48 protein-coding genes, 1 pseudogene and 1 riboswitch (2 of these 50 running past the window's edge) are annotated in these 57671 nt (G+C 53.7%); of the genes and pseudogenes, 29 read left to right on the top strand and 20 right to left on the bottom strand.

All coding sequences use genetic code 11. The features are described from left to right. Nucleotides 1-500, bottom strand: the 5' portion of a protein-coding gene (locus tag MUG06_RS08550; protein ID WP_243078305.1) for an ATP-binding cassette domain-containing protein. 223 nt of this gene lie to the left of the window's left edge; only the first 500 of its 723 coding nucleotides appear in the window; its start codon is at nt 498-500; the stop codon falls past the left edge of the window. Between the two features lie 900 nt (nt 501-1400). Here MUG06_RS08550 and uvrB point away from each other — a divergent pair. Then, nucleotides 1401-3422 (top strand): excinuclease ABC subunit UvrB, encoded by a 2022-nt coding sequence (gene uvrB, locus MUG06_RS08545; RefSeq protein WP_215847288.1) that lies wholly within the window; start codon nt 1401-1403, stop codon nt 3420-3422. Nucleotide 3423: 1 nt separating this feature from the next. Here uvrB and yvcK read toward each other — a convergent pair whose 3' ends face one another. Further along, nucleotides 3424-4329: a uridine diphosphate-N-acetylglucosamine-binding protein YvcK gene (gene yvcK, locus MUG06_RS08540; RefSeq protein WP_215847287.1), complete on the bottom strand. Its 906-nt coding sequence runs from the start codon at nt 4327-4329 to the stop codon at nt 3424-3426. 206 nt (nt 4330-4535) lie between these two features. Further along, nucleotides 4536-4670, top strand: a riboswitch (molybdenum cofactor riboswitch). On the opposite strand from yvcK, the gene moaA reads away from it, so the two are divergent. The 5 genes from moaA (at nt 4660) to moaE (ending at nt 7355) form a co-directional block, all read left to right on the top strand. After that, nucleotides 4660-5646: a GTP 3',8-cyclase MoaA gene (gene moaA / locus MUG06_RS08535; RefSeq protein WP_243078304.1), complete on the top strand. Its 987-nt coding sequence runs from the start codon at nt 4660-4662 to the stop codon at nt 5644-5646. (Overlaps the previous riboswitch by 11 nt.) A gap of 13 nt (nt 5647-5659) precedes the next feature. Further along, a complete protein-coding gene (gene moaB, locus MUG06_RS08530) occupies nt 5660-6175 on the top strand; it encodes a molybdenum cofactor biosynthesis protein B (protein ID WP_243078303.1) in 516 nt (171 codons plus the stop codon). A gap of 2 nt (nt 6176-6177) precedes the next feature. Then, on the top strand, nt 6178-6660 hold the full coding sequence (gene moaC / locus MUG06_RS08525) for a cyclic pyranopterin monophosphate synthase MoaC (protein WP_215847284.1): 483 nt from the start codon (nt 6178-6180) through the stop codon (nt 6658-6660). Further along, the gene (gene moaD, locus MUG06_RS08520) at nt 6657-6902 is read left to right on the top strand and encodes a molybdopterin synthase sulfur carrier subunit (RefSeq protein WP_243078302.1); all 246 of its coding nucleotides are present in this window, start codon (nt 6657-6659) and stop codon (nt 6900-6902) included. The genes moaC and moaD overlap by 4 nt, the downstream gene beginning before the upstream one ends. After that, nucleotides 6903-7355: a molybdopterin synthase catalytic subunit MoaE gene (gene moaE / locus MUG06_RS08515; RefSeq protein WP_243078301.1), complete on the top strand. Its 453-nt coding sequence runs from the start codon at nt 6903-6905 to the stop codon at nt 7353-7355. Here the strand turns inward: moaE and MUG06_RS08510 are convergent. After that, a complete protein-coding gene (locus MUG06_RS08510; RefSeq protein WP_243078525.1) occupies nt 7352-8134 on the bottom strand; it encodes an OBAP family protein in 783 nt (260 codons plus the stop codon). The two genes, moaE and MUG06_RS08510, sit on opposite strands and share 4 nt — an antisense overlap. Before the next feature lie 111 nt (nt 8135-8245). Between MUG06_RS08510 and MUG06_RS08505 the strand changes: the two genes are divergently transcribed. Both MUG06_RS08505 and MUG06_RS08500 read left to right on the top strand, forming a co-directional pair. Then, entirely contained in the window at nt 8246-9340 is a 1095-nt protein-coding gene (locus tag MUG06_RS08505; protein WP_243078300.1) for a DUF1615 domain-containing protein, read from the top strand. A 95-nt stretch (nt 9341-9435) separates the two neighbouring features. Beyond that, nucleotides 9436-10143: a Bax inhibitor-1/YccA family protein gene (locus tag MUG06_RS08500; RefSeq protein WP_243078299.1), complete on the top strand. Its 708-nt coding sequence runs from the start codon at nt 9436-9438 to the stop codon at nt 10141-10143. Nucleotides 10144-10372: 229 nt separating this feature from the next. Here the strand turns inward: MUG06_RS08500 and MUG06_RS08495 are convergent, their stop codons facing one another. The 3 genes from MUG06_RS08495 to MUG06_RS08485 are packed head-to-tail and all read right to left on the bottom strand — an operon-like array spanning nt 10373 to nt 13343. Continuing rightward, nucleotides 10373-11341 (bottom strand): lysylphosphatidylglycerol synthase domain-containing protein, encoded by a 969-nt coding sequence (locus MUG06_RS08495; protein ID WP_243078298.1) that lies wholly within the window; start codon nt 11339-11341, stop codon nt 10373-10375. Continuing rightward, complete coding sequence (gene clsB, locus MUG06_RS08490) at nt 11341-12585, bottom strand: cardiolipin synthase ClsB (protein WP_215847279.1); 1245 nt, start codon at nt 12583-12585, stop codon at nt 11341-11343. The genes MUG06_RS08495 and clsB overlap by 1 nt, the downstream gene beginning before the upstream one ends. Beyond that, nucleotides 12582-13343, bottom strand: coding sequence for an endonuclease/exonuclease/phosphatase family protein (locus MUG06_RS08485; protein WP_215847278.1), 762 nt, complete (start codon nt 13341-13343; stop codon nt 12582-12584). Before MUG06_RS08485 ends, clsB begins: the two co-directional genes overlap by 4 nt. Before the next feature lie 180 nt (nt 13344-13523). Between MUG06_RS08485 and MUG06_RS08480 the strand changes: the two genes are divergently transcribed. The 4 genes from MUG06_RS08480 to MUG06_RS08465 all read left to right on the top strand — a co-directional run bounded on the left by MUG06_RS08480 (nt 13524) and on the right by MUG06_RS08465 (nt 17782). Then, nucleotides 13524-13916 (top strand): YbhQ family protein, encoded by a 393-nt coding sequence (locus tag MUG06_RS08480; RefSeq protein WP_215847277.1) that lies wholly within the window; start codon nt 13524-13526, stop codon nt 13914-13916. A gap of 280 nt (nt 13917-14196) precedes the next feature. Further along, a complete protein-coding gene (gene rhlE, locus MUG06_RS08475; RefSeq protein WP_243078297.1) occupies nt 14197-15564 on the top strand; it encodes an ATP-dependent RNA helicase RhlE in 1368 nt (455 codons plus the stop codon). A gap of 3 nt (nt 15565-15567) precedes the next feature. Next, nucleotides 15568-16518 (top strand): tRNA dihydrouridine(16) synthase DusC, encoded by a 951-nt coding sequence (gene dusC / locus MUG06_RS08470; protein ID WP_215847275.1) that lies wholly within the window; start codon nt 15568-15570, stop codon nt 16516-16518. A gap of 73 nt (nt 16519-16591) precedes the next feature. Continuing rightward, on the top strand, nt 16592-17782 hold the full coding sequence (locus tag MUG06_RS08465) for an MFS transporter (RefSeq protein ID WP_215847274.1): 1191 nt from the start codon (nt 16592-16594) through the stop codon (nt 17780-17782). 36 nt (nt 17783-17818) lie between these two features. On the opposite strand, the pseudogene MUG06_RS08460 reads toward MUG06_RS08465, so the two are convergent. From MUG06_RS08460 to MUG06_RS08440, 5 genes and pseudogenes are all read right to left on the bottom strand, one after another. Then, nucleotides 17819-19420, bottom strand: a pseudogene (locus MUG06_RS08460) (inorganic phosphate transporter). A gap of 119 nt (nt 19421-19539) precedes the next feature. Then, entirely contained in the window at nt 19540-21651 is a 2112-nt protein-coding gene (locus MUG06_RS08455) for a peptidase domain-containing ABC transporter (RefSeq protein ID WP_243078524.1), read from the bottom strand. Then, nucleotides 21651-22913: an HlyD family efflux transporter periplasmic adaptor subunit gene (locus MUG06_RS08450; protein WP_243078296.1), complete on the bottom strand. Its 1263-nt coding sequence runs from the start codon at nt 22911-22913 to the stop codon at nt 21651-21653. The genes MUG06_RS08455 and MUG06_RS08450 overlap by 1 nt, the downstream gene beginning before the upstream one ends. A 149-nt stretch (nt 22914-23062) precedes the next feature. Then, the gene (locus MUG06_RS08445) at nt 23063-24154 is read right to left on the bottom strand and encodes a L,D-transpeptidase family protein (RefSeq protein WP_215847272.1); all 1092 of its coding nucleotides are present in this window, start codon (nt 24152-24154) and stop codon (nt 23063-23065) included. Between the two features lie 196 nt (nt 24155-24350). Next, nucleotides 24351-26165 carry a glycoside hydrolase family 15 protein gene (locus MUG06_RS08440; RefSeq protein ID WP_243078295.1) on the bottom strand — a complete coding sequence of 605 codons (1815 nt, stop codon included), beginning with the start codon at nt 26163-26165 and terminating at the stop codon, nt 24351-24353. A 116-nt stretch (nt 26166-26281) separates the two neighbouring features. On the opposite strand from MUG06_RS08440, the gene MUG06_RS08435 reads away from it, so the two are divergent. After that, nucleotides 26282-27055 carry an SDR family oxidoreductase gene (locus MUG06_RS08435; protein WP_243078294.1) on the top strand — a complete coding sequence of 258 codons (774 nt, stop codon included), beginning with the start codon at nt 26282-26284 and terminating at the stop codon, nt 27053-27055. Here the strand turns inward: MUG06_RS08435 and MUG06_RS08430 are convergent. Then, complete coding sequence (locus tag MUG06_RS08430; protein ID WP_215847269.1) at nt 27049-27633, bottom strand: DedA family protein; 585 nt, start codon at nt 27631-27633, stop codon at nt 27049-27051. The genes MUG06_RS08435 and MUG06_RS08430 overlap by 7 nt on opposite strands. 212 nt (nt 27634-27845) lie before the next feature. Between MUG06_RS08430 and MUG06_RS08425 the strand changes: the two genes are divergently transcribed. The 3 genes from MUG06_RS08425 (at nt 27846) to MUG06_RS08415 (ending at nt 32137) form a co-directional block, all read left to right on the top strand. Then, nucleotides 27846-28433, top strand: a complete 588-nt coding sequence (locus MUG06_RS08425) for a Yip1 family protein (RefSeq protein WP_215847268.1) — start codon at nt 27846-27848, stop codon at nt 28431-28433. Between the two features lie 177 nt (nt 28434-28610). Beyond that, nucleotides 28611-29558: a D-alanyl-D-alanine endopeptidase gene (gene pbpG / locus MUG06_RS08420; protein ID WP_243078293.1), complete on the top strand. Its 948-nt coding sequence runs from the start codon at nt 28611-28613 to the stop codon at nt 29556-29558. 137 nt (nt 29559-29695) lie between these two features. Further along, entirely contained in the window at nt 29696-32137 is a 2442-nt protein-coding gene (locus MUG06_RS08415; protein ID WP_215847267.1) for a DUF3772 domain-containing protein, read from the top strand. A gap of 71 nt (nt 32138-32208) precedes the next feature. On the opposite strand, the gene dld is transcribed toward MUG06_RS08415, so the two are convergent. Continuing rightward, complete coding sequence (gene dld, locus MUG06_RS08410) at nt 32209-33912, bottom strand: D-lactate dehydrogenase (RefSeq protein WP_243078292.1); 1704 nt, start codon at nt 33910-33912, stop codon at nt 32209-32211. Between the two features lie 154 nt (nt 33913-34066). Here dld and bglX point away from each other — a divergent pair, with 154 nt between their 5' ends. Together bglX and MUG06_RS08400 are read left to right on the top strand one after the other, a co-directional pair. Then, nucleotides 34067-36364 carry a beta-glucosidase BglX gene (bglX, locus tag MUG06_RS08405; RefSeq protein ID WP_243078523.1) on the top strand — a complete coding sequence of 766 codons (2298 nt, stop codon included), beginning with the start codon at nt 34067-34069 and terminating at the stop codon, nt 36362-36364. 227 nt (nt 36365-36591) lie between these two features. Next, the gene (locus MUG06_RS08400) at nt 36592-37470 is read left to right on the top strand and encodes an oxygenase MpaB family protein (RefSeq protein WP_243078291.1); all 879 of its coding nucleotides are present in this window, start codon (nt 36592-36594) and stop codon (nt 37468-37470) included. 90 nt (nt 37471-37560) lie between these two features. Here MUG06_RS08400 and MUG06_RS08395 read toward each other — a convergent pair whose 3' ends face one another. After that, complete coding sequence (locus MUG06_RS08395; protein WP_243078290.1) at nt 37561-37872, bottom strand: hypothetical protein; 312 nt, start codon at nt 37870-37872, stop codon at nt 37561-37563. A 255-nt stretch (nt 37873-38127) separates the two neighbouring features. Here MUG06_RS08395 and MUG06_RS08390 point away from each other — a divergent pair, with 255 nt between their 5' ends. The 3 genes from MUG06_RS08390 to idi all read left to right on the top strand — a co-directional run bounded on the left by MUG06_RS08390 (nt 38128) and on the right by idi (nt 42011). Continuing rightward, nucleotides 38128-39237, top strand: coding sequence for a suppressor of fused domain protein (locus tag MUG06_RS08390; RefSeq protein ID WP_243078289.1), 1110 nt, complete (start codon nt 38128-38130; stop codon nt 39235-39237). Nucleotides 39238-39432: 195 nt separating this feature from the next. Then, nucleotides 39433-41328 carry a methyl-accepting chemotaxis protein gene (locus MUG06_RS08385; RefSeq protein WP_243078288.1) on the top strand — a complete coding sequence of 632 codons (1896 nt, stop codon included), beginning with the start codon at nt 39433-39435 and terminating at the stop codon, nt 41326-41328. A 149-nt stretch (nt 41329-41477) separates the two neighbouring features. Beyond that, nucleotides 41478-42011, top strand: a complete 534-nt coding sequence (gene idi, locus MUG06_RS08380; RefSeq protein ID WP_215847264.1) for an isopentenyl-diphosphate Delta-isomerase — start codon at nt 41478-41480, stop codon at nt 42009-42011. Between the two features lie 50 nt (nt 42012-42061). Here the strand turns inward: idi and MUG06_RS08375 are convergent, their stop codons facing one another. Beyond that, nucleotides 42062-43531 carry an MFS transporter gene (locus MUG06_RS08375; RefSeq protein ID WP_215847263.1) on the bottom strand — a complete coding sequence of 490 codons (1470 nt, stop codon included), beginning with the start codon at nt 43529-43531 and terminating at the stop codon, nt 42062-42064. Between the two features lie 200 nt (nt 43532-43731). On the opposite strand from MUG06_RS08375, the gene MUG06_RS08370 reads away from it, so the two are divergent. From MUG06_RS08370 to MUG06_RS08355, 4 genes are read left to right on the top strand one after another with little or no spacing between them, the layout of a single operon-like run. Then, complete coding sequence (locus tag MUG06_RS08370; RefSeq protein ID WP_215847262.1) at nt 43732-44643, top strand: ABC transporter substrate-binding protein; 912 nt, start codon at nt 43732-43734, stop codon at nt 44641-44643. 2 nt (nt 44644-44645) lie between these two features. Continuing rightward, a complete protein-coding gene (locus tag MUG06_RS08365) occupies nt 44646-45827 on the top strand; it encodes an ABC transporter permease (protein WP_243078522.1) in 1182 nt (393 codons plus the stop codon). Continuing rightward, nucleotides 45814-46776, top strand: coding sequence for an ABC transporter ATP-binding protein (locus MUG06_RS08360; RefSeq protein WP_215848314.1), 963 nt, complete (start codon nt 45814-45816; stop codon nt 46774-46776). The genes MUG06_RS08365 and MUG06_RS08360 overlap by 14 nt, the downstream gene beginning before the upstream one ends. Then, on the top strand, nt 46764-47495 hold the full coding sequence (locus tag MUG06_RS08355) for an ABC transporter permease (RefSeq protein ID WP_243078287.1): 732 nt from the start codon (nt 46764-46766) through the stop codon (nt 47493-47495). Before MUG06_RS08360 ends, MUG06_RS08355 begins: the two co-directional genes overlap by 13 nt. Before the next feature lie 173 nt (nt 47496-47668). On the opposite strand, the gene MUG06_RS08350 is transcribed toward MUG06_RS08355, so the two are convergent. Next, nucleotides 47669-48403, bottom strand: a complete 735-nt coding sequence (locus MUG06_RS08350; protein ID WP_243078286.1) for a MerR family transcriptional regulator — start codon at nt 48401-48403, stop codon at nt 47669-47671. A 149-nt stretch (nt 48404-48552) separates the two neighbouring features. Between MUG06_RS08350 and MUG06_RS08345 the strand changes: the two genes are divergently transcribed. Both MUG06_RS08345 and MUG06_RS08340 read left to right on the top strand, forming a co-directional pair. Beyond that, the gene (locus MUG06_RS08345) at nt 48553-49116 is read left to right on the top strand and encodes an XRE family transcriptional regulator (protein WP_243078285.1); all 564 of its coding nucleotides are present in this window, start codon (nt 48553-48555) and stop codon (nt 49114-49116) included. Further along, nucleotides 49113-49637: a GNAT family N-acetyltransferase gene (locus tag MUG06_RS08340; protein WP_243078284.1), complete on the top strand. Its 525-nt coding sequence runs from the start codon at nt 49113-49115 to the stop codon at nt 49635-49637. The genes MUG06_RS08345 and MUG06_RS08340 overlap by 4 nt, the downstream gene beginning before the upstream one ends. 119 nt (nt 49638-49756) lie before the next feature. Here MUG06_RS08340 and MUG06_RS08335 read toward each other — a convergent pair whose 3' ends face one another. Then, the gene (locus MUG06_RS08335) at nt 49757-50842 is read right to left on the bottom strand and encodes an iron-containing alcohol dehydrogenase family protein (protein WP_243078283.1); all 1086 of its coding nucleotides are present in this window, start codon (nt 50840-50842) and stop codon (nt 49757-49759) included. 331 nt (nt 50843-51173) lie between these two features. Between MUG06_RS08335 and dinG the strand changes: the two genes are divergently transcribed. After that, nucleotides 51174-53336 (top strand): ATP-dependent DNA helicase DinG, encoded by a 2163-nt coding sequence (gene dinG, locus MUG06_RS08330; RefSeq protein WP_243078282.1) that lies wholly within the window; start codon nt 51174-51176, stop codon nt 53334-53336. Between the two features lie 29 nt (nt 53337-53365). Next, the gene (ybiB, locus tag MUG06_RS08325; RefSeq protein WP_243078281.1) at nt 53366-54334 is read left to right on the top strand and encodes a DNA-binding protein YbiB; all 969 of its coding nucleotides are present in this window, start codon (nt 53366-53368) and stop codon (nt 54332-54334) included. Nucleotide 54335: 1 nt separating this feature from the next. Here the strand turns inward: ybiB and MUG06_RS08320 are convergent, their stop codons facing one another. The 3 genes from MUG06_RS08320 to hutH all read right to left on the bottom strand — a co-directional run. Continuing rightward, on the bottom strand, nt 54336-55493 hold the full coding sequence (locus MUG06_RS08320) for a M20 aminoacylase family protein (protein WP_243078280.1): 1158 nt from the start codon (nt 55491-55493) through the stop codon (nt 54336-54338). A gap of 350 nt (nt 55494-55843) precedes the next feature. Continuing rightward, on the bottom strand, nt 55844-57529 hold the full coding sequence (gene hutU, locus MUG06_RS08315) for a urocanate hydratase (RefSeq protein ID WP_243078279.1): 1686 nt from the start codon (nt 57527-57529) through the stop codon (nt 55844-55846). A gap of 10 nt (nt 57530-57539) precedes the next feature. Further along, nucleotides 57540-57671 carry the 3' portion of a histidine ammonia-lyase gene (gene hutH, locus MUG06_RS08310; protein ID WP_243078278.1) on the bottom strand. 1428 nt of this gene lie beyond the right edge of the window, so 132 of the gene's 1560 nt are visible here — the last part of the coding sequence; the start codon falls outside the window, past its right edge — the gene reads right to left on this strand; its stop codon occupies nt 57540-57542.

The raw sequence follows: 57671 nt of genomic DNA, 5'->3' as shown, positions 1-57671 counted from the left end.
GGTTCGTCCAGAATCAAAAGCTTAGGCTGTAAAACCAGTGCGCGCGCCAGCGCAAGCTGCTGTTGCTGATCGATGGGAAGATCGCCGCTGCGCTGTTGGCGTAAGGAATAGAGTGCCGGAAAGAGGTCGAAAACTATTTCCGGAATGGCGCGATGGCGATCCGTCTGCGCCGCACCAGCCAACAGGCCAATCAATAAATTATCTTCAACACTCATCTGCGTAAAAATATGGCGACCTTGCGGCACGTAACCGATCCCTCTGCGCGCACGCTGTTCAGCCGGCTGTAGCAGAAGATTCTCCGGCGGCGCGCCATTCTCCTGCCAAAATATTGAGCCGCTATTGATCGGCAGCTTACCCATGATGCAGTTAACTAACGTGGTTTTGCCCATGCCGGGACGACCCAAAACACCGGTGCAGGTGCCGGGCGGCAGATCGAGATCCACATCCCACAAGATGTGATTTTGACCGTAAAACTGATTCACCGAACGTAAACTCAGCATCTGACACACTCCTTCCAGATAATTAGCCTGAATGCTTCCGCTCTTTGTCGTCTGGCAAACAAGTCATCAACGATGGCGTTAACGCCATTGCCGCACAGTGCGCCGGTTGGCGCGGTGATACGTACTGGAATGAGTACTGCAATTACCAGGCCAAATTCCTAAAAAAGCCTAATTTAGCGTACTGGAGGGGAAAAAGCGCAGCAAAATATGAGCAATGCTTAACAATTGCTCGGGGTGATAAAAGGCATGCACATTAACGGTGCGGAATGCTTAACGTTGCTGGTGCATCTGTACATTTAGAAGGCATAGAGTCTGATTAAGAATGGCCCTTGGCCCGCGCTTCAGATGCATAATTTTTACGCTAAGGCTCCAAAAGCATAGTTAATACATGAGGGAAAGTGGTGAAATTAAATCGAAAAAAAAATATTTTTAGCAGGGAACTAATGCGGGAAAAAATTATACACAGCCTATGGCGATTGGGCTGCCCTCAGTTATCCACCATTCCTGTGGATAACCTTGTGCATTAGCTCATGAAAACAGGTTAGAAGCGAGGAAATACGCGGCTTGCTTACATTGTGATGAGAAACTGGGCTTTTCTGCATAAACAATATAAATCAATGAATTAGTAAAAAACAAGCCTAAGGATTATCTGCCAGTTAATCAAACTGTAATTTTATGACGCTCTATTGACAAATGTTAAAATCAAGCTCTGCTTGGGGATAACCTTGCGCAACAAGAATTAACGTTGCGGGCTATCAATCTTGTTAATACGGCGCAGCGGGGTTCTCCATAACTGTGCATCATTACTGTTTTTATATCCAGTATTTATTTCTGGCAAAATCACCATAGCAGAGTAAAATGATTGCCTGCCCGCCGACTTCTTCAGCAGGAACCGCATTCATGAGTAAAGCCTTTAAATTGAACTCCGCTTTCAAACCTTCTGGCGATCAGCCCGAAGCGATTCGCCGTCTGGAAGAGGGGCTTGAGGATGGATTGGCCCATCAAACGCTGTTAGGCGTAACCGGCTCGGGGAAAACGTTCACCGTGGCCAACGTCATTGCCGATCTCAATCGTCCCACCATGGTGCTGGCACCTAACAAAACGCTGGCGGCGCAGCTGTATGGTGAAATGAAAGAGTTTTTCCCCGATAACGCCGTGGAATTCTTCGTCTCTTATTACGATTATTATCAGCCAGAAGCTTATGTTCCCAGCTCCGATACCTTTATTGAAAAGGACGCCTCGGTAAACGAACACATTGAGCAGATGCGTCTCTCCGCGACCAAAGCGCTGTTGGAACGCCGCGATGTCATTGTGGTGGCTTCGGTGTCAGCCATTTATGGTTTGGGCGATCCTGATCTCTATTTAAAAATGATGCTGCATCTGACGCGCGGCATGATCATCGATCAGCGCAGCATTTTGCGTCGCCTGTCAGAGCTGCAATATGCGCGTAACGATCAGGCTTTCCAGCGCGGTACGTTCCGCGTGCGCGGCGAAGTGATCGACATCTTCCCGGCAGAGTCGGATGATATTGCGTTGCGTGTTGAGCTGTTTGATGAAGAGGTAGAGCGGCTGTCACTGTTTGATCCGCTGACCGGCCAAGTGGAATCGGTGATCCCGCGCTTCACGATTTACCCTAAAACGCACTACGTCACCCCACGCGAACGTATTGTGCAGGCGATGGAAGAGATCAAAGTCGAGCTGGCCGATCGTCGGAAAAATTTGCTGGAAAACAACAAACTGTTGGAAGAGCAGCGCATTACGCAGCGTACTCAATTTGATCTCGAGATGATGGGTGAACTGGGTTATTGCTCTGGTATCGAAAACTACTCGCGCTATCTTTCGGGACGCGGGCCAGGCGAAGCGCCACCGACACTTTTTGATTACTTACCGGCAGATGGCCTGCTGGTGGTGGATGAATCGCACGTTACCATTCCGCAAATTGGCGGTATGTATAAAGGCGACCGGGCGCGTAAAGAGACGTTAGTGGAATACGGTTTCCGTCTGCCGTCGGCGCTGGATAACCGCCCAATGAAGTTTGAAGAGTTTGAGTCGCTGGCGCCCCAGACGATTTATGTTTCGGCGACGCCGGGTAAATATGAGCTGGAAAAATCGGGCACTGAAGTGATCGATCAGTTGGTGCGTCCCACCGGGTTACTGGATCCGATCCTCGAAGTACGTCCCGTTGGGACACAGGTTGACGATTTGTTATCAGAAATCCGTCAGCGCGTGGCAGTCAAAGAGCGTGTGCTGGTGACGGTGTTAACCAAACGCATGGCGGAAGATCTCACTGAATACCTCGAAGAGCACGGTGAAAGGGTGCGTTATCTCCACTCGGACATCGATACGGTTGAACGTATGGAGATCATCCGTGATTTGCGTCTGGGCGAGTTTGATGTGCTGGTCGGTATCAACCTGCTTCGTGAAGGCCTGGATATGCCAGAAGTGTCGCTGGTGGCGATTCTGGACGCCGATAAAGAGGGCTTCCTGCGTTCTGAACGCTCGCTGATTCAGACTATAGGACGTGCGGCGCGTAACATTAACGGCAAAGCAATTCTCTACGGCGATAAAATCACGCCATCAATGGCGCGGGCTATTGAGGAAACCGAGCGTCGCCGCGAGAAGCAGCGACTGTACAACGAGGAAAATGGCATTGTGCCGCAGGGCCTGAATAAGAAGATTACCGATATTCTGGAACTGGGTAACAACGTGGCGAAAGTGCGCGGCAAAGGTAAGTCGACCCGCAAAGGCGCCGCTGATGCCGAAGCTGATTACCTGTCATTAACGCCACAGGCGTTGCAGAAAAAGATTCATGAACTGGAAGGGCAGATGCAGCAGCATGCGCAGAACCTGGAGTTCGAACAGGCAGCCAACGTGCGCGATCAGCTGCATGAACTGCGCACGCTGTTTATTGCGGCATCGTAGCTCAGTTAAATCCCTGAATCGCGTGTTCCAACGCGACGCGTAACAGCTGGCGGTCGTGACGATATTTAATGTCGGCGGCTTCCAGCGGTTCACGCACGATCAACCGATTTTCGACGTTGCTGATATCCGCGGCTGGGCTCACCACAATGGCATCGATTACTCGCTTGCCAATATAGCGCTCCATCATTTCTAACTTATCAGCGACGGTCAGATTAGCGGCTGCGGGGCTAAGTTCTCGTCCCAGGTTGCCGATAAACACCATGGTGGCTGGCGTGCGGCGCAACGCCTGTGCCATCTCATCCATTAACAAAATGGGCATCAGACTGGTATAGAAACTGCCGGGACCAATCAGGATCAGATCAGCTTCAGCAATGGCTTCCAACGCTTCACGCGTGGGTTGCACGTTGGGATGCAGCATCATCTCTTGCGGCGGTTGCTTCATCTCATCAATATCGGTTTCGCCGTAAACCATGTTGCCTTCGCTATCGAGCGCCACTAAATCAACCGGCTGCTCGGACATCGGAATGAGAAAAGCATCAACCTTTAATAAATTGCGAATGATATTGATGGCTTCTAACGGGCGAACGCTAAGGTGATCCAGCGCTCTCAACATCAGATTACCTAAATTGTGTCCCGCCAGTTCACCATTGCCAGAAAAGCGATATTCAAACATGGCTGAAGCGACACTGGGTTCAGCAATGAGCTGGTTTAAACAGTTGCGCATGTCGCCCCATGCAATGCCGCCTTCTGAGCGACGAATACGTCCGGTTGATCCGCCGTTATCGGTGGTGGTGACAATGCCGGTCAGGCGAGAACCGAGCGGTGACAGCGCTGACATCACGCGTCCCAATCCATGTCCGCCGCCTAAAGCCACGACGCGATCGAGATCGGCCAGTGTTCGATTCATACTTCTCCTTAAAACGCGCCCAGATTATGGCTCTTTTAAGCGCAAGTCCGGGCAGGGATGACATACAGCAAATTCTGCGGCGTATTTTAACGTATCCTGCTGCGAAAATGCGGTGAAAATTCGCTATATCATCAAATATATAGCGAAAACAGCCGGTGGAATCGTGTGAAATTTCGCGCTACCATCACACTAACCGCGTTGATCATAAGGTCAACGTACACTCTAGCCTGAGTGCCTAAGTCGCAAGATAGGGGATTCAGGCCGTAGCCTTCGCGCTGCCAGGGTGCAGAAAGAAATGACTGCATCTCCCGAATTTGGAAAGGTGTCCAGGTGTCACAATTTACTGATGCATTTGAGCGCAAGTTTTACTACTTGCGCTTATCGGTCACGGATGTGTGTAACTTCCGTTGTACCTACTGTCTGCCGGACGGCTACAAACCGCACGGCATCCGCAACAAAAGTTTTCTCTCGCTGGATGAAATTCGCCGCGTCACGCGTGCGTTTGCTGCTGCAGGCACTGAAAAAGTGCGTCTGACAGGCGGCGAGCCCTCGCTGCGCCGTGATTTCACGGACATCATTGCTGCAGTGCGTGAAAACGCCTCGATACGCCATATTGCGGTTACCACCAATGGTTATCGCCTGGCGCGCGACGTCAAACAGTGGCGCGACGCCGGTTTGACCGCGCTCAACGTCAGCGTCGACAGCCTGGATGCCCGCCAGTTTCATGCTATTACCGGCCAGGATAAGTTTCATCAGGTCATGGCAGGCATTGATGCCGCCTTTGACGCTGGCTTTCAGCAGGTCAAAGTCAACAGCGTGCTGATGCGCGATATCAATAGTCATAATCTGATGACCTTCCTGGAGTGGATTCGTACCCGTCCAATTCAACTGCGTTTCATCGAACTGATGGAAACGGGCGAAGGCGGCGCGCTTTTCCGCCAGCAACACGTTTCCGGCGAAGTGATTCGCGATCAGTTGATCGCGCAGGGTTGGCAGCGCCGCTTAAGCGGGCGCAGCGATGGCCCGGCGCAGGTGTTTTATCACCCTGATTACGTCGGTGAGATCGGTTTGATCATGCCTTATTCCAAAGATTTTTGTGCCAGCTGCAACCGTCTGCGCGTCTCTGCACAGGGTAATCTGCATCTTTGCTTGTTCGGCGACGGCGGCCTTCCGCTGCGCGATTTGCTCGCTTCGGATGATCAGCAACAGGAACTGCAGGCGCGCATCGCCAGCAGTCTGGGTAAGAAAAAACAGACACATTTTCTGCATCAGGGCAATACGGGTATTACGCAGAACCTGTCCTACATTGGCGGATAATTAAGGAGCAATCATGGGTAAACCAACCAGCGAATTCCAACCGGTGCAAATTGCGCTGCTCACCGTTTCGGACAGCCGCGAAGCCAGTAATGATACGTCCGGTGATTATCTGCGTGAAGCTGCCCGCGAAGCCGGACACAGCGTGATTGACCACGCCATCGTCCCCGACAATCTCTACCGCATTCGCGCCATCGTCTCACGCTGGATTGCCAGTGAAGATATTCAGGTGGTGATTATCAATGGCGGCACCGGTTTCAATCTGAAGAACAGCACGCCAGAAGCGCTGCTGCCGCTGTTTGACCGTGAAATCAGTGGATTCGGTGAGTTGTTCCGCATGATTTCCTATGAAGAAATTGGCAGTTCTACGCTGCAATCAAGGGCTGTTGCTGGCCTGGCGAATCAAACGCTGATTTTTGCCGTGCCTGGCTCAACCAATGCTTGCCGCAGCGCGTGGGAACGCATTATTGCCGATCAGCTGGATGCGCGTACGCGTCCGTGTAATTTCGTTTCACATTTGAAGAAACTGTAAGCATGTCACAACTCACACACATAAACGCCGCAGGCGAAGCGCACATGGTGGATGTCTCAGCCAAAGCGGAAACAGTGCGCGAAGCACAGGCTGAAGCGCTGGTGCTGATGAAGCCCGAAACGCTGCAAATGATTGTTGAAGGCAGCCACCACAAAGGTGATGTTTTTGCTACTGCACGCATTGCGGGCATTCAGGCCGCTAAGCGTACCTGGGAGCTGATTCCACTTTGCCATCCGCTGATGCTGAGCAAGGTTGAAGTCAATTTGGTTGCAGAGCCAGAGTTCAATCGCGTGCGCATTACCTCGCTGTGCCGTTTGAGCGGTAAAACCGGCGTTGAGATGGAAGCGTTGACCGCTGCTTCGGTGGCGGCGCTGACCATTTACGACATGTGCAAAGCGGTGCAGAAGGATATCGTTATCGATCAACTGCGCTTACTGAGCAAAAGCGGCGGCAAATCGGGTGACTTTCAGGCAGGTGAAGCATGATCAAAGTGCTGTTTTTTGCCCAAGTGCGCGAGTTAATCGGCACCAGCGAACTTGAGATAACAACCGACTATCCTGATGTCGCAGCATTACGCAGCGCGCTGACAGAACAGGGCGACCGCTGGGCGCTGGCGTTAGAGTCCGGCAAGCTGCTGGCTGCGGTCAATCAAACCCTGGTGCCAATGACGCATCCGCTGCGTGCGGGCGATGAAGTGGCCTTCTTTCCACCGGTAACGGGAGGATAGATGGAAACGCAAATTCGTGTTGGCCATGCGCCTTTTGACATGGCTGAAGAGTATCGCTGGCTGGCGGCACGTCACGAAGATGGCGCGGTAGTGACGTTCACCGGCAAAGTGCGCAATCACAATTTAGGGGACAACGTTGCGGCGTTGACGCTGGAGCATTATCCCGGCATGACCGAGAAAGCATTGCAGGACATTGTCGATGATGCGCGCCAGCGCTGGCCGTTACAGCGTGTAACGGTGATACATCGTATTGGAGAGCTGTTTCCCGGCGATGAAATCGTGTTTGTCGGCGTTACCAGCGCACACCGCAGCAGCGCCTTTGCCGCTGCGGAGTTTGTGATGGATTACTTAAAAACCCGTGCGCCGTTTTGGAAGCGCGAAGCCACCGATGACGGCGATCGCTGGGTGGATGCGCGTGACAGCGATCATCAGTCAGCCCAGCGCTGGGATTAAGGTTTTTTAAGCTGCTCGGCGGGCGCAAAGTGCGTTTCGCCATGGGCATGCTCACCGCCGCCGGTAACACGCTTCAACTGAATAACCTGACCTTGTTCCCAGGCATTCGCACCGGGCACCACGGGATGCGTCACAATATCGGCGCGCTCAGCACGGATTTTTTTACTGTCCACATCAAAGCGCTTATCGCGATCGGCCAACAGACGAGAATCGAGTTGGCCGTCAGCTGTAAAGCCCATCATCAACGCCGGAATGCCCATCGGTAAGTTTTTATCGCGATCGGTGTGCCAGGTATGCCAGGTTTTCCCGTAGGTATTAGCGATGCGTTTCATCAACGCATGATCGGCCGTAGCCGGTAAACCTGGCGCAATCAATGAACCCGATTTCACTTCATATTGATGGCTGTGCCACAGCTTCTTCTCTTCCGGTGGTAGCGTTTTAAACAGCCGCTCGCTGATAATGTATTCCACGCCCATGAGTTTTGCGTCGCGTGTATTGCCGTCGTAAATCACCGCCTGCATCACATCTTCGTTTAACACCGTAACGTAGTGATGCGCTTCCATCTGACCATTTTGATCACCATTGTAAAAATGAAACCCATCAAGGTAGGCGCTGATAGCGTCAATAGGCGGGCGGGATTGCAAGGCATCCGCGCCGGTTTCCAGCACTTTAAGGGAAGGGGACGTAGGTGCGCCCGGCGCGTTGACGTTGGCCGGAGAATTATTGCCGCCACAACCGACTAATAACAGGGTAAGCGCAGCGAGAGGTAAGATTTTCAACATGTTCCATCCTTTTAACCTTAAAAAGATAAAAGTAGTTCAGAAAATCGCACCTGCCGTCTATTGCGTTGCAATGATAAGGTAGTCGTTTGGTTTCTTCCGAGGACAGGTATGTCATCTCCATCTCTTTTGCAACGGTTGACGCTGGTTGCTGTGTTAGTGCTGGCGGGCTGTAGCACTAAAAAAGAACCGCAAGCGCCGGTTCGTCAACCCGCTGATGTTAAGGCACAAATTCAAAAGCTCCTGCCCGCACAGGTGAGCAATAAAGCGGGCTGGGCTGATGACATTTACACCTCATTCCGTACTCAACAGATCGATCCCAGCGCCAGTAATTTGTGCTCAGTGATTGCCGTTGCCGCTCAGGAATCCAATTTCAGTGCTGAAGCGGCGGTGTCAGGCTTACCTAAAATTGCCTGGGGCGAAATTGATCGCCGCGCCGCTAAAGTGCATGTTCCGGCGTTTGTCGTGCGGACGGCGCTGATGATTAAATCATCCAACGGCGAAAGTTACGCTGCACGACTGGATAAAGTACGCAGTGAAAAAGAGTTGAGCGCTATTTTTGATGATTTCATTGATATGGTGCCGATGGGGCAAAAACTGTTTGGCAACCTCAATCCGATTCATACTGGCGGACCGATGCAGGTCAGCATCGACTTTGCCGAAGCGCATGCCAAAGGGTATCCGTGGCCGGTTGACGGCTCCATTCGTCGCGAAGTCTTTACCCGCCACGGCGGCATGTATTTCGGCATCATGCATCTGCTGGGTTATCCGGAGGATTACAGTCAGCCGCTTTATCGCTTTGCAGATTTCAACGCGGGATGGTACGCGAGTCGTAACGCTGCTTTCCAGGCTGCCGTAGCACGCGCAACGGGTATGAAACTGGCGCTGGATGGCGATTTAATTCTTTACGGTTCTGAAAAAGCGGGCTCCACTGAATTAGCCGTGCGGACGCTGGCGAAGCGGATTGATATGAGTAACAGCGAAATTCGCGATGATTTAGAAAAAGGTGAAAAGGCAGATTTTAGCGACAGCGATCTCTGGAAACAGGTGTTCACGCTGGCCGATAAAATGGCAGGCCGCCGTGTGCCGCGTGAAATGTTGCCAGGCATCAAGCTGGAAAGCCCTAAAATTACCCGTAATCTCACCACGGCGTGGTTTGCACAGCGTGTCGATAGCCGCTATCAGCAGTGCATGTCGCGCCGTTAACGTCTGCGTTGTGGCACAGTTGAGCTGAGCTGTGCCACACTTAGCGAGGCCCCATTTCGCGGGGTGTGTCCAATCCGATTAACAAGAGGTGCATCATGGACCGATATCCACGTAATGATTCAATTGTTCAGCCTGCAACCCGCGGGCTGCAGGCCTATATGGCGCAGGTTTATGGCTGGATGACGTGCGGATTGCTGCTTACCGCGTTTGTCTCCTGGTTTGCTGCGCGTACGCCAGCGTTGATGGAGCTGGTGTTTGCTAACCGCATCACCTTCTTTGGCTTGATCATCGTGCAGCTGGCACTGGTATTTTTCCTGTCTGGCATGGTTCATCGCCTGAGCGGCGCGGTCGCAACCGGCCTGTTTATGCTCTATTCGGCGCTAACCGGTTTGACGATGGCGAGTATTTTCCTGGTTTATACCTACTCGTCGATTGCCAGCACCTTCTTTGTCACTGCCGGCATGTTTGGCGCGATGAGCTTCTACGGCTACACCACCAAACGCGATCTCAGCGGTTTTGGTAGTTTGCTGTTTATGGCGTTGATCGGCATCGTATTAGCATCGCTGGTAAACTTCTGGCTGAAAAGCCCGGCGTTGATGTGGGCGATTACCTACATTGGTGTGGTGGTGTTTGTGGGATTAACCGCCTATGACACACAGAAATTGAAAAACATCGGTGAGCAGATTGATGTGCGTGACACAGAGAACCTGCGTCGTTATTCAATCATGGGCGCGCTGACCTTGTATCTCGACTTCATCAACCTGTTCCTGATGCTGCTGAGAATTTTTGGCAACCGCCGCTGATTTTTGCAGAGAGTGTTAATTTCGGTTTGACGTTGATTGTTCCCCATCCCGACCTTCCCCGTGTTACCAGGGGAAGGAGACGCTGCCCCATGCGCGTAACGCGCATTTATGCAGGCGCCGAGCTAACATAAGGCAGCGTCTTCTATGCAGGCTCCGGGCTGACATAAGGCAACGTCTTCCTCCCCCATGCATGGGGGAGAAGCGAGGTGGGGGATAGCCAGCACAATCATTACGATGAATTCTGCAACTTCTTCTCATTCTTCTCGCGAAGATGCTTCGCCCGGCTTTCAAGCAACAGATAAAGCACCAGCGCCAGCAGCAGCGGCAAAATAAAGTAGAGCACGCGATAAGCCAGCAGCGCGGCAATAATAGCGCCATGCGTGGTGTGTTGACCGCTCAATAACGCCAGGAACACCGCCTCAAGCACGCCAATGCCTGCAGGAATATGAATAATCACGCCTGCGATACTGCTGATTAACAATACGCCCAGCACCATCGGATAACCGACATCCCGGCCCAGCAGCAGCCAAATGATGGTGCCCATTACCATCCAGTTGGCACAGGAAACCACAAACTGTAGCACCGCCATGCGCAGCGATGGCAGTTGCAATGTCTGGCCTTTGATTGTCCAGCGACGGCGTTTGGAAAAGGCGCAGGCCCAAAGATAAATCAGCACTAACACCAGTAAAACGGCACCAATCAACCGCAGCGTTGTTTCACCAATAAACCAGCCTTCGGGGATCGACACCATGCCCGCCGTGAACACGATGCCTGCCAGCAAAATGTAACCCAGCCAGTTGGTGGCGATGCTAATCGAGAAAATACGCGTAATGGTGCCGCTGTCTAAACCCAAACGTGAATAGAGGCGATAGCGCATCGCCACACCGCCCACCCACGTGCTCAGCGTCAAATTGAACGCATAACAGATGAATGAGACCAGCATCACCTGGCGCTTCGCCAGCTTATGACCACAGTAAGCGCGACCAATCAAGTCATAACAACCGTAAGTGAGATAACTCACCACGACCAAACCGGCAGCGATTAACACCACAAACCGGTTGTAATTAACGATTACTTCATAGACATCTTCCCAGTTCACTTTACGTGCGTAGACCACCAACAGCACGATCACCGCAATAAAGAAGAGCCCGGTCAGTATTTTTTTCGCCAGTTGCCAGCGCGGATGCTTTTTCGCCATCAGGACTTCGCTCCTTCGTTATCTGTTTCAACCCGATCTTGCGTCTCCATCGACGGTTGCACCGGCGGATCAACTTGAGCCAGAAGTGGCGTATGGGCAGGTAGCCAACCGGCAATGGCCGGGAAATGGCGCAGGAAGTGAAACACAATCACGCCTTTGGTGAGATTCCACCAGTTGCGTGGCGGCAATTTATCGTCCTGTACGCGCTGGCAATCTTCCGCCAGCAAATGTTCCAGATTATCGCGCAGCGTCTGGTTAAACTGGCGATCGTGAATGATTAAGTTCGCTTCCAGATTGAGTGACAAACTCAGCGGATCAAGATTACTCGAGCCGAGCGTTGACCATTGCTGATCCTTTACGGCGATCTTGCCGTGCAGCGGACGGCGGATATATTCATAAACTTCAACGCCTGCATCCACCAGATAGTTGTAAAGCATCTCCGCGCCCACTTTCACAATCGGCATATCCGGTGCACCTTGTACAATCAACCTGACACGCACGCCACGCTGGGCCGCATTACGCATCTCGCGCAGTAAGCGGTAGCCAGGGAAGAAGTAGGCGTTGGCAATGATCACATCCTCTTTGGCGTCACGTAGCATGTCGAGATAGTGCATTTCGATGTCGTCGCGGTGATCGTCGTTATCGCGGTAAACAAACAACACCTGTGCATCACCCGGCGTGGCATTTTTTGCCGGACGATGCGAGCGTGAACCCCACCAGCGACGCGTGGTTTGTTCGCTGCCCATGGCGCTTTCCACATAACGGGTAATATCCGCTACCACCGGGCCTTTCACTTCCACCGCATAATCCTGCTTGGCTTCGGGGCCATAATCGGTGTTGTGTTCAGCGGAAAAATTGATGCCCCCAACGAAAGCGATCACATCATCAATCACCACGATTTTACGGTGTAACCGACGGAAGACATTGGTGCGCATACCCATTACCAGCGGGCGCGGATCGTAGTAAATAAAGCGCACGCCCGCGCCGGTCAGGCTGTTAACAAACGCATCGGAGAGATCGGGCGAGCCGTAGCCGTCCACCATCACTTCGATTTTTACGCCGCGTTTAGCCGCTGCCAGTAATTCACGATGCAGCGCTTTGCCCACCTCATCTTCAAACAGAATAAATGTTTCAAGCATGAGCGTGCGCTCGGCACGCTGAATAGCGCCGAATACGCGAGGGAAAAATTCGTCGCCGTTTTCCAGCAGACGCAGCTTATTACCGTCTTGCCAATGAAAATTCATAGATGAATCTCCACGGCTAGCGGCGCATGATCGGAAAGATGTGACCAGGGTTTGCGCGGAAGCAACCAGGGATGACTCACGGTCGCATTGCGCACGTAAATGCGATCCAGGCGTAACACTGGGAAGCGTGCCGGGAAGGTACGCGCTGGGCGACCCGTTGTCATACTGAACACCTCCTTCAGACCTGCGCCATGTTTTAAGATTTTATTGGCACGATGCTGCCAGTCGTTAAAGTCACCCGCTACCACCAGCGGTGCGTCCGCTGGCAGCGAAGCGATCATCTCGCACATCATTTTCATTTGTGCGTGGCGATGCGCCTCTTTTAACCCCAAATGCACACAAATAACGTGCAGCGTGCCGTGCGGTTCTGGCAGGGCAACTTTGCAGTGCAACATGCCGCGGTTTTCACTGCCGGCAACGGAGATGTCCCGGTTTTCATATTCAAGAATCGGGAAGCGGGATAAAACGGCGTTGCCATGATGTCCTTCGGGATAAACCGCATTGCGCCCGTAGGCGAAATCGTTCCACATGGTATCGGCAAGAAATTCGTAATGAGGTGTGTCTGGCCAGTTTTCATGGTGTAAAGGGTGGATGTCATGCGTACCCATTACCTCTTGCAAGAAGACCACATCGGCTGACGTTGCACGTACAGCTTCTCGCAGTTCCGGCAGGATAAAGCGGCGGTTGAAAGGGGCGAAACCCTTGTGTGTATTGATCGTCAGGACTTTAAATGAAAATCCTTGCTTGTTTTGTGGCATACTCGCGACGCACTCCTTTTCATCATCAATTGGATCAAAGTGTAGTCTTTGTCACAAACAGATGGTGAAGAAGGGCGATATTTAGGGCGTTATCCGAAATTTGCTTTACATTGAGGAAACACGTCACCGGCCTTTGCCGGTTGCACTTGGGCGACCTCTGAGGTTCGCCAGGAGAAGAAAATGAAATGGTCTAATCGTATTCAAATTACCACGGGTCAAACGTATGCGCATATCGCGCTGCACCTGTTGATAATTGTGGCGCTGGTCTGGGGCTGGAAACACAGAGCACTGGTTGAAGTGTGCAGTACCCTGGTGGCGGCTTATGTGGCGGTGTTTATCGCCATGCTGGTCACGCAGCGTAGTGCTCGTTTACGCACTTTGGGTGATTACCTTGAAGAAGCGACCACCACTTACTACTTTGGCGCGGCAATGATGACGCTGTTCCTGGTGTCCCGCATTTTCCATAACAATCTGCTGTTGGCCTGTCTGGGCCTGGTGATGTTAGTGGGACCGGCGCTGGTGTCGCTGCTGGCGAAAGAGCCGACGCGGCGCATCGAGAAAAAACGTAGCTAAGTTAAAGGCCACCGTAAGGTGGCCTTTTTGTTTCCGCTCTCATCGTTGTTATTTTAAATCACGTTTGCCACTCTTTCATCTCACCTCACCGAAAAATCCATTCAGCAATTTCTGTCAGGAAATGTGAGCTATCTCGCGCCTTTGTATTAAAGCTGCTACACTCGCCCGCTTACGCATCGTAGTTTGCGCCCTTTTCACGCGTCAGCACCAGCTGGCGTCACTATCCCTCTGAAAACTACACCGTGAATCACGGTCAGAGCGGACCGGAGTACAACACTTAATGTCTTTTGACTCTCTCGGCCTGAGTGCCGATATTTTGCGCGCGGTCGCTGAACAAGGCTACAGCGAACCCACTCCTATTCAGCGCCAGGCGATTCCTGTGGTGCTGGCAGGCCGCGATCTGCTGGCAAGTGCCCAGACCGGCACCGGCAAAACGGCCGGATTTACGTTGCCGTTATTGCAAAAGCTCAGTGCTAAAACAGGCGCCGTGCGTGGCCGTCGTCCGGTTCGCGCCCTGATTTTGACCCCAACCCGTGAACTGGCCGCACAGGTTGGTGAAAACGTTAGCGAATACAGCAAGTATTTGCCGCTGCGTTCGCTGGTGGTATTTGGCGGCGTGAGCATTAATCCACAGATGTTGAAGCTGCGTGGCGGCGTCGATATCCTGGTTGCTACGCCAGGCCGTCTGCTGGATCTGGTCCATCAAAACGCGGTTGACCTGTCACAGGTTGAAGTGCTGGTACTGGACGAAGCAGACCGCATGCTGGATATGGGCTTCATCCACGACATTCGTCGCGTGTTGGCAAAACTGCCCGCCAAGCGTCAAAACTTGCTGTTCTCTGCCACCTTCTCTGACGAGATCAAAGGCCTGGCGGAAAAACTGCTGCATAATCCAGAAGAGGTTGCAGTGGCGCGCCGCAACACGGCGTCTGAACAGGTTTCTCAGCAAGTTTATTTTGTTGATAAGAAGCGTAAGCGCGAACTGCTGTCCCAGCTGATCGGCGAAGGCAACTGGCAGCAGGTGTTGGTCTTTACCCGTACCAAACACGGTGCTAACCATTTGGCTGAACTGCTCGGCAAAGATGGCATCACAGCCGCAGCGATTCACGGTAACAAAAGTCAGGGCGCGCGTACTCGTGCACTGGCTGACTTCAAATCGGGTGGCATTCGTGTGCTGGTGGCAACAGACATCGCTGCGCGTGGCCTGGATATTGAAGAGCTGCCGCACGTCGTTAACTACGAGCTGCCAAACGTTGCTGAAGATTACGTACACCGTATCGGCCGTACCGGTCGTGCAGCCGCAACCGGCGCCGCACTGTCGCTGGTCTGCGTGGATGAGCACAAACTGCTGCGTGATATTGAGCGTATGCTGAAGCGTGAAATTCCACGCGTAGCGATGGCTGGTTACGAGCCCGATCCAAGCATTAAAGCTGAACCGATCCAGAATGGTCGCCAGCAGCAGCAAACGCGCGGCGGCGGCGGTGGTCGTGGTCGCGGCCCAGGCGGTTCATCTTCTTCAGCGCCTCGCTCTTCGGGTGACAAACGTGCACCACAGCCGCGTCGTCAGGGACCAGCGTCTACCACGCATGGCGATAAGCCTGCGCATCCACGTCGTCCTGCCGCTGCGAAGCGTACCGGGAACGTCTAAGCGATGAGGGTTTTACTGGCGCCGATGGAAGGCGTGCTTGATTCGCTGGTTCGCCAGTTGCTGTCGGAAGTGAACGACTACGATTTATGCATCACTGAGTTTTTGCGCGTAGTTGATCAGTTGCTGCCGGTAAAATCCTTTTATCGTCTCTGCCCCGAGCTGCAAAATGCCAGCCGCACGCCATCCGGCACGCGGGTGCGTTTGCAGCTGCTGGGGCAATATCCTGAATGGCTCGCTGAGAATGCCGCACGTGCGGCAGAACTCGGTTCATGGGGCGTTGACCTCAACTGCGGTTGTCCTTCCAAATTAGTGAACGGCAGCGGTGGCGGAGCCACATTACTCAAAGATCCCGAACTGATTTATCGCGGTGCTAAAGCGATGCGTGAAGCCGTTCCCGCAGACTTGCCGGTGACGGTAAAAGTGCGCCTTGGCTGGGATTCCAGTGCGCGCAGCATGGAAATTGCTGATGCAGTGCAACAGGCTGGAGCCAGCGAGCTGGCGGTGCACGGTCGTACCAAAGAGGACGGTTATCGCGCCGAAGCGATCAACTGGCAGGCGATTGGCGAAATACGTCAGCGACTGCGCATTCCTGTTATCGCCAACGGTGAAATTTGGGACTGGCAAAGCGCGCAAGACTGCTTACGAATAACGGGTTGTGATGCGGTAATGCTGGGTCGCGGTGCGCTCAATGTGCCCAATCTGAGCCGGGTTGTGAAATATAACGAAGCGCCAATGCCGTGGCCGGATGTCGTTGCGTTGCTGCAAAAATATACCCGCCTGGAAAAGCAGGGCGACACCGGACTTTATCATGTCGCACGCATCAAACAGTGGCTCGGCTACCTGCGCAAAGCTTACCGCGAAGCGGACGGATTATTCAGCGAAATCCGTGCGTTAAAAACCTCGAGTGACATTGCTTTAGCGATTGATCGTCATGCGGCTGTTCATGGCTTGTGATAAAAAAGCAGGCGACTGGTTAGCATGCTAAGGGTATGATGGACGATATTTCCACCTCTATTAAAAGCCTGCTATGTCTGACGTCGCTGTATTGAGTAACAGCCAACTCAACAAACGTATTCTCTCCGTCATCATCTTCACCTTCTTTTGTTACCTTTCTGTCGGTCTGCCGCTGGCGGTGCTGCCCGGTTTTGTTAAAAATCAGCTGGGGTTTAGCGCGTTTATCGCCGGATTAATCATCAGTTTGCAATACTTTGCGACCTTACTCAGCCGTCCGCAATCGGGCATTCTTGCCGATCGCCTCGGGCCAAAACGCGTGGTGATGCTGGGATTGATCTGCTGTGGCATGAGCGGCGTGCTTACCATTCTGGCAGCGCTTATGAGTCATTCACCGATGCTCAGTTTGGGCCTGCTGGCGCTGGGGCGCTTGTTTCTTGGCGTAGGTGAAAGCTTCAGCAGCACCGGTTCAACTTTGTGGGGCATGAACGTCGTTGGGCCATTGCAAACGGCGCGCGTTATCTCATGGAATGGTGTTGCAACCTATCTGGCCATGGCAATTGGTGCTCCGCTGGGTGTGATGCTCAATAATTGGTTTGGCATGAGCGGTTTTGCCGGATTGATTGCCTTAATGGGCATTGGCGGTTATTTGCTGGCGAGCAGCAAACCTGCGGTTAGCGTGAGCGTCGGTGAACGTACGCCTTTCCATCGCGTCTTTTCGCGTGTCTGGTTATACGGCATGGCGCTGGGTTTTGGCACCATCGGTTTTGGTGTTATCGCCACCTTTATTACGCTCTATTTTGCCAGCCGCGACTGGAGTGGCGCGGCTTTGGCGCTGTCGGTATTCAGCCTGGGTTTTGTGATGGTGCGTTTGGGTTTTGGCCGTTACATCACGCGTTTTGGCGGCTTAAAGGTGTCGCTCGGCTCTTTTCTGCTGGAATGTTTGGGCTTGATTATCATCTGGCAAGCCGACAGTGCAATGGTCGTAGGGTTCGGCGCCTTTCTTACCGGCTGCGGCTTCTCGTTGATCTTCCCGGCTCTGGGCGTTGAAGCCGTAAAACAGGTTCAGCGGCAGGATCAGGGTGCTGCATTGGGTACCTATTCAGCTTTTCTGGATTTAGGGCTGGGATTAACCGGTCCGGTGGCGGGATTGTTTATCAGCCATTGGGGCATGCAATCAGTCTATCTGGCAGCCGCAATGATGGTGCTGGGTGCAATGCTGATGACGTTACGGCTGCATTTGCAACGTTCGCGTCAGAGCCAATAAGCGTTGCGCGGTATTATGCCGCGCAACGTCATTTGATTAAAAATGGATAAACAGCGCATATAGCAGGGCTGAAAGTAGAATAGAAACCGGCAGCGTTAATATCCAGGCGACGGCAAGGTTGCGCAATGTGGACATTTGCAAACCTGAGCGGTTCGCAGCCATGGTGCCGGCAACGCCCGAAGAGAGAACATGGGTAGTTGAAACCGGCAGGCCAAAGCCGTCGGCAGCACCAATCGTCATCATTGCCACTAATTCGGCGCTGGCACCTTGCGCGTAGGTAAGATGAGTTTTACCAATGCGCTCTCCCACCGTAACGACAATTCGTCGCCATCCCACCATGGTTCCCAGCCCCAGCGCGATCGCCACCACCACTTTTACCCACATCGGAATAAAGCGCGTTGCGCTGTCCAGCTCATGCTTCATCGCTGTTAAATTGCGAGCGGTCTCTTCCGGCAATTTGGCTTCAGCGGTTTGCAAATGCTTGATCGATTCTGATGCCAGATACATCTGGTTGCGAGTATTGGAAACAGACTGAGCCGGGATATTTTCCATTGAGCCATAACGACGAATCTGGTCGCCGATATCACTTAGCGTCATTGCCAGCGCGGGCAGAACGTTTGGATTCAGGGTGCTGCTGCGCACGAATTCGGTGAGCACCTCACGCGAGGGGGGCAGCGGATTAGCGGCGGGTTGAATTTGCAGCAGTTACTGTTCCGTCACCTGGGTTAATGCTGCCACGCGCGGAATTTGATCGGGGGGCAGCGAGCGGTTAAGCGCATAAGCGATCGGCATGGTGCCGACTAAGATCAGCATGATCAATCCCATGCCTTTTTGCCCATCATTTGATCCATGCGCAAACGAAACACCGGTGCAGGTCAGGATCAGCATACCGCGGATCCAGACTGGCGGTGGCTGATCGTTTGCCGGTGCCTGATAAAGCTGACGATTGCGGATCAACATCTTCATCGCCCACAGCAACAGGGCGGCACAAACGAAGCCCACAATCGGCGAAAGCAGCAGTGAATAACCCACTTTTAATGCCTGATCCCAATCGACACCACTCAAACCGCTGCGGCCGTGCAGCAAGGCATTCGCCACACCTACGCCAATAATCGATCCGATCAGCGTGTGGGATGAGGAAGAAGGAAGGCCAAAATACCAGGTGCCAAGATTCCAGATAATCGCTGAGAACAGCAGCGCGTAAACCATGGCAAAGCCGCTGCCGCTGGCGGCTTGTAAAATCAACTCAACCGGCAGCAATGAAATAATACCGAATGCCACCACGCCGCTAGAGAGCAGCACGCCAAGAAAATTGCAAATGCCTGACCAGACCACCGCAACGCCCGGTGTCAGCGAGTGCGTGTAAATCACCGTTGCCACTGCATTGGCGGTGTCATGGAAACCGTTGACGAATTCGAAACCAAGCGCAATTAGCAGCGCTAAACCCAGCAGCAGAAAGGGCACGTAGCTGGTCACTGGCGCACCAGTTTCTTCGACATCATGAAATAAATTCAGACCGGCAAAGGCCAAACCTGATACCAGCAAAATGAGAAACAGCGGCTTCGAATATCGGTTGCCTTTGCTGTCGAAATTAGGACGCCCTCGGTTTATTGGGGAAGAGACGCTGTTTTCACTCATGGCATACCTCGGCTTTCAGGTTGCAGATGCCATTTCGCACCCGGTATTTGCAGTGTGATACGCGCGTTGTATGACAGAAAAATGATCGGGTTCGATTCTGGGCTTAACAGTGCATGGGGTTAAGGCGTGTCTGTATTCGCCCAAGGCAACAGTTGACCCTGCTGCAATATCAGCACCCGATCGGCGCTGGCAAGGGTTTCAGGCCGATGCGCGATCAGCAACACCGGTAAATGTAAATCGCGCAGCACGTTGGCGATCAGGCGTTCGTTTTCGCTGTCGAGCTGGCTGGTGGCTTCATCAAGAATCAACAAACGCGGCCGTTTGTAGAGCGCCCGTGCTAGCAGTAAGCGCTGACGCTGGCCGCCAGAGCGCGCGCCGCCGAGTTCGCCTAATAAGGTCTGATATCCCATCGGTAAGCGCTGAATGTGATCGTCAATCTGTGCCTGACTTGCGCAGTGTTGCGCCCATTCTCGATCGGCGGGTTGGCTAAACAGCGTAATGTTTTCCAGAATCGATCCGCTAAATAGTCGATCCTCCTGTAACACGCAGCCAACGTTTTGCCGCACGTTAGCGCAATGCTGCGCGCTGAGCCGCTGACCCAATAAGATAATTTCGCCGCTTTCTAATGGATGTAGCCCCAGCAGCAGTTTAGCCAGCGTGGTTTTACCGCAGCCTGAGGGGCCGGTAATCGCCACTATTTCATTGGCACCCAAGGTAAATGTGGCGTTATCCAACAACCATGGCGCGTTGGGGTGATAACGGAAGCGGAGTTGATGCGCCTCTATAACGTGCGCAGATGACGTAACGAGAGGTTCAGGCCGCAGATTAGCGGCGGCCTCCAGCGGCGCCAGCACAATATCGGCCAGCCGCTCGCGATAGACGCCAACCTGTAACCAGCTAAACAAGCTGTCGGTGAGGTTGCTGATGCTGCTGGAGAAGCGACCCTGAAAGCTGAGCCACGCCACCAGCATCCCAACAGTGAAACGATCCTCCAGCACTTCGGTTGCGCCCAGCCATAACACCAGCGCGGCGCTCAGGCTCAACAAGGCAATTTCAATGACACCAAACAGCATTGACAGCTTTTGCTCAGCCAATTCGGCATTGCGTCGGGCAATATTAAGCTGCAGCCAGGCACTCTCTCGCGCCGACATAGCCGCATTGATACGCAGGCTCAGCACGCCTTGCAGCGTTTCAAGAAAATGGCTGTTTTCACGCGTTGCAGCTTGCCAACTTTGCTCGGTCGCCTGACGAAACGGGCGATAGGCCACCAGCCGCAGCAAAAAATAGAGCAGGGCGCTGACGAGTGCAATAGCACTCAACTTTATGCTGTAGCTCATCATCATGGCTAACAGCGTGAGAACCAAAAGGGCATCAAGCAGCGCGCTGAGTAGCGTGTTAGTCAAGGTGCTTTGCAGCGTATTTACCGCATCAAAACGCGCGCTGATCCCGCCGGTATCACGCTTTTCATACCAGGCGATCGGTAAACGCAGTAGATGATGAAATACGTTCTGGCTCCACTGCACGTTGAGCGACAGCGACAGCGATAAAATCGCCCATTGCCGTAGCAGACCGAGCAGCGTTTGCACCGCGACTAGCAGCAATAGCGCCAATGTAATCAGCGTCAACAAACTGCTGTCACGCGCTACTAGCACATCATCAATGACCATTTGGTTCAGCAACGGTGCGCCCAAGGCGAAGACTTCAAGGACGCAGGCAAAACAAAAAATGCGTGCCAACGCGGGGATCAAGCCATGACATTGCCCCAACAACTGACGTAAGCCGATGTCACGGCGCTGATCCTGCGGCACAAACGCCGGACGCGGCGTTAACGCCAGCGCAATACCCGTAAAATGGCGGTTCACTGCCGCCCAGCTTTGTGTTGTGCGGCCAGCCGCGGGATCGTGAATCACAATCCCGTGGCGTGAGACTTTTACCAGCACCACGAAATGTTGGTTATCCCAGTGCAGAATCGCCGGGCAGGATAACTGCCGCAGCTGATCCATCTCCAGCCGCAGCGCACGCCCTTGCAGTTCACAGGCTTCGGCACAAGCCAACAGTTCATTCAGGCGCATGCCTTGAGAGGAGGGCGAAAAGCGGTTGCGCAGGCTGGCAAGATCGCAGCGTTGACCGAAGTGGTCGAGTACCATTGCAAGGCAGGCCAGCCCACATTCCGCTGATTCAGTTTGCATGATCAGCGGCATACGACGCCGCCAGCGAATCTCATAGCGCATCACAAATTACCCCGCAACGCCCAAAGCGGCTCTAACAGCCATTCCCACAAATAGCGCTGCTCAAGCTCTACTGCACCGCTTAATGTCATGCCGGGGCGCAGCGGCTCGTCGCGTCCGTAGGCGCGCAGCGTGGCGCTATCCAACGCGACCACGATGCGATAATGCGCCTCGCTGCGCTGCCAGGTGGCCAGCTGGCGCGGCAAGACATCGCCGGCTTGCAGGCTCACCAGCGTCATGGTTTGCACTTTGCCCCACTGAATACCGAATTTCTCATGGGGGAATGCATTAAGCCGCAATCCTACACGCTGACCGGGCTGGATAAATCCCACCGCGCTGCTCGGGGCGTAAAGCTCTGCCTGTAGCTGTGCATCAGCGGGCAATAACGTCAGCAGGCGTTCACCGGCGCGCACACTTTCACCGGCTTTCACCAGCAAGGCCGCTATTTGACCGGCAACCGGCGCCCGAATATGGCTTTCGCCCTGAGCCGCCAGCGCTAACTGCTGTTGTTGCAGTAACGCTTGTTGGCCCAGCAGCGTTTCGCGACGGATGGCAAACTGCTGGTTTTGTTGCAGCTGGCTGGTATCAAGCTGAATAAGTTCGCGCTCCAGCCGCTGCTTTTGCTGATGCAACTGCGTTTCTGCCAGCTGCGCTTCATTAAGCATCAGCTGCTGCTGTTCGCGTTCACGGGTTGAAACGAACTGATGCTGATGGAGTTGCTGAAAGCGCGTGGCATCGCGTTTCAATAGTGCTGATCTCTGCCTGGCAAGGGTTAGCGTATGGTCAGCGCTGACCCTCTCCGCTAACAACTGCTGACGATGCAGTTCGCTGTGCTGCTGTTGCAACTGCATCAACGCCTGTTCCTGCATAAGTTGCTGCACCAGGTGCTGTAACTGACGCGCTAACGAATCACGCTGCGCCTGTAAATTGTCGTCGCCGATCCCTTGTAATGATGACGTACTGAGTTGCAACAGCGTGGCATCTGGCGAGACAGTCTCTCCTTCATGAAACATCAGGCGCTGCACATAGCCATCGCGCGGGCTGGTGATGTGAAACAGCCCGGCAGCAGGCAAAATAATGCCCTGAAGCTGCGCTTTACGCGTATAGCTACCAAAAGCCAGAAACAAGATGAGCAACAGCAAGAGGAGTAAAGAGATCGCAGCAAGCAGCGTGAGATTACCCTGAACCGGCAACACCAGCGTGCCTTGCAGCGTAGGCTGCTGCTGGCTATCGATAAATCCCTGTCGAAAAAGTGGCGTCGCCATCCGGCTCTCCTGAGCGGGTTAATTGCGGGCGATTATTCGACGAGAACGCAGCAGAATCAATATCGATTCATCTAACAAAGGGCGGGAAATCAGCGCGATGGCAATAAAAAAGCCAGCGCAAGCGCTGGCTTTTTTGAACCACTCAACAATTACGAATTGTCGTTGCTGGTAGCAGCAGGCTGTGATTGTGCCGGCTGAGCAGCGTTGGGATCCGTGACGTTAGCGCCTTGTGAGGTCATTGGCGTCATTGGCTCTTCTTTTGGCTGCGCGTCCTGCGTTTCAGGTACGTCAACCGGGGCAGTTTGAATGCTGTTTTCTACACCGTTAACTTTTACCGGCATGCCGGTACGTGCTTGAATCGCGTTATTGACGGCATCCTGATTCACGCTGCCTTCAACCAACACTTTACTTACCGCCTGAGTCAGCGTAATCGGCACCAGTTCGCGCGAGTTGAACTGCTCTTCAGTGGTAGAAAGTGGATTGTGCACCTCGATATAACGTGAACCGTCCGCCTCAACCGTGGCTTTAACGGGTTGATCAACGAACTGAACGCGTGTTCCGACGGGCACATTCTGGAACAGCCACTTGATGTCATCAGCACGTAAACGTACGCAACCATGGCTTACGCGCAGGCCAATGCCGAAGTTGGCATTGGTGCCGTGAATCGCATACAGACGACCAATATAGAGCGCATATAAGCCCATTGGATTATCTGGACCCGCCGGGAAGACTTCTGGCAGGTTTTCACCGCGTGAAGCATATTCCGCATGCATCGCTTTAGTCGGGGTCCAGGTTGGACCATCTTTTTTGCGTTGTACGGTGGTTGTCCAGTTAATCGGCGTATCTTTGCCCAACTCACCAATACCAATTGGCAACACAACGACCGTTTTGGTGCCTTTCGGGTAGTAATAGAGACGCATTTCCGCGCTGTTAATCACAATGCCTTCACGCGGCGCGTCGGGCAGGATCAACTGCTGTGGGATAATGATTTTACGGCCAGCCTGAGGCAGATAAACATCCACACCCGGGTTGGCTTCCAGCATATTGCTAAGACCCATTTGATACTGCGCCGCAAAAGCTTCCAGCGGCAATTTGCTGTCCTGTGGAACGGTAATTTCGATATTTTCCCCGGTCAGACGGCTATTTGCCGCAGGCAAGGGGTAAACCACAGCGAAGGCGGACTGGCTGAAAGCAGCCAGAGCCAAAGCGATTGAAGCGAACGCGCGAATGCTCATTTTCATATTTTACAAGTCGTTATCGCCATGTTTCAGGCTTGTCAGTGTATCGAACCCATGCTGGTCAAAGTGACCTGCTGCGCATTATATGTTCATTGATCTCAAGTTGTGAATCGGGATTTTAACCGTCTTACTACTCTTTACGTAACTTACCGTGTTATCCAGATGATTTTTTCCGCCATTTTAGACGAAACAGGCCTTTTTAGGGCTGCCACAACGTGATTTCACCGCTGAGTTTCCGATTCAAGAAAAAAGCGGCACTGATCAACGCCAGATGCGTCAGTGCCTGTGGAAAATTGCCCAAAGCGTGTCCACGGCTATCGAACTCTTCCGCATACAGCCCAAGCGGGTTGGCATAGCTGAGCAGCTTTTCAAATTCAAAATGGGCTTCCTGAATACGTCCGGCGCGCGCCAGACATTCCACATACCAGAACGAACACGCACCAAATGATCCTTCGCCACCTTTCAATCCATCAGCCGGGGTTTGGTGAATATTGTAGCGACGAACCATGCCATCGCTGACCAGCTGTGATTTGATCGCGTCCAGCGTCGCCAGCCAGTCTGGATCGGTGGCGCCGACAAAGCGCACCAGCGGCATCAACAGCATAGAAGCATCAAGATATTCGCCATTGCGGGTTGAGACAAAATGACCGCGCTCGCTGTTAAAGAAGTTTTGCCAGATATCTTCGCGGATCTCGCGGCGTACCCGATCCCAACGTTCATAAGGCATTGGTAGCGAGCGCTTCATGCCCAGACGCAGCGCACGATCCATCGCGACCCAGCACATTAGCCGTGAATGCAGGAAATGCTCCGGCTCGCCGCGCATCTCCCAAATCCCCGCATCGGGTTGATTCCAGTTATCGCACAGGCGATCAATCATCTGCGAAACGTGACGCCAGCCGCGCTGAGAAATGGCTTCGCCATATTTGTTGGCGAGATAAACGGCGTCCATTAATTCACCATAAATATCCAGCTGGGTTTGTTGCCAGGCATCATTACCGATGCGCACCGGACGTGAGTCGCCATAGCCAGAAAGATTGAGTAGCTCCATTTCATGCAGTTCGGTGCCGCTGTCGAGTCGATACATCACCTGCAAGCGCATTTCATCGTGATGGCTATTCTCCACACATCGACCCACCCATCGGGTGAAATGCTTGGCTTCATCCACATAGCCGAGACGCATCAGGGCATACATGCTGAAAGACGCATCACGGATCCAGGACGCGCGATAATCCCAGTTGCGCTCGCCGCCTAACTCTTCCGGCAGGCCAAACGTGGCAGCAGCAGCGATCGAGCCGTGTTGATATGAGGTGAGTAATTTCAATGCCAGCGCCGAGCGCTGCACCATTTCCTGCCAGCGGCCATGATAATTACTTTTGTTGCTCCAGCGGCACCAGAATTCCAGTGTTTCCTGAAAGCAGTGTTCGGTTTTGATCGCTTCGATATGTGAATCGTTGACGCTACCAAATTCAAATTCGGCATGCTCGCCCGCCTTGAGCGTAAAACTGGCGGTGGCGGCGTGCGCTTCCAGCGTCATGACAACCGTTGCCGCCAGGCGCAGAGAAGGCTGGCCTTCGGCATGAAAATCAATGCAGCCGCGCTGGGCTTCGGCATGGGTTTGTGCGCGAGCGTAATCATGGCGCGGCGAACAGCGCATCGTAAAGTGCGCACTGCCACGCACCATTTTTATCCGCCGAATGATACGCGGTAATTTGTCGCGATCGTCGCAAATCGGCATGTAATCGGTAATTTCCGCCACGCCGTCGTCACCTAACCAGCGCGTTTGCAGAATATTGGTATCAGGAAGATAAAGCTGCTGACGGCGGGCATCTGGCCAGTCGGGTGCAAGAGAAAACAGGCCGCTGTCATCGCCATCAAGTAAAGCTGTAAAAACCGAAGGGCTGTCGAGTTCTGGCCAGCAGAGATAGTCAATGGTGCCGTCATTAGCGACCAGTGCGCAGGTGCGCAAATCGCCAATAACGCCGTGATCCTCAATTTTGCGTTTTACGGTGCTCATCCCTTTCTCCCGGTCGTGGTCAACTTTAACTATAGACAAGAGACACAGCGCGGTCTCGCTTGGGCACAGAAGGATAAGTTCTATACTTCTGGGACATACACGTGAAGGAGGTAACAATGACGGCACAACACACCAAAGTCGCGATCATTACCGCATCAGATTCTGGCATCGGCAGCCGCTGCGCTGAAATGCTGGCGGAACAGGGATTTGATATTGGTATTACCTGGCGCTCAGATGACAAGGGCGCGCACGAAACCGCACAGCGCGTCCGTGATAAAGGCCAACGTGCAGAAGTTATTCACCTCGATCTCTCCGATCCGCAAAAGGGAGGTGAATCATTGCAACAGTTGATCGATAAGTTTGGCCGTATTGATGTGCTGGTCAACAATGCTGGCGTCAATATCAAAGCCGATTTTCTTGATGTGAAATTTGAAGACTGGCGCAAAGTCTTTAGCGTGAACGTTGAAGGTGCATTCGTTTGTAGCCAGATTGCCGCACGTAAGATGGTGGAGCAGGGTGACGGTGGCCGTATCATCAATATTAGCTCAGTTCACGAACACACGCCGCTGCCAGGTTCAGTGGCTTATACCTCATCAAAACATGCCATTGGCGGCTTGACCAAGTCCATGGCGCTGAGCCTGTTGCCGCATAACATTTTGGTGAATGCCGTTGCGCCTGGCGCGATTGCCACGCCGATGAACGAGATGAGCGATGCCGATGCGCATCAGATAAAAATGCCGGAAATCCCAGCAGGCCGACCCGGCGATACCCATGAAATTGCCAGTCTGGTGGCGTGGTTATGCTCAGAATGGGCAACCTACACCACCGGACAGTCATTTATTGTGGATGGCGGATTCATGCTAGCGAATCCGCAGTTTAAAGGTTACTGATCGGCATCCGCACGTTTGGTGTGCCAGCGGCGGATCACCCAGCGCAGCAGCAGGGCAAATACAATCGCACCGACCAGCCAAAGCAGATGTTTTAAGTGCTGGTCGAGTTTGTGTAACCAAGGCGCAATAATGCCGCCCGCAAAATAGCCCAGTGTGACAAAGATCAGTGCCCAGATGGCTGCGCCCACTATGTTAAGGAGAAAGAACTTCATCGGATTAAGGCGGCTGGCACCGATAATAATCGGGCCGATTAAGCGAAAGCCATACATAAAGCGCACACCAATCACAAACAGGCTGGGGCGACGTTTAATCAAACGGTTCGCTTTAACAATTTTGTCCTGATGCTTTTTGATGCGGCGCAAAATTTGCGTACCGTAGCGTCGTCCCAGCCAATAAAGCAATTGATCGCCGACGATACCGCCCGCCATCGCAGCCAGCACCACGCCGCCAAAATGCAGTAAGCCCTCATGTGCCGACACGCCACCGAGTAATGTAAATGTTTCCCCTTCAGCAATGCAGCCAATGAAAAGTGCCAAATAACCGTATTGGGTAATTAATCCGTTGATATCAAAATGCAAAACAGACCTCCCTGTTATGAGAATTAGACTTTCAGTCTATACGCTAACGGCGTTTCCTTCCGCCCAGCAAAGGGCCTCTACTGCTTTTAGCGATGAATTATTGAGCAAGTGCCACAGAAATTGCTGTGACGCTTATACTTGAGAAGAAGCTGCCCTTAGGACAAGTCTGAAGTTGAGAGGAGGGCGGCCCATCGCATCAGAGGAGTGACTGTATGAATCATGTCTGGGGCCTTCTGGCGCATCCTAATCAGGAAATGCGCGATATTAAGCAAGAGAACGAAAGCGTTTCGCACCATTACACCCACCATGTTCTGTTAATGGCTGCAATTCCGGTAATTTGCGCTTTTATCGGCACGACACAGTTGGGTTGGAATCTGGGCGAAGGGCAATATATTCAACTTAACCTGCTGACCGGGATTGGACTCGGCATTGTATTTTATTTGATTATTCTCGGTGGCGTGGCCGTTATGGGTCGGGTCATTCACTGGATGGCGCGTAATTACCCGCAGCGTCCCAGCACGCAACGCTGTACGGTGTTTGCCGGTTATGTCGCTACACCGCTGTTTCTGAGTGGGCTGGTGGCGCTTTATCCGCTGGTGTGGCTGTGTGTCTTGGCGGGTGCGCTGGCCTTGGTCTACACCGGTTATCTGCTCTATGTCGGTATTCCGTTGTTCCTGAATATCGATCGTGAAGAGAGCCTGCGTTTCTCGGGATCAACCCTGGCGATTGGTGTGCTGGTATTCGAAGTGTTACTGGCGATGACTGTTGTTTTATGGGGTTATGGACCTCGACTGTTTTAATCCTGCGACTGCCGCCGCTCTGGCGGCAGTTTTATTTTTAACGCTCGGAAACACTCTCACCAGGAAAATTCTCAAGCTTCAGAGTATGATGCTGCTGCCAGCCCGCGCTCTGACAGGTTTGAAGCGGGCGGCCTGTGTTTGACACAGCGCACAATCTCAACCGGGTTTTTTCTTACGATGCCTGCAAAAATTCGTTTTTCTCTACTGTCGCTGGCGCTGCTCTTTTCCGGGCAGGTGCTTTCTCTTCCAGCGCAGGCGGCGACGTCGCTGTCGCAACTGGCACCGATTGCTCAGCCGCAAATCGCGTCTGGCAGTGCAATGATCGTTGATCTCAATACAAATAAAGTCCTGTTTTCCAGTCATCCCGATCGCGTGCGATCCATTGCATCCATCACGAAGTTGATGACGGCCATGGTGGTGCTGGATGCCCATTTGCCGATGAACGAAATGCTGACGGTGGATGTGAGCCAGACGCCAGAAATGCGTGGCGTCTTTTCTCGCGTTAAACTCAACAGCCAAATTAGCCGCCGCAACATGCTGCTGTTGGCATTGATGTCTTCAGAGAACCGCGCGGCGGCCAGCCTCGCGCATGCTTATCCGGGCGGTTACAACGCCTTTATCCGCGCCATGAATGCCAAAGCGCGAGCGCTTGGCATGACCCACACGCGCTACGTTGAGCCCACAGGTTTATCGGTTCGCAACGTCTCCAGCGCAGAAGATTTGATCAAGCTGCTAAAAGCCACGCGTGAATATCCACTACTGGGCCAGCTCAGCACCACTAAAGAAGAGACGGCGGTGTTTGCTCATCCGAGTTATGCGCTGCCTTTCCGCAATACTAATCATCTGGTTTACAAACAGGGTTGGCACATTCAGTTAACCAAAACCGGTTACACCGATGAGGCGGGGCATTGTCTGGTGATGCGCACCATGATCAACAATCGTCCAGTGGCGCTGGTGGTTTTGGATGCATTTGGCAAATACACCCATTTTGCTGATGCAAATCGCCTTCGCGACTGGCTTGAAACCGGCAAAGCTGCGCCAGTCCCGGCTGCTGCACTGGCCTATAAAAAACAAAAAGCGGGTCAGGTGGCCAGTAACGCTGCCAGCAGTTCCGAAGTTGAGTAAAAAATAAGCGGTGCTCACTTCGGTGAGCACCCTCAGAATTAACCTGCATTCCTATAGTCTCAACTCTCGCAAAGCCCTACACTACGCGCGACTGGCGAGGGAAGATCGCCTGATTACTGTGCTGGAATCCCATTCTCATGTTTAAGTTAAAATCCTTTTTTGCGCTGTTAATGCTGGCTCTGGTGGCTTTTGCGCCTGCGCTTAGCCTGGCAGCGGACGATGCGGTTAGCGCCGCTCAGGAACAAGACGAGCAACCCAAGGTTAACGCTGCGGTTGAATTGCCGAAAATGCAAAAAATCCTCGACAAGATCAAAGGTCAGGTGTCGGGGGAAACCAGTGAAAGCAAACTCAATCAGCTGAATGAGATGGCGCTTGAACTGTCGGGCAGCGCCGATACGCTGGGTCAAGCGTTGTTGCCGGATCGTCAGCAACTTGACGCGCAACTGGCGGTGCTGGGTCCGGCTCCCAAGCCAGACAGCGGCATGAAAGAGACCGCAGAAGTGGTGCGCAAACGTAGCGCCCTCGAAAGCCAGAAAGCCAAGATGGATGCACAGATCAAGCAAGCCGAAGGCATTAAAAACGGCGCGCTGATGCTGTCATCGCAAATCGTTAATCTGCGTCGTGATCAATTGAAAAGCCAGCTGGCGCTGAACTCCGGCAGTATTTTTGGGCCACGTTTTTGGGCACCGGTGTTTAATAGTCAGGATCTTGATGGCGAAAAAATCAACGACTTCCTCAGCGAACTGCAAGATACCGCTGCCATGTCGTGGGAATCGGGGTGGCGCTTTGGCACCATCGCCTGGCTGGTTGCGGCGATGCTGGTGATGACGTTAGGACGTCGTTATAGCGAAGAGTTTCTCGCCTGGGTTAGCATTCACAAAATGCCGGAAGGGCGATTGCGTCGCAGCTTCCTCGCCGCGACCATTGCACTCACCACGCTGGCTGCGGTGGTGCTGACCTTCAACTTTATCGCATTAGCGTTGACCCGCCGCGATGAAGTCTCAACGGATGTGCAGGATTTTGTTGATCGATTAGTACAGCTCAGCGTGTTTTGTGGGCTGATTGCGGGCTTAGGCCGCGCTTTCTTGTCCACGCGCCGTCCAAGCTGGCGCTTACCGGCGCTTTCCAACGAAGTGGCGCTGGCGCTGAAGCCGTTCCCACCGATTACAGCGGTGCTGGTGTTTATATTCCAGACGGTAGAAGCCTTTAACTACAGTGTTGGCACCAGCCTGAACACAACCATTTTTGCCAATGGCTTAACCGCGCTGCTGATTGGCAGCACAGCGCTGGCGATCAGCGTGCGCACCAATCGCGTTCGTCGTCGCATGGCGCTGGCGGGCACGCCGCCAGAAGCCCGCTCTACCGTGGTAGGTTTGATACAAATGGCGTTGACGCTGACAGCGGTGGCGATTCTGCTGTCGCTGATCATCGGCTACGTCACGCTGGCCCGCTACTTGAGTTATGAGGTGATCTGGTGCGGCATCTTGTTTGGCTCGTTTTACTTCCTCAGTCATCTGGTCAATGACGGGTGCGAAAGTCTGTTCTCAACCAATAACTCTTCTGGCAAACGCATTCAAAGTTCGCTGAATATCGATGAGCGCCACCTACAGCAGGCGGCAACGGTGTTGGCGGCAATCGGCAAAACATTTCTGATTCTGTTTGTCGCGTTGGCCTTGCTGAATGGTACGTTCGCCTCGTCAACGCCGATTGAGCTGCTGCAAAAAGCTATCGAATTCTGGGGTGGTAAGGGACTGGAATCGCTGAATATTGTGCCAGCGCACATGGTAAATGCGATTATCTGTCTTATTGTGGGTATTTATGTGCTGCGTTCGGTGCGCCGCTGGCTGGATAACGATTTCCTGCCAAAAACCACCATGGACGTGGGCATGCGCGTTTCACTGGTGACCCTGTTCAGCAATATAGGCTACGTACTGATTATCCTGCTGACGCTGTCGATAATGGGCTTACAGTGGAATAAGCTGGCATGGATCGTCAGCGCCTTGTCGGTCGGTATCGGTTTTGGCTTGCAGGAAATAGTAAAAAACTTTATCTCGGGCCTGATCCTGCTGACTGAACGTCCGGTAAAAGTGGGCGATCTGGTGAGCATAAGCGGAATCGAAGGGGATATTCGTCGCATTAACGTGCGCGCCACCGAGATTCAGCTCAGCGATAAATCCACGGTGATTGTGCCGAACTCGCAGCTCATTTCGCAAAACGTACGCAACGCAACGATGGGCAATGCACAAGGTGTGGTCACTATTTTGCTGACCTTCCCATTAGATATCGATCCTGTGCAGGTGCGTGAAATTTTGCTGGAAGTGTATAACGAAAACGAACGTATTCTGGAAACACCGGAACCGTCGGTCTCGTTCAAGGATCTGACTCCGCAGGGCATTGTACTGAGCGTAACCGGAAACGTAGCAGGGCAACGACAGATTTCAGGTGCCAAAAGCGATCTGCTGTTCGACATCCTGACGCGACTGCGCAAAGAGGGCATTATGCTGTCCGCGCCGCAGACGATGATTATTGAGCGTCGTCATCAAGCAGCGGTTGCCGCTGCTGAAGAGCAAATGCCGTAAAGACAAAAAGGCCTCCGCATGTGCGGGGGCCTTTTGCTTTAAACCGCCCTCAGCGTTTCTCCTCGCGCAGATTAAATCTGTTTCACCGCCCAGCCTTTCTGTTTGCTGGTTTTGCCGATGCCCGGATTAAACGTGTTGGTGGGATCGAGTTGGCGATAAAACGACGCCAGCTGCGGTTTGGCCTGATAAAGATGACCGACATTGTGCTCTGCCGGATACTCCGCCCCACGCGCTTGCAATATCGCCAGCATTTTCTCTTTTAATGCGTGCGCATCTACCCCTTTTTTCACGATGTAATCCTGATGAAAAACGTGGCAAAAGAAGTGCCCGTAATAAAGGCTGTGGCTCAGTGACTGGGTGATCTCTGCGGGCAGCGTTTCAAACCAGTCACGATCGTTGCGGCGCAGTGCAATATCCAGCGCCAAAATCTCTTCGACTTCGTCAGCATGGACTGCGTGATAGCGCACCGCGGCCCCCGCTGCGGCAAAGCGATGCAGAAAGGCATGTGCGCCCTCTTTGCCTTCACATTCGAAGAATTCACCACCGCCTTCGCGGAAATAATCTTTTAGATATTCGCGCGCTTCCTGCACGCCGTCGCCAGACATTTTCAGCATGAGATGATGCGCATATTTATCGCGATACTGCTTCATGCGCTTGGGTAAATGCGCGGGGAACAGGCGGCTCAGACGCTGCAGCAGGCGATCGCTGAAGTGCGGTTTAACAAAAGAGAGTTTTGTCAGCCAGGCATCCACGCGGCCTTTTAATGTGAAAAACAGCGGCATTTTGTCGGTGCCGAGTTTGTCGATCATCAAAAAGGTGTCTTTGCCGTAAACTTCAGCGATGTCATAGATGTCACGGTGCATATATTCACCCGCTACCGGCAGGTTTTTAAAGTGCGCGAGCATGTGACGACGAATGTCGCTCAATACCGAGACATCATTGGTGCCGATGTAAAACACCTGCTGCTGCGGTTCGGTGGGAAAAGTATCAAGTCGCACGGCAAATACTGCCAGCTTGCCTGCACAACCCGAGGCTTCAAATAGCCGACGCGCGTCAGCGTTAAAGCGTGCCGGTGTATCGGCATCAACCTCACGAACTCGCTCAGCGTATTCATTATCTGATGCATGACGACCATCATGCTGAACATCGTTGGTCTGCCAGCGATCGTCATCGAGACGTCCTAAAATCTCTTCTGGCGAGGTGCCAAGATCGATGCCCAGATGGTTCACCAGCTTCAACTTGCCTTGTGCATCTCTCTGTGCAAACAGCGCCATTTCGCTGTATGCCGGGCCGCGTTTGATCAGCGAACCGCCGGAGTTATTACAGATTCCGCCCAATACGGATGCGCCAATGCAGGATGAACCGATGACTGAATGCGGCTCACGCCCCAGCGGTTTCAGCGCTTTTTCCAGTTGATACAGCGTGCTGCCCGGAAACGCTAAGATCTGTTTTCCCTCATCAATGAGCTGTAGCTTATCAAGCCGCAGCGTACTGATAATCACTACCGGACGATCGTAATCATTGCCTTGTGGGGTTGAACCTTCGGTCAAGCCGGTGTTGGCCGCTTGCATCAAGATGATCGCGTCGGCGTTCACCAGCGTTTGCAGCACTCGCCACAGCTCCAACAGCGTGCCGGGAAAGACCACCGCCAGCGCATCACCTTCGCCTGAGCGAAAGCCTTTACGGTAGCGTGCCGTCTGTGCTGCTTCAGTAAGCAGGTGAGAAGAGCCGACCAAACGGCGTAAATCTGCGAGTAGGGCGGAGGCGTTAATCATGGGCAATTCCCTTGTCTTATTCATGCGTCCTTACTGTAGCACGTCAACCGCGCAGGACCAGTGTGACAGCAGCGGCTACCTGCTATCCTCTTCTTGTGGCAAACTGCCGCCAGTTAATTCGATATTGCGCAGTCACTTAAGAGAACCCGACCTGATGAAATGGATTTACTCTGTTAGTCTCGCTGTCTCCCTCGCTATTCAACCCGCCTTAGCGGAGGAGCTGATTGGTAATCACCCGATGACGGAGCAGGCACGTGATGCCTTCGTCAACGATCTGCTTAAAAAAATGACGCTGGATGAGAAAATCGGTCAGCTACGTTTGATAAGCGTCGGCCCCGACAATCCGAAAGAAGTCATCCGCGAGATGATTCAAAAAAACCAGGTTGGCGCCATTTTCAATACGGTTACGCGCCAGGATATTCGCGCGATGCAGGATCAGGCGATGCAGCTCAGCCGCCTGAAAATTCCGTTGTTCTTCGCGTATGACGTGGTTCATGGTCAGCGCACCATTTTCCCCATTCCGCTGGGTTTAGCGGCCAGTTGGGATCTGGATGCAGTTGGCGATGTCGGACGCATTTCTGCCTATGAAGCCGCAGATGATGGTTTGAATATGACCTGGGCACCCATGGTTGATGTCAGCCGCGAACCGCGCTGGGGTCGCGTTTCGGAAGGCTTTGGCGAAGATACCTGGCTGACCTCTGAAATGGGTCGCAGCATGGTGCAGTCGATGCAAGGTAAAAACGCGGCAGATCGTTACTCCATCATGACCAGCGTGAAGCACTTCGCACTGTATGGCGCAGTAGAAGGCGGACGTGATTACAACACCGTTGATATGAGTCCGCAGCGTATGTTCCAGGACTACCTGCCGCCTTATAAGGCTTCGCTAGATGCCGGCAGCGGTGGCGTGATGGTCTCGCTGAATTCCATCAATGGCGTACCGGCAACTGCTGATGGCTGGTTGCTGAAAGATCTGCTGCGCGGCGAATGGAAGTTCAAAGGCATTACCATCAGCGACCATGGCGCGATCAAAGAGCTGATCAAGCACGGTGTCGCCAGCGATCCGCAGGATGCAGTGCGCATTGCGCTGAAAGCGGGCGTCGACATGAGTATGAGCGACGAGTACTACAGCAAATATCTGCCGGGTTTGGTGAAAAGTGGCGCGGTCAGCATCGCGGAAATCGATGATGCTGCGCGTCATGTGTTGAACGTTAAATATGATATGGGGCTGTTTAACGATCCTTACAGCCATCTCGGTCCGAAAGAAAGCGATCCTCAGGACACCAACGCTGAAAGCCGTCTGCACCGTGCGGAAGCTCGCGATGTGGCGCGTAAAAGTATGGTGTTGTTGAAAAATCGCCTGGAAACCTTGCCGCTGAAGAAATCGGGCACGATTGCGCTGGTGGGGCCGCTCGCAGACAGCCAACGTGACATCATGGGCAGCTGGTCAGCCGCAGGCGTCGCGAAGCAATCCATTTCGCTGCTGCAAGGCATGCGCAATGCAACAGCGGGCAAAGCGACGCTGCTGTATGCCAAGGGTGCCAACATTTCTGACAATAAAGGCATTCAGGATTTCCTCAATCTCTACGAACCTGCGGTAACGGTCGATAAGCGCTCGCCGCAGGCGTTGATTGACGAAGCCGTCGAGAAAGCCAAACAGGCGGATGTGATTGTCGCAGCGGTAGGTGAAGCGCAGGGCATGGCGCATGAAGCGTCCAGCCGCAGCGATTTGGTGATTCCGCAAAGCCAACAGAACTTGCTGGCCGCGCTGAAAGCAACCGGTAAACCGCTGGTGATTGTCCTGATGAATGGTCGTCCGCTGACGGTAGTCAACGAAGATCACATGGCCGACGCGATGCTTGAAACGTGGTTTAGCGGCACTGAAGGCGGCAACGCAATCGCTGATGTGCTGTTCGGGGACTACAATCCTTCCGGTAAACTGCCCGCTTCGTTCCCGCGTTCGGTTGGACAGATACCCATTTACTACAATCACTTGCCAACGGGTCGTCCTTACAATCCGGAGAAGCCTAACAAGTACACTTCGCATTATTATGATGCGGTCAACGGCCCGCTGTACCCGTTTGGTTATGGCCTGAGTTACACCACCTTTACGGTGTCGCCGGTCAAGATGTCTTCGCGCACCATGCCGCGCAACGGCACCATCGACGCCAGCGTGACAGTGACCAACAGTGGCAAACGTGACGGCGCAACCGTGGTGCAGCTTTATCTGAATGATCCCGTGGCGACAATGAGTCGTCCGGTGCAGGAGTTGCGCGGCTTTAAGCGCATCATGCTGAAAGCGGGTGAATCGCAGACGGTGACGTTTAAGATTGACGTTGATGCACTGAAGTTCTGGAATCAGCAGATGCAGCATGTCGCTGAGCCAGGTAAATTCAATGTGATGATCGGGTTGGATTCTGTACGAACCCAGGATGCGCAGTTCGATTATTTGTAAGTCTGTTTCGTTTGTGCTGGCCGATCCTGGATTGTGCTGGCTGTCCTCCATCCCAGCCTTCCCCCGCTTGCGTAGGAAGGAGACGCTGCCACATGCAGGTAAAGCACTGATACAGGGCAGTGTCTTCCTTCCCCATTTATGGGGAGGGCTGAGGTGGGGACAAACGACCTCGCCCTTAACAGGACCGAAGTGAGAGCAAACGACGCCTGACTCTGAGAAAACTCACTATGGTTAACATCCGATACCGCATCCAGCAGCAGGTTTTTCGCCTGAATGGTCTGGCGCTTAATGAATTCGATATTTCTCAACCGCCGGGTGATCCGGGCCTGTTTGGCCCCGACAGTGTAATCTGGCGCGTACACGGCGATTTTTCCTCAATGATGTGCGGTGGCATCAGTGCGCTTTTTTTGCAGATGTTACATCCGGCCGCGCTGGCAGGCGTATGGGATCATTCCAACTTTCGTGAAGATATGATGGGGCGCCTGCGCCGCACCAGCCAGTTCATTGCCGTCACCACTTTTGGTAATCAACACGACGCGCAATTTCTTATTGAGAAGGTAAAGCGTATCCATCTCAGAGTCAGCGGCGTAGACAGCGAAGGAAAACCCTATGCCGCCAGCGATCCGCATCTGTTGACTTGGGTGCACGTCGCCGAAACCAGTCGCTTTCTGGCCGCCCATCTTCGCTATAAAAATCCGTCGCTAAGTCCAGCGGAACAAGATCGTTACTACGCCGAGGCGGCCATTGTCGCTGAAGCGCTGGGCGCAGAAAAAGTGCCAAAGAGTTGTGCAGATATAGAAGATTATCTGCAATCGATGCGCAGCGAATTGCGTTTCGATACACGCACCGCAGACGTCACCCATACCTTGATGAATGCGCCCGCACCAAGCTGGCAGGCGAAACCGGTGATGAAAACCATGCTGAAAGCGGGTGTTGGGTTGATGCCGGATTGGGCGCAGGAGATGTCTGGTTATCGCATCGGGCATTGGCAGCAATCACTGCTTGATCGGCAGATCAACGTTATCTCTGCCGCACTGCGTTGGTCGATTCAGCGCGGCGCTTATCAGCGTGCCATGCAGCGTATGGGCAGAAATCCTCAAAGCTGAAATATTACCCAGGCTAACCGGTTAGAACGCTTTTTTCGCGGCGGACACCGGGAAATTTGTGCTAATTGTCACCGGATCCTTTAACGCCTTTTAACTCTTGAGCCCATCCTGTTTGCGGTGATAAGTACGCGGTGTTTTAGCCTCCCGGCGGAGTGTAATTTGTCGTAGCTGATAGTGATAAAACAGCATGCCTAATCCAAAGCCAGACAGCGCCAGCGGCGGCAGACTGTAATAAAGATCGGCAGGTAAAATCATTATAATGACCAAGCCTAACGCCATTAACGTAACAGCAATCATCACCCAGGTATGGCGATAATAGAGCCAGGCAAATATCGCCAAAATCACCGCCTCACGAAATCCAAAATCTAATGTGCCCAGCAACATGATAACTCTCTCTGGCATTTATCCGCATCCGTTGACGATAGCACTGGCTTACTCGGTCCAATCGCGGAATAAACTGCATAAAGCGCGGTATATAATCTTAAGCCAAATTACGGGTTTGATCGGGGTAATCACCATTTCCAGTTTGCGTTAATCAGTTTGCTTAAACTGTGCTTTTCACACTTTGAGAGTTTTACCCTTGTCACATGTGGCGGCAGTCAGGATCCTGCTCTAATCTCGGGGAAAATGACTTCCTCCTGGTTTTGTCGAGGCTCTATGACGTACCAACCTCTGATTGCCGAAGTCCACAATCAGCAACGTACCCTGACGGCGATTGTCGAACAGGATGCGCGCACCGCTTACTTCTACATCTGGCCGACGGATCTGTTTCGTAGCCAATATGCGGTGCGTGGCTGCTGGTTGCGTAACCTTGAGCCCGCTCCCGCGTTAGAAGATCGCGAAGCGATGGAGCAGGGCATTGCGCCGCTGTTGAGCGCTGAATTCTGCCGCACGCTGGAAGCGGAGCCTGCCCTGGATCCCGCCGGGCTTCAGGTGCTGTGGGAACCCAGCGATGATGGTGCGGCGTTGTGGTATTACGGCCAACTGCTGGCGGTAATTCCGGGATGGAGCCTGTATCAGGATAAGCAAGTGAGCTTTTCTGCGGGCTGCATCAAAAAGAATCGGTTAACCGCGCCGCTGGGTTCCGCCTCTACCAATGAATACTACGCACGTGCTGAGCAGCAGCGCCAGTTCTGGCGCGAATGGCATGACGGCAGCGAATGGGACCGGGTTCAAAAAGAATTGATGGTGAGTTACCAGGCGCAGTTTGGCGAATCGGTAAAATATTACGCCATCGATCAGGGTAGCTGGCCGCCTATGGCGATTTCGCAGCACTGGCACAAAGGCATTTGGTATTTCCTGACGCTGGGTATGAGCATTCGTCCTATGCCGCAGGTGGATTACTTGTTTGACGAGTTAGCCCCGCAGTATCGCCGCATCGAACTGGCGATGGCGGTGGATGGCGAAGTGATGACCGAAAGCAATGCGGTGCAGATGGCCAGTGCGCTGGCGGAGTTCGTTCATCTGCCGTGGGCGCGCCTGACCTGGCTGGGCGAAGGTCATACGCTGGCATCAGAAGTTGCGCCGGTGGGCTTTGAGAGCTTCCTGCTGGCTAATGAGCTAGCCGAAGACAAAGCGCAGTTTAAATTGCCGAAGCGCGATGATGACCGACCCAAACTGTTGTGGGCCACGCCGGTAACAGAAGCGGAGCGTATATTTGCTCAGGCGGATGAACAGGGCGGTCAGCGGCTGCGAGAGCTATTAACCGCGCAGGGCAGCAATCATATTTTCCGACCCCGACAGCAAGTGGTTGATTCACCCGAGTAACCTTTAGCTCTTATCCCGGCTCTTTCGTCTGCACGCGGAGCAGAGCCGGTGGTTTTTTTATCGCGCCTGCTAACTAAATCCTTACCCTTATCAACTATTTCGTCAATCTGTGATCTCGCCCACCTCAAGTTCCTCACGACCGCGCCGTTAAACCGGATCAGGCAATTGCGCCGCACCAGGCTCGAGGGAACAAAGATGTTTAAAACAACCCAATCCCGCTTCACCGCAACACTCATCGCATTCTTTATTTTATTGATGCTGATTACCGTATTGGTGATCAACCAGTTTGTCGCACCACAGCTCATTCATAACGAAAGCCGTCTGGTGCGTTATCAGGTTGATTCGCTTGCCAGCGGCATCGTAGAGCAGATGAACCGCGTACAGGCGCAGCAACGCGCCATCACTGAAGCGGCATCGGTGATGGAAAGCGCCACCATCGATACGCTGCTGCCGACGTTAGTGAACCAATATCAGGACAGCAACGTATTTGGCGGCGGCATCTGGCCGTTACCTAATCGTCGTGATGCTGACAAAGAGAAAAACAGCAGCTTTTTCGCCCGTAATGCCAGTAATCAACTGCAGGTAAACACCTACTGGAACTCTGACGCTGCCGACAAATATTGGGAGCAGTCTTGGTACAAAGATGGCTTAGCAGCGGCAAAAGGGCAGTGCGCTTGGGCAAAAGCGTACCAGGATGCTGCCAGCCCGCAGCCGCGCACCAACTGTGCCATGGCCATTTATCGTGATGGCAACGTTTGGGGGGTCGCAACCATTGACGTTACGCTCGGCTTCTTCAATCAACTGGCAAAACAGATGGGTGAAGCCATTCAGGGCAACGTGCTGATTGTGGAAGCTGATGGCAAGGTGGTCGGAAACGCCGCGCTGGTTGATGCCACACCGAAGCTTGAGAATCTGGCTGACCTGCAATCGCCGATGGCGGCACCGTTGAAAGCATTGCTGGCAGGTGCAGGCACACAGCCCGCTGAGTCAACATTCGACAGTGATGAGGGCGAGCAAACGCTGTTCTTGCAGGCGATCCCTAACAGTCCGTGGTATCTCGCCAGCAGCGTGCCCACCAGTTTGCTAAAAGCGCAATCCCACAATATGTTGACGCGCCTGGGTTTAGTGCAGATCCCGCTGGCAGTGATTCTGCTGCTGGTGCTGCTGGGTTTCGTGCGTACCATGATGAAACGCCTCAACGTGCTTAATAGCAATATTGAAGCGTTATCAATGGGCGGCGCGGATTTAACCCAGCGTTTGCCTGCCAGCAATAGCCCAGAATTCAATGCGGTAGCGCAAAGCTTTAACCAGTTTATTAGCTACCTGCAAGGCCTGATGCGTCAGGTTGGAGAAAGCGCATTGGCGATCACCGCCGCCTCACGTGAAATTGCCAGTGGCAATGCCAACTTATCGTCACGTACCGAAGATCAGGCCAGTTCGATTGTTGAAACGGCGGCATCAATGGAGCAGCTGACGGGCACGGTGCGACAGAACGCGGATAACGCAACCCATGCTAACCAGCTGGCGGATGGCGCGTCACAAGTGGCAGCACGCGGCACCGACGTGGTGCGGCAGGTGGTGACCACCATGGGCGAAATTCACCATTCATCGCGCAAAGTGGTGGATATCATCAGCGTTATCGACAGCATCGCGTTTCAAACTAACATCCTGGCTTTGAACGCAGCGGTGGAAGCTGCACGTGCTGGCGAGCAGGGGCGCGGATTTGCGGTGGTGGCATCGGAGGTGCGCAATCTGGCACAGCGCTCGGCTAATTCCGCGCGTGAAATCAAAAAGCTGATTGAGGAGTCAGTAGCCAACATCGATGCGGGTAGTCAGCTGGTGGAACAGGCCGGTAACACCATGGATGAGCTGATGCAGGGCGTGAGCAGCGTTACCACCTTAATGAGTGAAATCATGTCAGCCAGCCGTGAGCAGAGCATGGGCATTGAGCAGGTCAATATTGCCATTACGCAGCTTGATGGCACCACGCAGCAAAATGCCGTGCTGGTTGAACAAGTCTCTGCCGCCGCGCAGGCTATGGAAGTGCAAAGCGTGCAGCTGGAATTGGTGGTTCAAAGCTTCAAATTGTAAATTTTCAATGGGCCAGCGCGGCTGGCCCAATTTTTTTCCTCGCTCGAAACCCTTGTCTGACATGGCCTGACGGCAAATAGCACGATTTTATGCGCTCCATATGCCAAATCCTGTGCCAAAATAGTTAGGAATAAGCTCAAGGAACCGACATGTCTGCTATTGAAGTTATCCTCGTCGACCATCTTGATCGTCCCACCGGCAAAATGGAAAAGCTGGAAGTGCATGAGAAAGGATTATTGCACCGTGCGGTGACGGTTTACGTCTTCAATTCCCGACAGGAATTGCTGTTACAACGTCGCGCCAGCGAAAAATATCACTGCGGCGGATTATGGAGCAACACCTGTTGCGGCCATCCGTATCCGCATGAATCCACCCAGGATGCGGCCGAACGTCGCCTGCGTGAAGAGATGGGCATGAACGTCTCACTGACGCCGATGTTTGAGCTGAGCTACAACCTGCCGCTGAGTAACGGTTTGACCGAACATGAATATGGTCACGTATTTTTTGCCGTTTGCGATGCATTGCCGCACCTCAACCCGGAAGAAGCGGATGCGTTTGAATACCGTCCAATGGAAAAGATTCAGCAACAGATGGAGCAAAATCCTCAGCAGTTTACGCCGTGGTTTCTTTACACCTTTCCGCGTATTCCTGCCTACATCGACGCTTTTTCTTTCCCTGCATAAATCAAGAATGGCATAAAAAAAGCCGCACCTTTTAGGGTGCGGCTTGTGTCTTAGCGATTAAAATCTTCCGCATCAACGTCGTAGCCCGAGGGTTCCCAGCGAATCGCCAGCAGCGCCAGCAAACCCGCCAGCGGAGCGAGAAAGATGACCCAGAAAACCCCGGTGCCCAGCGCAGCGACCAACACCGGAAAAAGGAACAGCGAAACGGTTGAGCTGCCGCGCATCAGCGTCTGGTTAAAGCCCACGCCAACGCCGCGCAGCGAAGTCGGGTAACTCAGCGAGGCATACGTCATGGTGTGCGAACCGGGACCAAAACCCTGACCAAACAGGAACAGCGCCAGCATCGCGATCGCTAATGCGGCTTCTTGTCCGCCTTCCGGGCGACCAATCAAGGCCAGTCCTAACAGTGCAATACATTGACACGCATATCCCGCCACCGACATCTTCCACGCCCCCAGACGCGGCACCAGCCGTACCGCAAGGATCCCGCCGACAAAGGCAAACAGCAGGTTCAGCGCCAGCGACACCAAAATGGTGGTGAGCATCGATTGCGCCAGGAAGCTGGAAATGATCACCGGTAAACCAAACGCCACGGCATTGTAAGCAAACGCTGAGGCGATCGAGGTTATGGTCGCCAACACCGTGCGGCGCAGGTAAACGCCCTGCAACAGCGCGCCATAATTACGCCAGCTGGCGCGACGTGCCGGTTTTTCTGGCGTCAGCGGCGCATCTTTTGCGACCTGCGCATTAATATTCCACGCGCTGCGCAGAATATTAGCGGCTCCCTGTAAATCGCCCTGGTTCGCTGCCCATACCGGCGATTCGCTCATGTAGCGGCTGCGAATCAGGATTATCAAAATAGCCGGTACCGCACCAAAGCCTAAAATCAAACGCCATAACCAGTCCGAATGGCTTTCTGGCAGCACCGCATACAGCAGCAGCACCAGCAGATAGGAAATGCTAATGGCGGCATACCAGGTCGGGCACCACATCGCTACGGAGGCGGCTTTGTTGCCTTTACCGCGCAGTTTCGAGAACTCCGCTAAAAACGCCATCGCCACCGGTAAATCAATACCGACGCCAAGCCCCATCACAAAGCGGGCACCGCCCAGCACGTACTCATTTGGCGCAAACGCACAGGCCAAAGCCGCGACCACAAAGAAAAACATATCGGCCATGAAAACCCGATAGCGACCGATTTTATCGGTGAGATAGCCGCCAATCAGCGCACCAACGATGGCACCGAAGGTGATAGCAGAAGCCACCATGCCGGTGCCGGTTGGCGTCAGGTTAAATTCACGTGCGACATCTTTGATACCGAACGCCAGTGCACCGAGGTCATACGCGTCAAGAAACACGCCGCCAAGCGCAATAGCGACCACAATCCTCGCATTGTTGCGGGCGTTATCGCTGTGGTTTATCAGATTAGAAACGTCTGACGCGCTGCGGATCCATTGCGTTTCGCCCGTAGGCGCACTCCCTGCCGTTGCCACATGGGCTGAAGATGTTAATTCGGACATGATGTTGTCTGTTTTTTTATAAAAATGGTAACTGAGAATAATGTCTGGACGTCTAGACGTAAATTCTATTTAGTTATAGATGATAAGCTAACAATCTCGAATTGTTATTAGGATGCGCTAAAGTAGGTCGCGTATTGGCAATGCCAGGCTACGCTTTTAATGCACATCGCTATCAACAAAAAACAGAGAAGGAATGCGTCATGGCTAAGTTTCGGGGAATCGTGGGGATGGGCGCATTGCTGCTCAGCCTGGGCGTTGCGCAGGCTGCCGATCCGGTACGCGTGGGGTCGAAAATTGATACGGAGGGTTCACTGCTCGGCAATGTCATTTTGCAGGTGCTGGAGAAGCACGGTGTGAAAACGGTGAATAAAATTCAGTTGGGCACCACGCAGGTGGTGCGCGGCGCGATTACCGCCGGTGAGCTAGATATCTACCCGGAATACACGGGCAACGGCGCCTTCTTCTTTAACGATGAAAAAGACAGTGCATGGAAAAATGCTCAGCAGGGCTACGAGAAAGTGAAAAAGCTGGATGCAGACAAAAATCATCTGGTTTGGCTCACACCCGCGCCCGCTAATAACACCTGGACGATCGCGGTACGCAAAGATCTCGCGGACAAAAATCAGCTTAAATCACTGGATGATCTCAGCGCATATTTGAAAAAGGGCGGCACCTTCAAGCTGGCAGCCTCGGCGGAATTTATTGAGCGCAGCGATGCGTTACCGGCGTTTGAAAAAACCTATGGCTTCGATCTGAAACAAGATCAGCTGTTGTCCCTGGCGGGCGGTGATACGGCTGTCACCATCAGTGCAGCGGCGCAGCAAACTTCCGGGGTTAATGCGGCAATGGCTTATGGCACCGATGGTCCCGTTGCGGCCCTGGGTTTGCAAACGTTAAGCGACCCGAAAGGCGTCCAGCCGATCTATGCGCCTACGCCAGTGATTCGCGAGTCAGTGCTGAAAGCTTACCCGGAGATCGGCAACTGGCTGAAACCGGTATTTAGTGCGCTGGATGAGAAAACGTTGCAACAGCTGAATGCCAAAATTGCTGTCGATGGGCAGGATGCCAGCAGCGTAGCCACTCAATGGCTGCAACAGAAAAAGCTCTTGTAACCATGCTGTTATCGCGGGATGCGATAATCCGCCCACGCCATTCTCCGGTTGCGCTGCTGCTGGTGGTAGTGATTATCATCAGCTTAGTGAGCCTGCCTTTTCTCAAATACGCCGCCAATCGCCTGGTTGGCGGGCAACCTTTGATGCTGTGGCAGATTAAAGATGCGGCGATGTTGTTGCCGCCGCTGGCGCTGCTGCTGGGGCTGCTGTGGTGTAAGTCGTCGCGCACAACGTTGCTGCTATCATTGCTCGCCAGTGAAGTGCTCCTGGCGGGAATGATCTGGCTCAGCGGCCATCAGGCGACGCTGCTGGCGGAGCAAGGTAGCCCGCTGGCGCGAACCAGTTTTGGCAGCGGCATGTGGTGCGCCAGTGGATTAACGCTATTACTGATGACGGATGTAATACGCCGCGTAACCCGCCATCGATTTGCGCAGCTGCTGCTGAATCTTCAAGTATGGATCATTCCACTCTTGCTGCTGTTTAGCGGCACGCTTGAGCACCTGTCATTACTTAAAGAGTATGCCAATCGGCAGGCCGTTTTTGATGCAGCTCTAACGCGACATTTGCTGCTGCTGGGCGGCACCGTGCTGCCAGCGCTGCTGATTGCGCTGCCGCTTGGCGTGGCGCTTTATCGTCGGGCTCACTGGCAAAGCAGCGTATTCAGCGTGCTCAACGTGATTCAAACCGTGCCTTCGGTGGCGCTGTTTGGGCTACTGATCGCACCGTTAGCCGGTCTGGCTAATCGTTTTCCGTGGCTGGGCGAGTGGGGCATTAGCGGTATTGGTATGGCACCCGCATTGATCGCGCTGGTACTGTATGCCTTGCTGCCGCTGGTTCGCAGCGTGGTAGTGGGTTTGCAGCAGGTGCCGCATGAGGTGCGTGAAAGTGCGCGCGGAATGGGAATGGGCGAGCGCCAGCAATTTTTTGCCGTTGACGTGCCGCTGGCGCTGCCGGTGTGGTTGGCGGGACTGCGTGTGGTGGTGGTGCAAACTTTAGGGATGGCGGTGGTGGCCGCGTTGATTGGCGCAGGCGGGTTCGGTGCCATTATTTTTCAGGGCCTGCTGAGTAGTGCGCTGGATTTGGTGCTGCTGGGTGTTATTCCTGTGATTGCGCTGGCGGTGGTGATTGATGCGCTGTTCCGGTTGCTGATCTCTCTGCTGGAGAAAAAAGATGATTCAGTTTGATGGCGTGACCAAGTATTTCGCCGGAAAAGCGGCAGTAAAAAATCTGTCGCTAACGGTGGGGAAGGGTGAATTCAGCGTGCTGCTGGGCACCTCAGGTTCAGGCAAATCCACCACCTTAAAAATGATTAACCGCTTGATTGAGGCAGATGAGGGCGAAATTCGTTTTGCCGGTGAAGCGATCCGTCAAATGGAGGCGCGCACTTTACGTCGCCGCATGGGCTACGCCATTCAATCCATCGGCCTGTTTCCCCACTGGACGGTGGAGAAAAACATCGCCACGGTACCCGTCTTGTTAGGCTGGTCAAAGGTGCGAGTAAGCGAGCGGGTCGAGGAGTTGTTCTCGTTGCTGAGCCTTGATCGACAACTGCTAAAGCGTTATCCACATCAGCTTTCTGGCGGGCAGCAGCAGCGCGTTGGCGTGGCACGCGCGTTGGCGGCCGATCCAGAAGTGCTGCTGATGGATGAGCCTTTCGGGGCACTTGATCCGGTCACGCGCGGGGCACTGCAACAGGAAATGTTGCGTATCCATCGCTTATCGGGCCGAACCATTGTGCTAGTGACGCATGATATCGACGAAGCGCTGACCCTGGCCGATAACATTGTGTTAATGGATGAGGGCGAAATCGTGCAACAGGGCAAGCCGGTCGAACTGCTGACTCAGCCCAAAAATGAGTTTGTGCGTAATTTCTTTGGCCGCAGTGAAATGGGCGTGCGGTTACTGGCGCTGGGACAAGCGGGGAATGCGGCACGGCGCGGTGAATGGCTGGAAGGCGAACCGATTGCCGCTGCGCTGACGCTGCGTGAAGCACTGTCGCAGTTTATCACCCGCCGTACCGACAAATTGCCGGTGGTGGACGATCGGCAACAACCGATTGGCGTACTTCACTTCAATGATTTGCTTAATCTGCGCGAGCTTAATCTCCGTGAGGGCGTGCAATGCGCTGGTTAAAAGATCCGTTACTGTGGTTGGTTATCCTTTATCTTGCGCTGCTCAGCGCCATGCCTTACAGCGCGCCGCTGTTTGCCCACTGGTTTCCTGAGCTGGCGCGTCCGCTTTATCAGCAGGACAGCTTTTGGCAGTTGACGCTGGCGCACCTTTTTTTAGTGGTGACGGCCAGTTTGCTGGCGATAGTGATCGGCGTGGGAAGTGGGGTAGCGGTGACGCGTCGCAGCGGGCGCGCTTTTCGTCCCTTGATTGAGACAATTGTTGCCGCTGGACAAACTGTTCCACCGGTGGCGGTATTAGCCATTGCTGTGCCGGTAATGGGATTCGGCGCCTGGCCTGCGATCGTCGCGTTGCTGTTATATGGGCTGTTGCCCATTTTGCAGGGCACGTTAGCGGGTATTGATAGCGTACCCGCCAGCAGTCGCGAAATTGCGCGAGGCGTCGGCATGAACGCATGGCAGCGTTTATGGCAGGTTGAGTTAGCGCTGGCTGCGCCAGTGATCATCGCCGGTATTCGTACCTCGGTGATCATTAATATAGGTACCGCCGCGATTGCCTCAACCGTGGGCGCAAAAAGCCTGGGTTCGCCGGTGATTATCGGTTTGAGCGGCTTTAATACCGCCTACGTTATTCAGGGAGCCTTGCTGGTTGCGCTGTTAGCGATTGTCAGCGATCGCCTGTTTGAGCGCTTGCAGCGTTGGTTTAGTTTGAATGAACGATAAGGCTATAACCCACTAGCATCATGCCGCCCGTGCCGCCAACAGCCATGATGAAAAACAGAGTTGCGAAGAAGATTTTTTGCCAGTTCATGAAGAAACCTGAGTGGATGACGTGGAGCGGGGGATAATAGCGCGCGCGAGGCAGGAGGCAAAGTGCCCAGCGTGCGTTTTTGTTATCAAGGCGTTTCGTGCAGATGAACGATATAACCTTGCTCTTTCCAGTGTTCCATCTGTTCCTGCTGGCGACGCGTCAGCTTTTTACCGGTCCAGACAAACATATTCATGCCTGGAAACAACTCTGGGCGCGGCAGATCAAGTGGTTCAGCCAAGACATCGATACGCCAGCCATGTTGCGAAAGACGCCAGCCTTCCAGCCAAATACGGGTACGATCATCAGTGCCCCAGCCAATAATCAATGCATCTTTACCGGCTTTCTTGCGGCTTGCCGTAAGGCAGAAAGCCACGTAATCGATCAATATGCCATCAAGCAGACTGCACATGGTGCGCGCCGTGTTTTGATCCAGTCCGAGCTTCTGTCTTACCGGCATGAAAACATGATCGATAAGGGCATCAACGGGATGTTCACGACCAATTGTCGCGATTTTATTGCGTAATTTAGAGGGGCGAACGTGACGTAAAACGCTAATCAATTCGTCTTGTAGGGCGGTCCAGCCATCATGCGCATCAACGTCACCGCCTTCCAGCAACGCTTTGACTTTCCCAACCGGCACGCCACTTTCTATCCAGCGTTTGATCTCTTCAATGCGATTAACATCGACGTCGTCGAACTGGCGATGTCCACCTTCAGAGCGTTGTGGCTTTAATAAGCCGTAGCGTCTTTGCCATGCGCGCAAAGTTACCGGGTTTATCCCACAGCGTTCGGCCACATCACCGATACTGTATAAGGTCATACTTTCCTCTTCATGCTGACCTGAGTCGAAACACCATAACCAGGCAAGCTAAGTTGTACAATACTTTTTTGCCTGTACAACTTGCCGGCGGGCTTATTTTGTTTGTATTCTCACTTATGAGAATAATTTCCCAAAAGTGAGACATAATCATGCAGATTCAAGATACCGAACAACGCTTAGCGGCGCGTCTTGCAGAGCTTCGACTGCAACGCGGCTGGTCGCTGGATGAACTTTCAATCGCAACCGGAATCAGTCGCGCTTCATTATCACGTATTGAACGCAGCGAGACCAGCCCAACAGCCGCGCTCCTTAATCGCCTCTGCGTGGCTTATGGATTAACCATGTCACGCTTGTTAAGCGAAGTAGAAGAGGGCGTAGACTTACTGCTTACGCGTGACCAGCAGCCGGTCTGGCAAGATGAAACCAGCGGGTTTCACCGCCGTAACGTTTCACCCCCTGCCACTCATTTTAGATGCGAATTGGTTGAGGGCAAGTTACGTCCCGGCGCTCGTATCGATTATGACGCGCCGCCACTGCACGGCATGGAGCAACATATCTGGCTACGTGAAGGCGAACTCACTGTCAGCATGGATTCGCAGCAGTGGACGATGAAAGCGGGTGACAGTTTACGTTTTCACTTAACAGGAAAATCCTCTTTCGCTGCACATCTGACAGAAGGTGCGCGCTATTTACTGGTGGTGTGCAAACCATGATCGATTATGAGCCGCTTAATGCGAGGCAGGCGCAACAGGTTTTGCCGCAGTTATGTGATGTTCTACAGGCGTGCGTGGTTGAGGGGGCCAGCATTGGTTTTGTGAATGCCGACGATCGGGAAGTCATAACGCAGTTTTGGCAGAATAAAATACGTAGCCTCGCCAGCGGCGAGTGTGAGCTGCTGGTCGCGCGTCAGCATGGCGTGGTGGCAGGCACCGTGATGGTGAATTACAGCAGCATGCCGAACGGCCGCCATCGTGCTGAAATCAGTAAACTGCTGGTGCGGCCGCAGGCTCGGCGTCAGGGCATTGCGCGTCAATTAATGCAACAGGCTGAGCAGCGTGCCCGCGAGCAAGATAAAGTATTACTGGTGCTGGATACGCGCAGCGGTGATGTTGCCAGCGATCTCTACCTTTCGCTTGGTTGGCAGATTGCTGGGTCGATTCCGTTTTATGCAGAATCGACAGCGGGAATATTGGATGCCACAACGGTGATGTTTAAAGTGTTAAAAAAAGTTTAGCGCGATTAGTGTGTTACACAGCTTGTCGCCGAACGATGTTGTAAAGCGGGGTAGCCGTTACGGCCAGCAAAACGTGTTATGCCCGATTTACCGCAGTAAGCCGGGCATAAAGTACAAGATTAAACCTGCTCTGCTAACGTCTCTACTCGCTGAATAGCGGCCAGCAGACGCGCTTCATTCACCGGTTCCGCCATCATGGCCATGTCTGGTGCGTGTACCGATTCTTTGATTATCAATGCCCGTTCGGTGTCGTCCAGTGAGGCAATGGCTTGTAACGTCAGCGGGACGCCGCAATCGCGTGCGAGCCGCATCTCATTCAGCAGTTCCGCGTCGGGGCGATTTTCCAGCGCCAGCAGGCAGAGATTACCGAAACCAACCAGCAGCCCATGACCAAACTCACGGGTTTTATCACAGAAGGTAAAACCTTCATAAATCGCATGGGCCGCAGCGGCATGCGAGCCATTGCTCATCAGCGACGTTAAGCCTGCCCAGGTAAAAATCGCATCCAAAACCTGATCTAACGCCGCGCTACTTTCGCCATTTAACACGGCCTGATAGGCATTCGGGCCTTGCTCTGCAATGACGTCGTAACAGATTTTGCTGTGTGCCAGTGAAGAGCGCGCATTGCCATCACGGGCGGGATGGCGTTGGCTGACCGCCCGAAACTCATACCATTTTGCCAGCGTGTCGCCCAATCCAGCAGCTAACCAGCGCGCCGGCGCTTTTGCCAGTAACTCACTGTCGATTAACACCGCAGCAGGCGCTTGTGGTAAGGGAAAGATATCGAAAAAATTGCCGTTGTCGTCATAGCGAATCGCTAACGGCGTGACCGCTGAACAGGTTGCGGCGATAGTGGGAATGGTCACCAGCGGCAGCCCGATTTGCGCCGCCACCGCTTTGCAGGTATCCAGCGACTTACCGCCACCCACACCGATAATCACCTCTGCTGCTAATTCCGTTGCCAATGCGGCTAAGCGATCAATGTGCGTTAGCGAGGTTTCTCCGCCGAACCACTCTTGCGCCAGCAGCGTTACGCCTGCGGCCTGCAACTGTTCACGTACCTGCGTTTCAACTGCTCGCAAAGCTTGATGACCGCCAATCAGCACGGCTCGCTGCCCCAGGCTGGCGCACAGGCCGCCAAGCTGATTTAACACGCCTGCACCACGCAGTACGCGAGCGGGAAAGACAAGGTTCATTTCATGCATTCTGTTTTTCCAGATCACCGAGGCCGGGCAGATCGCACAGCATCTCAAAAAAATAGTGTTTATCTGCGGCGAAGTCATGCCGCTGATATCGCAGGGCAAAGCAGGCATCGACTACAGCAAAAGTCGGCGTGATAATCAATCTGATCTGCCGCGACAACTGGCCATAATATTTTATTTTTTACGCTGTGCAGCCGTGAAAGAGTGAACATCACAACGCATGAAATTCTGAACATGACGCGAAAAAATCACAGCGAAAGCTGACGCCGTCCAGACACTGTGTAAAAATACAGGCAATTTCCTGTAGTAGAGCGTTCCTGGTGGTAATGAAACAATGGCCCTGACAGCAGCAATAAAAAGCCAGATAGCGCAGTGGTATAAAGCGCTGCAGCAACAGGTGCCTGACTTTATTCCGCGCCCGCCGCAGCGGCAGATGATCGCCGAAGTGGCGAAATGCCTGGCCGGTGACGATGGCCGTCATCTGGCGGTCGAAGCGCCAACCGGCGTCGGCAAAACCCTTTCCTATCTCATTCCCGGCATTGCGGTGAGCCGTGCTGAAGAGAAGCGGTTGGTGATCAGCACCGCCAACGTGGCGTTGCAGGATCAGATCTTCACCAAGGATCTGCCGCTGCTTAAAAAAATCATTCCCGATCTCACCTTTACCGCTGCTTTTGGTCGTGGTCGCTATGTTTGCCCGCGCAATTTGGCCGCACTGGCAGCGGATGACGAGCAGCAGGGCGATCTGCTGCTTTATCTGGATGACGAAGCGATCAGCAGCACTAAAGAAGAACAAACCCAATGCGGACGCTTGCAGAAGTCGCTGGATCGTTATCAGTGGGATGGTTTGCGCGATCACAGTGAAGACAACATCAGCGACAGCTTATGGCAGCGGCTTTCTACCGATAAAGCCAGCTGTCTGGGCGCGCATTGCCGCTGGTATCGCGAATGCCCGTTTTTTGTCGCCCGCCGTGAAATTGAGCAGGTGGATGTAGTGGTGGCAAACCATGCGTTGGTGATGGCGGCGATGGAAAACGAATCGGTGTTGCCGCCTGCTAAACAGCTGATGCTGGTGCTTGATGAAGGGCATCATCTGCCCGAAGTGGCGCGCGATGCGCTGGAAATGAGCGCTGATATCACACCCGGTTGGAGCAGCTTGCAGCTCGACCTTTTCGTGAAGCTGGTGGACAGCATCATGACTCAGATGCGACCTAAATCGCCGCCGCCACTGACGAATCCTGAACGGCTTAAAGCGCACTGCGATGAGCTACGTGAGCTGCTCACGATTATGAGTAACGCACTCAATCCGCTGCTGCCTACGCATAATCAGCCCGGCGAATTCCGTTTTGTGCTGGGCGAATTGCCGCAGGAAATCCTCGAACTCTGTGCGCGCCTGTTTAAGCTCAGTGATGCGCTGCGAGGCTTAACAGAAGGGCTGATCAACGCGCTAAGCGAGCAAACGGGCAAAGTGGATCTGGTGCGGTTGCACCGCAACCTGTTGCAGCTCAATCGTCAGTTTGGCTGGTTTGAGTCGGTGAGCAAATTATGGCGACTGGCGGCGTTGGAAAAAGCCTCTGGCGCGCCGGTATCAAAATGGATCACCCGAGAACTGCGTGAGGGTCAGGCACATTTGCTGTTTCACTGCGCCGGCATTCGCGTCAGCGATCAGCTGGAAAAAATGCTGTGGCGGAAAATACCGCATGTGGTGGTGACATCCGCCACGCTGCGTTCGTTGAACAGTTTTAATCGCTTGCAGGAGATGTCTGGTCTGAATGAGAAGGCTGGCGATCGCTTTGTGGCGCTCGACTCGCCGTTCAATCATATCGATCAAGGCAAGCTGGTGATTCCGCAGATGCGTTACGAGCCCGTCATGGCTAACGAAGCAGAGCACATTGCTGAGATGGCGGGATTTTTCCGTCAGCAAATGCACGAAGAGAAACACAAAGGGGTTCTGGTGTTATTTGCCAGCGGTCGCGCCATGCAGCAATTTGTCGCCTGTTTGCCCGATTTGCGTCTGTCGATGCTGGTGCAGGGCGATCAACCGCGCAGTCGATTAGTGGAGCTGCACCGCAAGCGAGTGGAAAAGGGCGAAACCAGTATCCTGATTGGCTTGCAGTCGTTTGCCGAAGGGCTGGATTTAAAAGGCGACCTGCTAAGTCAGGTGCATATCCATAAAATTGCTTTTCCCCCGGTGGACAGTCCGGTAATTTTAACCGAAGGTGAATGGCTAAAAAGCCTGAAACGCTATCCGTTTGAGGTGCAGAGTTTACCCAGCGCTTCATTTACGCTGATTCAGCAGGTCGGACGCCTGATTCGCAGCCATCAATGTTATGGCGAAATTGTCATTTATGACCGCCGTTTGTTGAGCAAAGCATACGGCAGCCGCTTGCTGGCGGCGTTACCGGTGTTTCCGATTGAGCAGCCAGCAGCGCCCGAACCTGCAAAAATAATAAGCACACCCACGCAAACCGTGCGTAAAAAACGTCCCACGCGGCGCTAAATGGCCGCGCACTTTAACGGAAGCGAGTGATGGAACTGAATAAGATTATTAAAGAGATTGGGCGTGGAAAGAATCACGCGCGTGACATCGACTTCGATACCGCAGTGGCGCTTTACAGTGCAATGCTGGCGGGCGATGTTCCCGATCTGGAGCTGGGCGGCATTTTAATTGCGCTGCGTATTAAAGGCGAAGGCGAAGACGAAATGCGCGGCTTTTATCAAGCGATGCAAACGCAAATGATGACGCTGCGTGCACCCGTTGATCGTCCTATGCCGATTGTCATTCCCAGCTACAACGGTGCACGTCGTCAAGGCAACCTGACACCTTTGCTGGCGCGGCTGCTCAACCAGCTCGGTTTTCCGGTGCTGGTGCATGGCGTGAGTGAAGATGCCACGCGCGTAACCAGCGAAGCGGTTTTTGCTGAACTTGGTGTACAACCTGCGACCACACAGCAGCAGGCGCAGGAAAAACTGGATAACGGCGAGTTGGTGTTTATTACCATCGACAACCTTTGCCCGCCCATGGCAAAACAGCTGTCGCTGCGCTGGCGCATGGGCGTGCGTAACAGCGCGCACACGCTGGTCAAATTGGCCACCCCGTTTGGTGAGCGTGAGGCGCTGCGTCTTTCCAGCGTGTCGCACCCAGAATATGTGCCGCGCGTGGGCAAATTCTTCAGTGATATTGATGCGCCAGGCCTTTTACTGAACGGCACTGAAGGTGAGGTTTATGCCAATCCACAGCGCTGTCCGGCAATCAGCTACATTCACGGCGCAGAAACGGAAGCAGAGGTGTGGGTTGAACGTCAGCCAGAAGTCACGCTGGAACTGCCAGGCGATAAAACAGCTGCCGTGACGGCGCGTTGGATTGACGCGGTGTTGGCGAAACAGCGACCGGTGCCAGAAGCGCTGCGTTTGCAGATCGCCTGCTGTTTACGTGCCAGCGGACAAAGTGACTCGCTGGACGCGGGATTACAGCGCCTTAGCGAGGCGGGTTATTAAATCAGGCTTTTGGCAGCGCCTGTTCAACCAGGTTCTGCCAAAATTCAACGCCCAGCGGAATTAGCGCATCGTTAAAATCATAACGGGCGTTGTGCAAAGGTGCCGACGGCGTTTCGCCATCCACACCTAGCCAGAAATAGGCACCCGGACACGCTTCCATCATGCAGGCAAAATCTTCTGATGCCATGGAAGGATTAACCTGCCATTTGACGTTCTCTTCGCCAAACGTGTTCAGCGCCACTGCGCGCACCTGTTCCGCTGGCTCAGCGTGATTGGCCGTTACCGGATAACCGGGTAACCAATCGATTTCTCCGCAGACGCCAAACGGTTTCGGCAGCGTACTCACAAAATCTTCAATTAACTGACGTACCCGATTGCGCACGTCGGTTTGCAGACAACGCACCGTGCCGCGCAGCTTTATCTGTTCGGGAATCACGTTGATTGCCTCGCCGCCGTGGATTTGCGTCACGCTCACTACCGCAGAGGCCAGCGGCGACAGGCGGCGTGAGGGGATTGTCTGTAACGCTAAAATCAGTTCTGCAGCGACCACCATCGGATCGGCACCACTTTCTGGCATTGCCGCGTGGCAACTTTTGCCATTCAGAGTGATTTCAAAGGAGTCAAGCGAAGCCATCATTGCGCCAGGATTCACCGCCAGCGTGCCCAGCGCCATGCCTGGCCAGTTGTGCATGGCATAAACCGCATCCATCGGAAAGCGCTGGAACAGACCTTCTTCTACCATTTTCCGCGCGCCGCCAAGGTTCTCTTCAGCAGGCTGAAAGATGAAGTGCACCGTGCCGCTGAACTGACGCGTTGCGGCCAGTTGTTTTGCGGCAGCAAGCAGAATGGCGGTGTGGCCATCGTGTCCACAGGCGTGCATGACGCCAGGTTGCGCAGAGCGCCACGCAACATCACCTTTTTCGGTGATAGGCAGGGCGTCCATATCTGCACGTAAGCCAATTACCGGACCTGCACCATTTTCCAGCGTGCCAATCACTGCCGTTCCCGCTAATCCACGAAAAACGTGCAGGCCAGCCAGTTCGAGCTGTTGAGCGACAACATCACTGGTTTTGTGCTCCTGATAGCCGAGTTCAGGTTCCTGATGAAACTGGTGGCGCCAGCGCAGGGCATCTTCAAGCAGAGCAGGGGAAAGGGTCATGCAGAAACGCGCTCCTTACGGATTGAGAAGATTTCACTTTAGAGGTCTGGCGAGCGCACGTCTATTGCCGAAACAGGGAATTTTGGCTATAGGCTAAATCAAAATGGAATAAGTAATAAGGAAGTGCGATGGGTTTGAGTCAGCGTAGGCGCGCAGAAAGTGAAGCGCGCGCGGTCCCCCATCCCAGCCTCGCCCCGTGAAGCGGGAGAAGGAGACGCTGCCACAGGCAGCTTTACTACTCGCATATTGCAGCATCTTCCTCCCCCATGTATGGGGGAGGATTGAGGTGGGGGCCAAACGACCTCGCACTCAAGAGGAGCGAGGTGGGGGCCAAACGACCTCGCACTTCTTTACTTCTGCATCGGCAGATTCAGCCCATGCGCCTTAGCACAGGCTTGCGCTTGCTCATAGCCTGCATCAGCATGGCGCATCACACCGGTGGCAGGATCGTTCCACAATACGCGACTCAGACGTGCATCGGCGGCTTCGCTGCCATCACAGACAATGACCACGCCTGCATGCTGTGAGAAGCCCATGCCCACACCGCCGCCATGGTGGAGGCTGACCCAGGTAGCGCCGCCCGCCGTGTTTAGCAGCGCGTTGAGCAGCGGCCAGTCAGAAACGGCGTCGGAACCATCTTTCATCGCCTCGGTTTCACGGTTTGGCGAGGCAACAGAGCCGCAGTCCAGATGATCGCGCCCAATCACCACCGGCGCTTTGAGCTCACCGTTGCGCACCATCTCATTAAAAGCCAGCCCGGCACGATGACGTTCACCCAAGCCTAACCAGCAAATACGTGCAGGCAAACCCTGGAAGGCGATACGTTCCTGCGCCATATCCAACCAGCGATGCAGGCTGGCATGCTGTGGGAATAGCTCTTTCAGTTTGGCGTCAGTTTTGTAGATATCTTCTGGATCGCCCGAAAGCGCAACCCAGCGGAACGGGCCTTTGCCTTCGCAGAAGAGTGGGCGAATATAAGCCGGCACAAAACCTGGAAAATCAAACGCATTTTTCACGCCTTCATCCAGCGCGACCTGACGAATATTGTTGCCGTAATCAACGGTGGGAATGCCCATATGACAGAAGTCGAGCATCGCCTGTACGTGCACCGCCATTGATGCGCGCGCCGCTTTTTCTACCGCCTTGGGATTGCTGGATTTCTCCTGCTGCCAGCGCGCCAGATCCCAATCAATCGGCAGATAACCATTAAGCGGGTCATGCGCTGAGGTTTGATCGGTGACGATATCGGGGCGTGGGCCGCCCGCTTTAGCGCGTTTCACCAGCTCCGGCAAAATCTCTGCCGCGTTACCCAGCAAACCCACGGAAATGGCTTTTTTCGCTTGGGTCGCTTCTGCAATTAGCGCTAATGCTTCATCCAGCGAGGTGGCTTTGTGATCGACATAGCGGGTGCGCAGACGGAAATCGATACGTGATTCCTGACACTCAATCGCCAGCACACAGGCGCCCGCTAAGACACCTGCTAACGGTTGTGCGCCGCCCATACCGCCTAAGCCTGCGGTCAAAATCCAGCGTCCGCTGAGGTCGTTGTTGTAGTGCTGGCGACCCGCTTCAACAAACGTTTCGTAAGTGCCTTGCACGATGCCCTGGGCACCAATGTAGATCCATGAGCCGGCTGTCATCTGGCCGTACATCATCAACCCGGCTTTATCCAGTTCGTGGAAGTGATCCCAGTTAGCCCAATGCGGAACCAAATTCGAGTTTGCCAGCAGGACGCGCGGCGCATCGGCGTGAGTACGAAACACACCGACCGGCTTACCCGATTGAATCAGCAGCGTTTCATCAGGTTTTAACACTTCTAAAGAACGCAGGATCTGCTCGAAGCATTCCCAGTTGCGCGCCGCTTTACCGATGCCACCGTATACCACTAAATCTTCGGGGCGCTCGGCGACGTCGGGATCGAGGTTGTTCTGGATCATGCGGTAAGCCGCTTCAATCAGCCAGTTAGCGCAATGCAGTTCGTTACCGTGTGGTGCACGAACTTCGCGTGCTACGGCCTGAGACAGGGTTTCGCTCATTACAGGTTCCTTATTCAGCAGACGTTACAGCGCGCATACTCGGCAGCAGCGCAGTCAAGGATTGAGGCCAGGCGGTGCGACTTGCCCACTGACGCATGGCGTCGATGTCAGGTGCCAGCAGGCGATCTTCCTCAAGGAAAGC

Source organism: Pantoea sp. MQR6, assembly GCF_022761075.1.
Taxonomy (GTDB): domain Bacteria; phylum Pseudomonadota; class Gammaproteobacteria; order Enterobacterales; family Enterobacteriaceae; genus Pantoea; species Pantoea phytostimulans.
This window is presented reverse-complemented; position numbering and strand designations above follow the sequence as displayed.

What these genes read in the sequence shown, in the direction of transcription:
- dinG (WP_243078282.1), top strand. Translation starts at nt 51,174, where the DNA reads ATGGCCCTGACAGCAGCAATAAAAAGCCAGATAGCGCAGTGGTATAAA.
- MUG06_RS08435 (WP_243078294.1), top strand. Translation starts at nt 26,282, where the DNA reads ATGACGGCACAACACACCAAAGTCGCGATCATTACCGCATCAGATTCT.
- MUG06_RS08425 (WP_215847268.1), top strand. Translation starts at nt 27,846, where the DNA reads ATGAATCATGTCTGGGGCCTTCTGGCGCATCCTAATCAGGAAATGCGC.
- MUG06_RS08445 (WP_215847272.1), bottom strand. Translation starts at nt 24,154, where the DNA reads ATGAAAATGAGCATTCGCGCGTTCGCTTCAATCGCTTTGGCTCTGGCT.
- moaB (WP_243078303.1), top strand. Translation starts at nt 5,660, where the DNA reads ATGGGTAAACCAACCAGCGAATTCCAACCGGTGCAAATTGCGCTGCTC.
- MUG06_RS08375 (WP_215847263.1), bottom strand. Translation starts at nt 43,531, where the DNA reads ATGTCCGAATTAACATCTTCAGCCCATGTGGCAACGGCAGGGAGTGCG.
- bglX (WP_243078523.1), top strand. Translation starts at nt 34,067, where the DNA reads ATGAAATGGATTTACTCTGTTAGTCTCGCTGTCTCCCTCGCTATTCAA.
- MUG06_RS08400 (WP_243078291.1), top strand. Translation starts at nt 36,592, where the DNA reads ATGGTTAACATCCGATACCGCATCCAGCAGCAGGTTTTTCGCCTGAAT.
- MUG06_RS08340 (WP_243078284.1), top strand. Translation starts at nt 49,113, where the DNA reads ATGATCGATTATGAGCCGCTTAATGCGAGGCAGGCGCAACAGGTTTTG.
- dusC (WP_215847275.1), top strand. Translation starts at nt 15,568, where the DNA reads ATGAGGGTTTTACTGGCGCCGATGGAAGGCGTGCTTGATTCGCTGGTT.
- idi (WP_215847264.1), top strand. Translation starts at nt 41,478, where the DNA reads ATGTCTGCTATTGAAGTTATCCTCGTCGACCATCTTGATCGTCCCACC.
- MUG06_RS08355 (WP_243078287.1), top strand. Translation starts at nt 46,764, where the DNA reads ATGCGCTGGTTAAAAGATCCGTTACTGTGGTTGGTTATCCTTTATCTT.
- hutU (WP_243078279.1), bottom strand. Translation starts at nt 57,529, where the DNA reads ATGAGCGAAACCCTGTCTCAGGCCGTAGCACGCGAAGTTCGTGCACCA.
- yvcK (WP_215847287.1), bottom strand. Translation starts at nt 4,329, where the DNA reads ATGAATCGAACACTGGCCGATCTCGATCGCGTCGTGGCTTTAGGCGGC.
- MUG06_RS08395 (WP_243078290.1), bottom strand. Translation starts at nt 37,872, where the DNA reads ATGCCAGAGAGAGTTATCATGTTGCTGGGCACATTAGATTTTGGATTT.
- ybiB (WP_243078281.1), top strand. Translation starts at nt 53,366, where the DNA reads ATGGAACTGAATAAGATTATTAAAGAGATTGGGCGTGGAAAGAATCAC.
- MUG06_RS08320 (WP_243078280.1), bottom strand. Translation starts at nt 55,493, where the DNA reads ATGACCCTTTCCCCTGCTCTGCTTGAAGATGCCCTGCGCTGGCGCCAC.
- MUG06_RS08465 (WP_215847274.1), top strand. Translation starts at nt 16,592, where the DNA reads ATGTCTGACGTCGCTGTATTGAGTAACAGCCAACTCAACAAACGTATT.
- MUG06_RS08500 (WP_243078299.1), top strand. Translation starts at nt 9,436, where the DNA reads ATGGACCGATATCCACGTAATGATTCAATTGTTCAGCCTGCAACCCGC.
- pbpG (WP_243078293.1), top strand. Translation starts at nt 28,611, where the DNA reads ATGCCTGCAAAAATTCGTTTTTCTCTACTGTCGCTGGCGCTGCTCTTT.
- dld (WP_243078292.1), bottom strand. Translation starts at nt 33,912, where the DNA reads ATGATTAACGCCTCCGCCCTACTCGCAGATTTACGCCGTTTGGTCGGC.
- MUG06_RS08495 (WP_243078298.1), bottom strand. Translation starts at nt 11,341, where the DNA reads ATGGCGAAAAAGCATCCGCGCTGGCAACTGGCGAAAAAAATACTGACC.
- MUG06_RS08360 (WP_215848314.1), top strand. Translation starts at nt 45,814, where the DNA reads ATGATTCAGTTTGATGGCGTGACCAAGTATTTCGCCGGAAAAGCGGCA.
- MUG06_RS08385 (WP_243078288.1), top strand. Translation starts at nt 39,433, where the DNA reads ATGTTTAAAACAACCCAATCCCGCTTCACCGCAACACTCATCGCATTC.
- MUG06_RS08455 (WP_243078524.1), bottom strand. Translation starts at nt 21,651, where the DNA reads ATGCGCTATGAGATTCGCTGGCGGCGTCGTATGCCGCTGATCATGCAA.
- uvrB (WP_215847288.1), top strand. Translation starts at nt 1,401, where the DNA reads ATGAGTAAAGCCTTTAAATTGAACTCCGCTTTCAAACCTTCTGGCGAT.
- MUG06_RS08345 (WP_243078285.1), top strand. Translation starts at nt 48,553, where the DNA reads ATGCAGATTCAAGATACCGAACAACGCTTAGCGGCGCGTCTTGCAGAG.
- moaE (WP_243078301.1), top strand. Translation starts at nt 6,903, where the DNA reads ATGGAAACGCAAATTCGTGTTGGCCATGCGCCTTTTGACATGGCTGAA.
- MUG06_RS08370 (WP_215847262.1), top strand. Translation starts at nt 43,732, where the DNA reads ATGGCTAAGTTTCGGGGAATCGTGGGGATGGGCGCATTGCTGCTCAGC.
- moaC (WP_215847284.1), top strand. Translation starts at nt 6,178, where the DNA reads ATGTCACAACTCACACACATAAACGCCGCAGGCGAAGCGCACATGGTG.
- clsB (WP_215847279.1), bottom strand. Translation starts at nt 12,585, where the DNA reads ATGAATTTTCATTGGCAAGACGGTAATAAGCTGCGTCTGCTGGAAAAC.
- moaD (WP_243078302.1), top strand. Translation starts at nt 6,657, where the DNA reads ATGATCAAAGTGCTGTTTTTTGCCCAAGTGCGCGAGTTAATCGGCACC.
- MUG06_RS08390 (WP_243078289.1), top strand. Translation starts at nt 38,128, where the DNA reads ATGACGTACCAACCTCTGATTGCCGAAGTCCACAATCAGCAACGTACC.
- MUG06_RS08365 (WP_243078522.1), top strand. Translation starts at nt 44,646, where the DNA reads ATGCTGTTATCGCGGGATGCGATAATCCGCCCACGCCATTCTCCGGTT.
- MUG06_RS08480 (WP_215847277.1), top strand. Translation starts at nt 13,524, where the DNA reads ATGAAATGGTCTAATCGTATTCAAATTACCACGGGTCAAACGTATGCG.
- MUG06_RS08440 (WP_243078295.1), bottom strand. Translation starts at nt 26,165, where the DNA reads ATGAGCACCGTAAAACGCAAAATTGAGGATCACGGCGTTATTGGCGAT.
- MUG06_RS08450 (WP_243078296.1), bottom strand. Translation starts at nt 22,913, where the DNA reads ATGGCGACGCCACTTTTTCGACAGGGATTTATCGATAGCCAGCAGCAG.
- rhlE (WP_243078297.1), top strand. Translation starts at nt 14,197, where the DNA reads ATGTCTTTTGACTCTCTCGGCCTGAGTGCCGATATTTTGCGCGCGGTC.
- MUG06_RS08505 (WP_243078300.1), top strand. Translation starts at nt 8,246, where the DNA reads ATGTCATCTCCATCTCTTTTGCAACGGTTGACGCTGGTTGCTGTGTTA.
- MUG06_RS08415 (WP_215847267.1), top strand. Translation starts at nt 29,696, where the DNA reads ATGTTTAAGTTAAAATCCTTTTTTGCGCTGTTAATGCTGGCTCTGGTG.
- MUG06_RS08485 (WP_215847278.1), bottom strand. Translation starts at nt 13,343, where the DNA reads ATGCCACAAAACAAGCAAGGATTTTCATTTAAAGTCCTGACGATCAAT.
- MUG06_RS08335 (WP_243078283.1), bottom strand. Translation starts at nt 50,842, where the DNA reads ATGCATGAAATGAACCTTGTCTTTCCCGCTCGCGTACTGCGTGGTGCA.
- MUG06_RS08350 (WP_243078286.1), bottom strand. Translation starts at nt 48,403, where the DNA reads ATGACCTTATACAGTATCGGTGATGTGGCCGAACGCTGTGGGATAAAC.